We start from the raw sequence: 57156 nt of genomic DNA, 5'->3' as shown, positions 1-57156 counted from the left end.
AGCGAGCTGGGACGGGGCCGGGGCGGTCCGCGCTGCATGAGCTGCCCCGTGGTGCGGGACGCGGTGTGAAGCGGGGGAGAGGGACATACGGAGTCGCGGAACACGGGGAGGCGCACGGCGTACACCTTCTGTACAGCCGCACGGTGCCTCTGTATAGCAATACGGTGGCTCGTATAGACTTCCAGGACAATCGTCCGCGCGCGCTCAGCCCGACCCAGGAGCAGTCACCATGGCCATAGACCTCACAGGCCGCCATTTCCTCAAGGAGCTGGACTTCACGGCCGAGGAGTTCCGCGGCCTGATCGCCCTGTCCGCCGAGCTCAAGGCCGCCAAGAAGGCAGGCGCCGAGGTGCAGCGGCTGCGCGGCAGGAACATCGCGCTGATCTTCGAGAAGACCTCGACCCGTACCCGCTGCGCCTTCGAGGTCGCCGCTGCCGACCAGGGCGCGTCCACGACGTACCTCGACCCCTCGGGCTCCCAGATCGGGCACAAGGAGTCGGTGAAGGACACCGCCCGGGTGCTCGGCCGGATGTTCGACGGCATCGAGTACCGGGGTGACAGCCAGCAGTCCGTCGAGGAGCTGGCGGCGTACGGCGGTGTGCCGGTCTTCAACGGGCTCACCGACGAATGGCACCCCACGCAGATGCTCGCCGACGTCCTCACGATGACCGAGCACAGCGCGAAGCCCCTGGAGGAGATCGCCTTCGCCTACCTGGGCGACGCCCGCTTCAACATGGGCAACTCCTACTTGATCACCGGCGCCCTGCTGGGCATGGACGTCCGCATCGTCGCGCCCGCCGCCTACTGGCCTGTGCAGGAGATCGTGGACCGGGCGCACAAGCTCGCGGAGTCCAGTGGTGCCCGCATCACCCTCACCGAGGACGTCACCGAGGGCGTGCGGGGTGCCGACTTCGTCGTCACCGACGTCTGGGTCTCCATGGGTGAGCCCAAGGAGGTCTGGGACGAGCGCATCGCCTCCCTCTCGCCGTACGCCGTGACCATGGACGTCCTGCGCGCCACGGGCAACGACGACGTGAAGTTCCTGCACTGTCTCCCGGCCTACCACGACCTCGGTACGAAGGTGGCCAGGGAGATCCACGAGCGGCACGGCCTGTCGGAGCTGGAGGTCACCGACGAGGTCTTCGAGTCCCCGCACTCGGTCGTCTTCGACGAGGCCGAGAACCGGATGCACACGATCAAGGCGGTGCTCGTGGCGACGCTGGCAGGCGACGCGCAGGCCGCATGAACATGCACCCGATTGGGTGAACATGCGTACAAGTGGCTACGATGGTGCTACTTGGTGGGGTTCGGGCTCGCACGCCCGAACCCCTTTTCATGTGCTCGTTCGGAGCGCGTGTCCAGGTGCGAGCCCCCCACAGGCTCCCTTCCCCGCGCCATCAGAGAAGAGACCCCGGTCCCCCCATGAGTCCCGCCTCCCCCACCCCGCCAAGCCCTTCACGCAGGACAGGGGCGCGCATCAAGAGCCCCGATCTGCTGCTCGCCGAGTCCGGAGCCGACCTGGAAGGGCACGGTCTGCGGCGCACCATGGGGCTGTTCCAGCTCGTCTGCTTCGGTGTCGGGGCGATCGTCGGCACCGGGATCTTCGTCGGGCTGTCCGACAGCGTCGCCGAGGCGGGACCCGCCGTGGTGGTCTCGTTCGTCCTCGCCGCCATCACCTGCATCTTCACCGCCTTCTCCTTCGCCGAGCTCGGCGGCGCCATCCCGGTCTCCGGCAGCTCCTACTCCTTCGCCTACGCCACGCTCGGGGAGCGGGTCGCCTTCCTCGTCGGCTGGTGCCTGCTGCTGGAGTACGGAGTCTCGGTCTCGGCCGTCGCGGTCGGGTGGAGCCAGTACGTCAACGAGCTGCTGGACAGCATCGTCGGCTGGAGCCTCCCGGCGGCGCTCTCCGCCGGACCCGGGGACGGCGGCGTGATCAACCTGCCGGCGATCGTCGTGGTCATGATGGCGGCCACCCTGCTGGTGCGCGGCATCAGGGAGAGCGCGGGAGCCACGGCGGCGATGGCGGTGCTGAAGATCGGCATCCTCATCGCGTTCTGCGTGATCGCCTTCACCGCGTTCGAAGACGGACACCTCTCACCGTTCGCCCCTGACGGCATGGCCGGGATCACCGCCGGTGCGTCCGTGGCGTTCTTCTCCTACATCGGCTTCGACGCCATCACCACCGCCGGCGAGGAGGTCAAGAACCCCCGCCGGAACATCCCGATCGCGATCCTGATCTGCATCGGCGTGGTCACACTGCTCTACTGCGCGGTCGCCCTCGGTGCCATCGGCGCGCTGGGCGCGGACGCCGTGTCCGACAAGCCGGCGGCGCTCTCGCTGGTGGTCGACAAGGTCACCGAATCGAGCGTCGGCGGCGGGATCATCGCCTTCGGCGCGGTCGTCGCCATCGCGTCCGTCGTTCTCGCGGTGATGTACGGCCAGACCCGGATCCTGATGTCGATGTCCCGCGACGGGCTGATCCCCCGGGTCTTCGAACGGGTGTCGCCGAAGACCCGCACGCCGGTCGCCAACACCTGGATCGTGGCGGTCCTCTTCGCGGTCCCCGCCGCGTTCGCGTCCCTCGACGTCGTCGTGAACCTGACGACCATCGGCACGCTCGCCACCATGGCGGTGGTCAACATCGCCGTCATCGCGCTGCGCCACCGGAACCCCGAGCTGAAGCGCTCCTTCCGGGTCCCGCTCTACCCGCTCAGCCCGATCCTGGGCGTCGGCTTCTGCCTGTACCTGATGTACGGGACCGGCTGGACGACCTGGGTGCAGTTCGTGGTCTTCCTGGCGGTGGGTGCCCTGGTGTACGCGGGATACAGCCGCAGCCGCTCCCGGCTCGTCAGGGAGCCGCAGGACCGGGTGGCAACAGGCTCGACGGAAGGGTGAACCAGACCGCCTTGCCGTGCTCGGTGGGGCGGTGACCGCAGGCGGAGCTGAGGGCGCGGATCAGGAGCAGCCCCCGGCCGTGCTCCTGCCAGGGATCCGGCGCGCTGCCGGGCAGCAGGCGGGACAGGTCGCCGGGCGGTCCCGGGTCATGGTCGTGGACCTCCACCTGGCAACCGGACGCCAGAAGCTCGACCACCAGCTCGATGGGCCCCGAGCCGTTGGTGTGCTCCACGGCGTTGGCGACCAGCTCGGCGGTCAGCAGCTCGGCGGTGTCGCTGTCCGCGGGCGTCTCGAGGTCCGCCAGCGCCGTGCGGACGAGGGCGCGGGCGATCGGCACCGCGGCCGTGGAGTGCGGCAGGGCGATACGCCAGGAGGAGGGCGGGGGGACGTCGGGCGGCAAGGCGGGAGTTTCCGTTCGGGAGCGAGACATCCGGCGGGGGACTTCCGTCCCGGGGCTACTGCGTCCGGGACTGCGTCTTACGTACCGGAGGGTACGGGGTCTGTACCAGGACTTCCTGCGCTCAACCATACGAAGCGCGACGCCTCAGACATAGAGGCGGTCGACCGGCACAAAAGGGACCTTCGCCACAGTGGTGGCGCCGCGCTATCGCGTACTCATGACGGAAGTCACATATGGGTGATAGATTCCAAGCGAATCTGCAGCAGCCCGACGGCTGGAGGGGACCCTTCCATGAGCCCGTTCACCGGCTCCGCCTCGCGCACCGAGCGCTGGAAGCATCTGCGCCTGACGAAGGACGACGGCGTGGCGACCGTCACGCTCGCCCGCCCCGAGAAGCTCAACGCACTCACCTTCGGCGCCTACGCCGACCTGCGCGACCTCCTCGCCGAGCTCTCCCGTGAACGCTCCGTGCGCGCCCTCGTCCTCGCCGGTGAAGGACGCGGGTTCTGCTCCGGCGGCGATGTGGACGAGATCATCGGCGCCACGCTCGCGATGGACACCGCGCAGCTCCTGGACTTCAACCGGATGACCGGGCAGGTCGTACGAGCCCTTCGGGAGTGCCCCTTCCCCGTCATCGCCGCCGTCCACGGAGTGGCCGCCGGCGCCGGGGCCGTCCTCGCCCTGGCCGCCGACTTCCGGGTCGCCGCCCCGTCCGCGCGTTTCGCCTTCCTCTTCACCGCCGTCGGCCTCTCCGGCGGCGACATGGGCGCCGCCTATCTCCTGCCCCGTGTCGTCGGCCTCGGCCACGCCACCCGGATCCTGATGCTCGGCGACCCCGTCCGCGCCCCCGAGGCCGAGCGCATCGGACTGATCAGCGAGCTGACCGGTGAGGGGGAGGCGGACACCCGCGCGGCCGCTCTGGCCCGACGGCTCGCCGACGGGCCCGCCCTCGCCCTCGCCCAGACGAAGGCGCTGCTCACCGCCGAGCTCGACATGCCGCTCGCCGCGTCCGTGGAGATGGACGCCGCCACCCAGGCCCTCCTGATGAACGGCGAGGACTACGCCGAGTTCCACGCCGCCTTCACCGAGAAGCGGACGCCGAAGTGGCGGGGCAGGTAGCGCGATGCCCTCCTCGGACACGGGGCGGATCGCGGTCATCGGCGGCGGACCCGGCGGACTCTACGCCGCCGCACTCCTCAAGCGGTTGGGCCCCGGCCGCGAGATCACCGTGTGGGAGCGCAACGCCCCGGACGACACCTTCGGCTTCGGCGTGGTCCTCTCCGACGAGACACTCGGCGGCATCGAGCACGCCGACCCCGTCGTGTACAGGGCGCTGAGCGACGCGTTCGTCCGCTGGGACACCATCGACGTCGTGCACCGTGGCACCACCCAGACCTCCGGCGGCCACGGCTTCGCCGCGCTGGAGCGCCGTACGCTGCTCCGGATCCTGCACGAGCGCTGCGCGTCCCTCGGTGTACGGCTCCGCTTCCGGACCGAGGCGCCGCCCGCCGCGGAGCTCGCCTCCACCCACGACCTGGTCATCGCCGCCGACGGTGTGCACAGCGCCACCCGCGAGGCCCACGCCCGTCACTTCCGCCCCACGGTCACCGACCACCGCAACCGCTACATCTGGCTCGCCGCCGACTTCGCGTTCGACGCCTTCCGCTTCGAGATCGCCGAGACCGAGTACGGCGTGATGCAGCTGCACGCCTATCCCTTCTCCCGCCCGTCGCCCGACCACCACCCCTCGACGAGGCCCTTCGGGCCGCCGAACGAATTCGGCGCCTCCACAGTCATCGTCGAGATGCGCGAAGAGGTCTGGCGGGCCGCCGGCCTCGACACCTGCGACACCGCCGAGTCGGCCGAACGCTGCGCCAAGGTCTTCGCCGAGGCCCTCGGCGGCCGGCCGCTGCGCTCCAACAAGTCCTCCTGGCTCACCTTCGCCACCGTCAGCAACGCCCACTGGTCGCACGGCGGTACGGTCCTCATCGGCGACGCCGCCCACACCGCCCACTTCTCCATCGGCTCCGGCACCAAACTCGCGGTCGAGGACGCCCTCGCGCTGGCCGCCTGCATCGAGGAACAGCCCGACCTGCCCACCGCCCTCGCCGCGTACGAGGCCGAGCGCCGTCCCGTCGTCCTGTCCACCCAGCGCGCCGCAGCGGCCAGCCTGCGCTGGTTCGAGGAACTCCCGCAGTACGTGGACCAGCCGCCCCGGCGGTTCGCCTTCAACCTCCTCACCCGAAGCCGCCGCGTCACCCACGACAACCTGCGGCTGCGCGACCCCGCCTTCACGGGGGCGGTCGAGGAGGAGTTCGGCTGCCCGCCAGGCACCCCGCCGATGTTCACCCCGCTGCGGCTGCGGGGCCTCGAACTCCGCAACCGCGTCGTCGTCTCGCCCATGGACATGTACTCCGCCGTCGACGGGATGCCCGGCGACTTCCATCTCGTCCACCTCGGTGCCCGGGCGCTCGGCGGCGCCGGTCTCGTCATGACCGAGATGGTCTGCGTGAGCCCCGAGGGCCGCATCACCCCCGGCTGCACCGGCCTGTGGACCGACGAACAGGCCGATGCCTGGGCCGGGATCACGCGCTTCGCCCACGACGCCGCCCCCGGCACCGCGATCGGTGTCCAGCTGGGCCACTCAGGTCGCAAAGGTTCGACCCGGTTGATGTGGGACGGCATCGACCAGCCGCTGGACGACGCCAACTGGCCGGTCAGCGCAGCCTCACCCCTGCCGTACGCGCAAGGTGTCAGCCAGATCCCGCAGGCGATGGACAGGGCCGGGATGGACGCGGTCCGGGACCGGTTCACCGAGGCCGCCCGGCGTGCCGTCCGCTGCGGATTCGACCTGCTCGAACTGCACTGCGCCCACGGCTATCTGCTCTCCGGCTTCCTCTCCCCGCTCACCAACCTGCGCACCGACCTCTACGGCGGGCCACTGGAGAACCGGCTCCGCTTCCCGCTGGAGGTCTTCGACGCGGTCCGGGCCGTATGGCCGGAGGACCGGCCCATGACCGTACGCATCTCGGCGACGGACTGGGCACAGGGCGGAACGAGCGACGAGGACGCCCTGGCGATCGCCCGCGCGTTCGCCGCCCACGGCGCGGACGCCATCGACGTCTCCACCGGTCAGGTCGTCCCGGAGGAACGCCCCGAGTACGGCCGTTCGTACCAGACCCCGTTCGCCGACCGGATCCGCAACGCCCTGGACGTGCCCGTCATCGCCGTCGGTGCCATCTCCTCCTGGGACGACGTCAACTCACTGCTGCTCGCCGGCCGGGCCGACCTCTGCGCCCTGGCCCGCCCTCATCTCTACGACCCGCACTGGACGCTGCACGCGGCGGCCGAGCAGGGCTACACGGGGCCGGGCGCCTCCTGGCCGCTCCCTTACCGTGCGGGCAGCCGCACTCCGCCGACGGGCCGCACCGACGCCCCGAGGCCGCGGCTCACGCTTGACTGAGGGTCAGGCACTCGTGGCAGCGGCAGGGAGCGGGATGCGGAGCCGCCCACCAGGTACTGCGGTACTCGACGGACAGCCGGCCGAGGAGGGCGGCGACCTCCTCGGCGTCCTGGCGGTCCGTCCAGCAGCCGCCCACGTCCGCCTCCGCGCAGAGCCGCAGCACGGTCGGGCTGTGGACCGGTACGGCCCGGAAGGTGTGCAGATTGCGCGTGGCCATGTCGATCGTGATGTACGTGCCGGTGTGGCGCCCGCGTCCGATCGTCGTCAGCTGCTCGTGGGCCGTCCCCGCGTGGGTCTGGATCACGTACACCTTGGAGCCGCCCCGGTAGGACTTGGTGCCCGGCCGCAGCTCCTGGCCGCCCTCCCCGTAGCGCCGCCACCGCACGACGTTCGCGGCGACCAGCCACGCCTGCTCGGCCGGTATCCCGGCCCCGGCCGTCACTCCGGCTCCGCGGTGATCAGCAGGCGGTCGGAGACGGCCTCGTAGCCGATGCGCAGGTACACGCCGTTGCTCGTCGGATTCGCGAGGTCGGTGAAGAGCAGTACCTCCCGGGCCCCCTCCTCCCGGGCCGCGCGGCCGACCTCCGCCGTCACCGCCGCCGCGTAGCCCCGGCCCCGGTGCTCCGGCGGTGTGTAGACGTTCGCCACCCGCACCGTGCCCGCGATCCTGCGCGAGACGCCCGCCATCGACACCGGCACCCCGCCGGTCTCCCAGAGCGTCAGTCCGCCGTGCGCGGTGCGCTCGTCCACGATCCGTTCCGCCCGGTCCCCCGACTGGCCGGTCTCCGCACCGAAGGCGCGGATCCAGTCGATCAGCAGGGCACGGTCGGCGGTGGTGGCGCGCCGTGGCGCTCCGGCGGGCGCGGGGGAGGGCGGCAACGGTGTGCCCAGCCGGTACAGCCGGTGCTCCTCGTCGACGCGGTGGCGCGGCCAGCGGGCGGCCAGGACCGCCGCCGCGTCGCGGTCCGCGTTGACGCCGGGCAGCGGGAGCGCGTCGACCAGCGCGCCGACCGCCTCCGGGGCCGCCGAGCCCAGGATCGGCAGGAAGGGAGGGGTGCGCACCAGTGCCCCGGCCACCTCACCGTCCGCCCCGCGCCACCAGCCCAGCACAGGAGCCTCCGTGCCGTAGGCGTACGGCCCGCTGTCCCGCAGGGTGGCGGTGACGGTCAGCAGCAGGGTGTTCTCGGCGGGCCGGGCGGCCAGTGATGCTCCAGCCGCCTCCAAGAAGGCGTCGACGTCATCGGTGAAGGTCCAGGTCATGCCTCATCCTGTCGGGCCGCACGCCTCCGGGTCACCCCGATTTCCGCAGGCGGTTCCGGGCCGTCCCGTACGAACCGGGTCCCCGCGCAACGAAGTTGCCCGTGCGGCGGGCCGCGGCGCTCGAAGCGGGGGACGTAGGCGCGCGCCCACGGAGATCCGGCCCGCCGCGTGCCGCGCCGTCACTCCGGAGCGTCGGTGCCGCGCAGCAGGAATCGCTGCAGTTTTCCCGTCGCGGTCCTCGGGAGCGCGGGCAGGAACTCGATGGCACGCGGGCATTTGTGGGGGGCCAGCTCAGCCTTCATATGCGTACGCAGGTCGTCGGCCGACAGTTGCGCGCCCTCACGCGGTACGACGTACGCGGCCACGATCTGCCCGCGCAGATCGTCCGCCCGGCCCACCACGGCGGCCTCGGCCACGTCGGGGTGGCGCAGGAGCGCCTCCTCGACCTCGGGGCCGGCGATGTTGTACCCGGCGGAGATGATCATGTCGTCGGCGCGTGCGACGTAGCGGAAGTAGCCGTCGGGCTCGCGGACATAGGTGTCGCCGGTGATGTTCCAGCCGTGGCGGACGTACACCCGCTGGCGTTCGTCGGCGAGATACCGGCAGCCGACCGGACCGCGCACGGCCAGCAGGCCGGGTTCACCGTCGGGCAGCTCCTCGCCGTCCTCGTCCACCACACGCGCCTGCCAGCCGGGCACGGGGACGCCGGTGGTGCCGGGCCGGACGGCCCCGTCGGCCGCGGAGATGAAGATGTGCAGCAGCTCGGTGGCCCCGATGCCGTTGATGATGCGCAGTCCCGTCCGCTCGTACCAGGACCGCCAGGTCGCGGCGGGGAGGTTCTCCCCGGCCGAGACGCAGCGGCGCAGCGCGGACAGGTCATGGCCGTCGAGTGCGTCGAGCATCACGCGGTAGGCGGTCGGCGCGGTGAACAGGACGGAGACCCGGTGGGCGGCGAGTGCGGGCAGCAGCTGCTTGGGTCCGGCCTGCTCCAGCAGCAGGGCCGAGGCGCCGGCCCGCAGCGGGAAGATCACCAGCCCGCCGAGCCCGAAGGTGAAGCCGAGCGGGGGACTGCCCGTGAACACGTCGTCGGGGCCCGGCCGCAGGACGTGCCGTGCGAAGGTGTCGGCGACGGCCAGCACGTCGCGGTGGGCGTGCATGCAGCCCTTGGGCCGTCCGGTGGTACCCGAGGTGAACGCGATGAGCGCGATGTCGTCGGCGGCGGTGTCCACCGTCCGGTAGGGCCCCGGCCGGGCGGCGGCCAGTTGTGTGAGGTCGTCGGCGGAGCCGTCCCCGTACGTCGTGATGCGCAGCCCGGCTACCTCGGCGCCGACCAGGTCGTCGACCGACCTGATGTCGCACAGGGCGTGGCCGACACGGGCGATGGAGCAGATCGTGGCGAGTTCCGCCGCCCGCTGCTGGGCCAGCACCGTCACGGCGACCGCTCCGGCCTTCATCACGGCGAGCCAGCAGGCCGCGAGCCAGGGCGTGGTGGGGCCGCGCAGCAGCACGCGGTTGCCGGGTACGACGCCCAGATCGTGGGTCAGCACCTGGGCGATCCGGTCCACCCGGTCCCGCAGCTCCCCGTAGCTCCAGACGGAGCCGTCGCCGCTGCGGAAGGCGGGGCGGTCGGGGCCGAAGCGGTCGGCGGTGCGGTCGAGCAGCTCGTATCCGCAGTTCAGCCGGTCCGGATAGGCCAGTTCGGGGAGGTCGAAGACCAGCTCGGGCCAGTCCTCGGCGGGCGGTAGATGGTCGCGCGCGAAGGTGTCGGTGTGCGCGCTCGCGGTACCTGACGGCTTCATGAAGCATCGCCCCCTTGTCGCCCTTGGAGCGTATCGTTTGAGTGACGGTAGTCAACGGTCCGCGATAAGTCGTGACAAGAGAGGCGCCGCCATGACGGCATTCTCCCTCGATCCCGGTCAAACCGCCTGGTGCGACGAGCTGTACACCCTCGCCCGTGAGGAGCTGCGCCCGCTCGCGGAGAAGGGCGAACCCGGCCACGTCAACCGCCCGCTCGTCGCCGCGCTCGGCGGACTGGGGCTTCTGGACCGGCTCCTCGGCTCGGGCGCGCTCGATCTCTGCCTGCTGCGCGAGTCACTGGCGCGTGGCTGCACGGAGGCGGAGACCGCACTCGCGCTGCAGGGCCTCGGAGCCGGTCCGGTCCGCCGGGCGGGCACCGAGGCCCAGCGCGCACGATGGCTCCCCGAGGTGCGCGCGGGCCGCGCCGTCGCCGCCTTCGCCCTCAGCGAGCCGGGCGCCGGATCCGACGCGGCGGCGCTCGCCCTCGCGGCCCGGCCCGCCCCCGGCGGTGACGGCTGGCGGCTCACGGGCGAGAAGTGCTGGATCTCCAACGCCCCCGAGGCCGACTTCTACACGGTCTTCGCCAGGACGGGCGAGGGCGCCGGAGCCCGTGGTGTCACGGCGTTCCTCGTCCCCGCCGACCGCCCCGGGCTCACCGGGGAGGCCCTGGACATGCTCTCCCCGCACCCCATCGGAGCCCTGGACTTCGACGGCGTCCCGGTGACCGCCGAGGACGTGCTCGGCGAGCCCGGCCGGGGGTTCCGGGTGGCCATGGACACGCTGAACCTCTTCCGGCCCAGCGTCGGAGCGTTCGCGGTCGGCATGGCGCGCGCCGCGCTCGACGCCACCCTGGAACACACGGCGCACCGCAGCGCCTTCGGGGCCCCGCTCAAGGACCTGCAGGCCGTATCGCACCAGGTCGCCGAGATGGCCACCCGCACCGAGGCCGCACGGCTCCTGGTGTACGCGGCCGCCGCCGCCCACGACGCGGGTGAGCCGGGCGTGCCCCGGCGCGCGGCCATGGCCAAGCTGTACGCCACCGAGACCGCGCAGTACGTCGTCGACGCGGCCGTCCAGCTGCACGGCGCCCGCGCCCTGCGCCGGGGCCATCTGCTCGAACATCTCTACCGGGAGGTCCGCGCGCCCCGGATCTACGAGGGCGCCACCGAGGTACAGCGCACCATCATCGCCAAGGAGCTGTACGCGACACAGGAGACCCCCGCATGAATCCGATCACCCGCATCAACCCCGCCGAACTCTCCCCGCCCACCGGCTTCTCGCACGCCGTAACGGCCACCGGCGGCCGGCTGGTCTTCCTGGCCGGCCAGACCGCGCTGGACGGTGACGGGAAGGTCGTCGGCGCCACACTGCCGGAGCAGTTCGAGACGGCCCTGGGGAATCTGCTCACCGCCCTGCGCGCGGCGGGCGGCGCCCCGTCAGCCCTGGCCAGGGTCACCGTCTACGCCACCGACGTGGCCGACTACCGCGCCCACGCCCGGGAACTGGGCGCCGTCTGGCGGAGGCTGGCGGGACGCGAGTACCCGGCCATGGCGGTCATCGGAGCCGCCAGGCTGTGGGACGAGCAGGCCATGGTCGAGATCGACGGCATCGCCGTGCTGGACTGAGGCGGCAACGCTCGCGGCGCGCCGGCACACGAAGGGGCGGTGCGCTCGGCCGCACCGCCCCCGTCACGGCGCGGTGCGGATCAGTACGGCTTGACCAGCACGTGGGCGGCGCCCGGCATCCCGACCTTCAGGAGCTCGTCCTCCTCGGGCGTCGTCGGGCTGCCCGTCTCCTCCTTGAGGAGGGCGCGCGAAAGGTTCTGGACGAACATCGCGCGGGAACGGCGGCGGTCCTCCCAAGCGGTCAGGGCCGCCGCGACGTCGTCCTCCGCGTCCAGCGACCGGGCCAGGACCAGCGCGTCCTCCACCGCCATGGCCGCGCCCTGCGCGAGGTTCGGGGTGCTCGCGTGCGCGGCGTCACCGGCGATGACGACCCGGCCGACGTGCCAGGGCGCGTCCACCGTGACCTGAGAGATGCGCGAGTACACGACGTCGTCCGCCACGGTGACCGAGGCCAGCGCCTCGGCGACGGGCCCGCCGAACGCGGCGAGACGCTCCTTCAGCTGCTCGTGCGCCCGCGCGGGGTCCGGGCGGAAGTCCGGCTCCTCGGCGGTCACGGCGGCCAGATACATCAGCTCGCCCGTGATCGGGGTGAGCAGCGCCTTCGTCGACGACCGGCCCGCACTCACCACGACGCCCTGGACCTCGGGCAGACGGGGCACGGTGACCCGCCAGTTGGCGAAGCCGGTGTACTCGGGGGTGAAACGGTCGCCGTAAAGCCGGGTCCGCAGCGGTGAGCCGATGCCGTCGAAGCCGACGACCAGGTCCCAGCGGGCGGAGGAACCGTCGGACAGGGTCACCTCGACACCGGCACCGTCGTCGGTGAGTTCGCTGATCGTCGTGCCGAAGCGGATCGGGACCCCGGCGGCCGCGGTGGCGTCGGCCAGGACCTCGGCCAGGGCGGGGCGCGGTATGCCGTTGCTGGCAGGGGCCTCGTCCATGCGGGGCTGCGGGATCTTGGCGAGTGTGGCGCCGGCAGGGTCGCAGATGGTCAGCACCTCCCACTCGAAGCCGGCCGCCAGGCACGCGTCGAGCACGCCGATCTCACGCATGACGTGCAGGGCGTTGGACGGCTGGATGATGCCGACGCCGAGGGCGTCCAGCTCGTCACGGAGTTCGACGACCTCGGCCGTGTGCCCGCTCCGGGCGAGCGCGACGGCGAGGGTGAGTCCGCCGATGCCGCCGCCGTGTACCAGTACACGCAGGGGTGTTGCCATCTCAGATCTCTCCAGGCGAGAAAGATAGAAGGGGGAAAGGGAAATGGAGAGGCGGGGTCAGCCGACGGCCGCCGGCAGGCTCATCAGGTGGTCGACCAGGGCGAGCAGCACATCGCGGCCGAAGGCCCGCTCCCGGACGTCCCCGACCAGCAGCGGAACATGCGGATCCAGGTCCAGGGCGGCCCGGATCTCGTCCGTGGTGCGGGTGTTGTGCCCGTGGAAGCAGTTGATCGCCACCACGAAGGGGATGTCCCGGCTCTCGAAGAAGTCGATCGAGGCGAAACTGGTGTCGAGCCGGCGGGTGTCGGCGATCACGACCCCGCCGAGCGCGCCGTTGACCAGGTCGTTCCACATGAACCAGAAGCGTTCCTGGCCGGGCGTCCCGAAGAGGTAGACCACCAGCTCCGGACTGACCGTGATGCGGCCGAAGTCCAGTGCCACGGTGGTGGTGTTCTTCTGGCCGACACCGGCGAGGCTGTCGACGCCGACGCTCGCCTGGGTGAGGTATTCCTCGGTGCGCAGTGGCGCCACCTCGCTGACGGCGCCCACCAGGGTGGTCTTTCCGACGCCGAAGCCACCGGCTATGAGGATCTTGACGGCGGAAGGCGCCGTCTGACTGGTTGTCATATCGGTTCAGAGTCTCCGGAGTCCGTCACGTACGGCGGCGAGCAGGCCCATGTCGGCCCCACCGGACGCCCGCGCCACCGTCAGGGGGGCGCGGGCCAGCAGCAGGCCCTGGGCGACCAGATCGGCCAGCAGGATCTTGGTCACCGAGACCGGCAGATCGAGGCCGGCGGAGACCTCGGCGACCGCGGCCGGCCGGCGGCAGCGGTCCAGGATCATGCGGTGCTCCGGCTGGAGCCGGCCCGCTCGCAGGGGCGCACCGTGCTCGTCCACCGCTTGTTCGGCGGTGGTGAGCACGGTGATGAGGCTGAAGTCGTCCCGTTCGGGGGCGGTCCGGCCACGGGTGATCGTGTACGGGCGCACCATGGTGCCCGCGCCGTCCTCCTCGGTCTCCTCCTCGTCCCAGTAGGGGGTCACACCCGCTGCCCGTCCCCGGTTCCGAAGGCGTCGAAGTCGCCGCGCGCCGGTGCGGTGAGCTTCTGGCCGACCTGCTGGACGAGATTGTGCATCGCCAGCGACATCACCTCGGCGTCGACCTCCTGCGAGGCGACGACGGCGAGGTGGGTGCCCTGGCCGGCGGCGATGATGAAGAGCCAGAGATCGGCCAGTTCGACGATCACCTGGTGGACCGAGCCGCCGTCGAACAGCTGGCCGACCCCACGGGCGAGGCTCTGCTGGCCGGTGCATATCGCGGCGAGCCGTTCCGCGTCGGCGCGTTCGATGGTGCGCGAGTGGCTCACCACCAGTCCGTCGTCGGACAGCAGCACGGCGTTCAGTGTTTCGGCGACCGAGTCCACCAGACCGTCGAGCAGCCAGTCCAGATCCTGGAGGGTGGCCGTTGTGCGTGTCATGACCGTTCTTCTCTCGTAGGGGAGGGGGTGGTGGGGGCGGGGCCGGGCGGCTCCTCCGCCGCACGTGCCGCACGCGAGCGACGCTGGAACGCCCCGATCGCCGCACCCGCGCGCCGGGGGACGGGGCGCAGCAGCGGGTTCTCGTCCCAGCTCGGGGGCTTGGGGGTGGCCGTCCGGGCGGCAGGGTTCACCCGGAGCTCGTCCACCAGGCTGGCCTGGCGTACGCGGCGGGGGAGCGGGGGTTCCCCGCCCGCCGCCACGGGGGCCGGTGGCTCCGCCGGCCCCGCGGGACCGGCGGCCTCCGGCAGGGACCGGTCGGGCGCACCGTAGGAGTGCGTGCCGGCGTTGTCGGTCACTGCCGGGTACGGCTGCGGATAGGACGGCTCCGGCGCCGGATACGGGTCCTCGGCCGGCTCCGCGTATGCGTGACCGGGCACGGGGTACTGGCCCGCGGCCGTCATGTAGGGCTGTTCCTGGCCGGCGTAGGGCTGGTCGACGCCGGCGTACGGGCCGCCGGCCTCGGTGTACGGCTCGGGCTCGGCGTAGGGGCCCTCGGCGTACGGCTGTTCCGGTCCGGGGTACGGGCCCTCGGTGTACGGCTGCTGCCCGGGCCCCTGGTACGCGGCGTCGCCGGTGGTGTACGGCTGCTCCACGTCGGGATACGGGGTGTCGCCCGGGGCGTCGTAGGGCTGCCCGTCCGGAGGGAAGGGCTGTCCGGGCACCGGGAACGGGTCCCCGGATCCGGCGTACGGCTGCTCGGGGGCCGGCTGTTCCTCCTCGGCGGGCCGCGACCTGGCGGTGTGGTCGGCCAGGGCCGTGACCCCGGCCATCGCCCGTCCCTGCACCCGGGTCGGCAGTGCGCCCGGGGCCGGGGGCGCGACGACGGGAGAAGGATCCGCGGGGGCCGCGGCGGCCGACGGTACGCCGACCGGGCGGGAGCCGGGCTCGGGGACGGTCAGCTCGTCCGGGACCAGGACGACCACGCGGGTGCCGCCGAAGGCGGAGGGCCGGAACTCGACCCTCAGCCCGTGCTGGTCCGCGAGGCGCGAGATCACGTAGAGGCCGAGCCGGATGTCCTCCGAGTGGGCCAGTACGTCCATCCGGGGCGGACGGGTCATCAGTTCGTTGGCCTCGGCCAGCTGTTCCTCGTCCATGCCCAGGCCGCGGTCCTCGACCTCGATGGCCAGGCCACGGCTCACCTTCGCCGCGCGGACCTCGACCGGGCTCGGCGGCCGGGAGAAGGTCAGAGCGTTCTCGATCAGCTCCGCGAGGACGTGGGAGACCGGGCCGACGGCCCGCTCGGCCAGCCATGGGGCACCGTCGAGGTCCAGCACCACGCGGCGGTAGTCCTGCACCTCGCCCTGAGCGGAACGCATGACGTCCAGCAGGGGTACGGGCTTGCGCCAGCGCCGGTGCGGCGACCCGCCCGCGAGGATCACCAGGTTCTCCTCGTAACGGCGCAGACGTGCCGTCAGGTGGTCGAGGTCGAAGAGACCGTCGAGTACCTCGGGGTCCTCGTGCCTGCGCTCCAGCTCGTCCAGCTTCTTGAGCTGCTGGCCGATCAGCTGCTGGGTACGGCGGGCGATGCGCTGCAGGAGCCGCTCGAAGCCTCGATGCTGGTCGGCCTGTTTGACGGCGGCCTGCAGTGCACTGGTGCGGGCCTGGTTGAGCGCGCCGCCGAGCCGGGTGAGTTCGTCGCCGCCCTCGCCCGGGGTGTCGATCGCCCGGGCCTCGGCCTCGACATCGATCTTCTCCCCCTGGGCCAGCCGTTCGACGACGTCCGGCAGCGCCTTCTCGAGCTCCTCGGCCCGTTCCTGGAGTCCGGAGATACGCCGGCGCAGGTTACGGGTGAGGCGCCAGGTGGTCCAGACGACCGCGACGACCGCGAGCAGACCGATCACCGAGGTGAGGACCATCTTGAGGAGCAGGGACATCACCGTGTCCTTGCCGGTCACCATGACCGCGGCGGTGCGCTTCTCCAGCAGATCGACCAGTTGCGGGGTCACACCGTCCATGGCCTCGCGCCAGGTCTTCTCCTCGGCCTCGAGCTCGACGAAGCCGGAACGGTCGGCCGTCGCGGGACGCAGGACCTGCTCCTCGACCTTCGTCTTGGCCTTCCACGCGGAGCTCTCGGTCAGCGTCTGCCACTGGGCCTGCTCGTCCTCGGGGAGGAACGGGACCACCTTGGTCCCGGCCTGGAAGGACTGGCCGGAGACAGCGTTCCGGACCTCCTGGAGGTCTTCCGTGCTGAGTTTGCCCGTGGGCCAGCCGCGGGCCAGGATCGCGTCCGAGCGGGAGATCATCTCCTTGGCCCAGAAGAGGTCAACGAGCGGCTGCCCCAGAGTGGTCACCTCGCCGTTGTCCACATGGCTGAGGGCCGAGAACAGTTCGAGGTCCACGGCGATCAGGTCGGTGTAGTAGCCGTAGACGACCGCCTGCTGGTCGCTGTCACCCTCGTCGACGAGGGTGCGCTGGGCGGGCAGCTGATTGATCGCCGCCCGGGCCCTGCCGACGGCGTCCCGCACCTCTTCGGGCGCGTCGTCCGCGCTCACGTCCGAGAGTGACTCGAAGGTCCTGATCGCTTCGTCGGTGAGTGTGCGCTGCTGCTTCAGCGCCTTGCCGGAGTCACCGGGGCGGGCCAGCGCCTCCGCGCTGAGCCGGCGCTCCTCCTGCAGGTTGTAGTACACGATGTTGGACGGTTGGCCCGCTTGTTCGGCCAAGAGTCCCTGGGCTGCCTGGCGTTGGAAGTCCAGGAGGGTCTGACCACTGGTGACGGCCCACAGGGCTGCCAGTGCGACTCCGGGGACGATCGCCAGTACGAGAAGGGCCGTCCGCAACGACATGGGTGTCGAGTCGGTCCGCCGTGACGCGCGCGTGCGCAGGGGATGCTCCTTGACGATGATGCCAGCCGGTGACTGGTCAAATACGTTGAGAACTTGGACACATGGATATTAGTCACAGTGCAAAAAAGAAGAGAAAGTGGCCTCACATGTGCAACACGGCGCGTGCACGCGATGCGCACGTTCGCCTGCCGAAGTGTCGGGGATGCCTGTCATGCCCCGGTAGCGGTGCGCACGCTCCGGAGTGACGCTGAAGGTGCACGTATACGTTCTGCCGCGTACAGGGAGGCGACGGCGGTGACCGGTGGGCCGGATCCACACACGGTGAACAGGTCGCCCGACGGTGACGGCATCACCATGTGCGACGACGCGCGCTGCCACCTGCGCGTCACCGAAGGCGTCCGCGGGCTGGCGGACGAGATGCCCGACGAACCCCTCCATATGTCCCTGAACGCCGACCGGGTGTTCCGGGCGGCGCGAGGGTCCGGGGCCGCGGCGCCGGAAGGGGCCCACGTCATGCCGTGTGGCCACGGGCGAACAGGGCAGACGTCGTTCTGTGATCACAGTGGGACGAGAGGCGGCCGCCACCGACGCGGACCGGAACCAGCGGGCCGGCCGCCGCGCGGCGCGCCGGACGGGTGAACCGGGTCGGGGGATATATCTGTATTCGGTGCCCTTTGTTCCGGAACACCCGTCGTGACCGTACTCATCCTCTGCCATTTCGCACTGGCTGCGTGCGCGGTGCCGCTGGTGCGCCGACTCGGCCGATACGCCTTCGTCGTGCTCGCGCTGCCCCCTGCGGCCACCACGGTGTGGGCGTTCACCGAATGGAGCGGCACGGCGGCCGGCCGGGCGGTCACCTGGTCGTGGGAGTGGATCGGCACGTACGACGTGTCGGTCGCTCTGCGCCTGGACGCGCTCGCCGAGCTGATGGTGCTGCTCGCGGCCGGGGTGGGCATGCTCGTCCTGCTGTACTGCGTGTCCTACTTCACCGACGACTCACCCCAACTGGCGTCCTTCGCCGGGAATCTGCTGGCTTTCGCGGGTGCCATGCTCGCACTCGTCCTCGCGGACGACCTGATCTCGCTGTACGTGTTCTGGGAACTGACCACCGTCTTCTCCTATCTGCTGATCGGGCACACCAGCGAACGCAAGCAGAACCGCCGCTCAGCCCTCCAGGCCCTGACGGTCACCACACTGGGCGGCCTCGCCATGCTGATCGGCTTCCTGATCCTCGGAGAGGCCTCGGGCACCTACCGGATCTCCGCGATCGTGGCCGATCCGCCGGAGCCGACCCTCGCCGTGTCCGTGGCCGTCGTCCTGGTGCTGTGCGGGGCCCTGTCCAAGTCGGCGATCTGGCCGTTCAGCCTCTGGCTGCCGAACGCCATGGCCGCGCCCACCCCCGTCAGCGCCTACCTGCACGCCGCGGCCATGGTCAAGGCCGGTGTCTACCTCGTGGCACGGCTCGCTCCCGCCTTCGCCGACGTCCCGGTCTGGCGGCCGGTCGTCCTGGTGCTGGGGGGAGCGACCATGCTCCTCGGGGGCTGGCGCGCCCTGCGCCTGAACGACCTGAAGCTCGTCCTCGCCTACGGCACCGTCAGCCAGCTCGGCTTCCTCACCGTGCTCGCCGGGGCGGGGAACCGGAACGCCGCGCTCGCCGCGGTCGCGATGATCCTGGCGCACGCCTTGTTCAAGGCCGCGCTGTTCCTCGTCACCGGCATCGTGGACCACGCGGCCGGCACCCGTGATCTGCGCGTGCTCTCCGGGCTCGGCCGCACCATGCCCTACGTCTGCGCGGTCGCGGTGCTCGCGGCCGCCTCCATGGCCGCCCTGCCGCCGTTCCTCGGATTCGCCGCCAAGGAGGCGGCCCTCGACGCGCTGCTGCACGGCGACACCGCCGACCGCTGGGTACTGGCCGTCGTCGTCCTCGGCTCGGTGCTGACCGTCGCGTACACCCTGCGCTTCGTATGGGGAGCGTTCGCCCGTAAGCGGGGTGTCGCCGACACCCCCGCACACCGCGTCGGCGCCGCCCTCCTGGCCCCGCCCGCGGTGCTCGCCGTCGCCGGGCTGGTGCTCGGTCCCGGCGTCGGGTGGACGGACCGGCTGTTCGCCGCGTACGCCGACGCCTTCCCCGCCCCCGCACACCCCTACCACCTCGCGCTCTGGCACGGCTTCGGCGTGGTCCTGCTGCTGTCCGCCCTGACGTGGGCGGGCGGTGCCGTGCTCTTCGCGGCACGCGGGACGGTCACCAGGATCTCCCGGCGCGTCGCCTGGCCGACCGCGGACAGTGTCTTCGGGCACCTCCTGCTCGGCCTGGAGCGTGTCGCCCTCCAGATCACCGGCTTCGTCCAGCGCGGCTCCCTCTCCGGCTACCTGGCCATCACCATGCTGGTGATGCTGGCAGGCCAGCTGGCGGTCCTGGCCACGGACCGTCCCTGGGAAGGGGCGGTCGCCCCCCGGCTGTGGGACGTCCCGCTCCAGGGCGCGGTGGCCGTGCTGACCTGTGCTGCCGCTCTCTCCTGTCTGACCGTCAGCCGCCGGATGAAGGCCGTCGTCCTGGCGGGACTGACCGGGTACGGGGCTGCCCTGCTCTTCGTCGTGCAGGGCGCGCCCGACCTGGCGCTCACCCAGTTCTGCGTCGAGACCGTGTCGATGATCGTGTTCGTGCTGGTCCTGCGCCGGATGCCGGTGCGCTTCGAGGAGTCGATCGGCACCTGGCGGCGGGCGTTGCGCATCCCGGTGGCGCTGGGGGCCGCGGCGACGGTCGGCGTGGCCGTCTGGGCGGCGGGCGCCGCGCGCATCGCCGAGCCCGCGGGCTCGGCGATGGTCGAGGAGGTCGCCCATCACGGTCTCAAGGATGTGGTGGCCACCATCCTGGTCGATCTGCGGGCCTGGGACACGATGGGGGAGTCCGCCGTCCTCGCGGCTGCGGCGATCGGGGTGACCAGCCTCATCTACCTGCACCGCCGCGGCGAGACGTCCGTGAACAGGGAGGAGCTCCAGGGGGAGACCGCCTGGGCCATGTCGGGCCGACGGCTCACCGGTCTTCCGCAGGGCGACGACACCGCGCCCGAACGCAGCTGGCTGGCAGCCGGATCCACCCTCGCGCCCGAGCACCGGTCCGTCGTCTTCGAGGTGGTGGGCCGACTGCTCTTCCATCCCATCCTGGTGCTCTCCGTGTACCTGCTGTTCTGTGCGGAGAACATGCCGGGCGGCGGCTTCGTCGCCGGACTCGTGGCGGGACTCGCTCTCATCACCCGCTACCTGGCGGGCGGCAGATTCGAGCTCGCGGAGGCCGCTCCTCTGCAGCCGGGCCTCTTCACCGGACTCGGGCTGTTCGTTTCCACCGGGGTCGCCCTGGGCGGCCTCGCGGAAGGGACCGTCCTGCACGCCTGGACCCACCACGGGCACCTGCCCCTGTTCGGTGAATACCACCTGAGCACATCGGTCCTCTTCGACTTCGGCGTCTACCTGCTGGTTCTCGGCGTGGTCCTCGACATCGTGCGGGCACTGGGCGCCAAGGTCGACCGGCAGATCGAGCGGGCGGCGGGCGCGCTCGCCCCCGCGACGGGCACCGGGACGGGGGAGCCGAACCGATGACCATGAGCGTCTCGCTCCTCGCCACGGCCGTCGTCCTCTGCGCGGTCGGCGGCATCCTCATGCTCACCCGGCCGCTCACCCGCATCCTGCTGGGCGCGGTGATCGCGGGCAACGGCATCAACCTGCTGGTCCTCTCGTCGACCGGCTCGGCAGGCGCGGCGCCCCTGCTCTACGGCGTGCCGCTGCGCCGGGTCACCGACCCGCTGCCCCAGGCCATCGCACTCACCGCCATCGTCATCACGCTCGCCACCACGGCCTTCCTGCTCGCCATGGCCTACCGCAGCTACCAGCTGACCGGCACGGACGAGGTCCACGACGACCTGGAGGACCGGCGCATCTTCCTGCGCGCCGAGGTGCTGGGGGAGCGGGCCGAACTCCGTGAGGAGTACCGGGCGGAGCCCGGACGGACGCGGAAGGACCGCGCACGCTATCGCCAGGAACACCACCGGCTGCGCGCCAGGCTGCGTGCCGACCGCGCCCTGCAGGCCCGGGGCCGGGACGCGAGCGGCGACCTGTGGCACGACGTGCTGGGCGCCGACCCGGAGGACTACATGAACGACAAGGACGACGACCGAGGAGCCGCCGGATGAACGCGCTCGTTCCGCTGCCGGTCCTGCTGCCGCTCTGCGCCACCGGGCTGAGCCTCGCCTTCGGTACCCGGCTCGCACGCTTCCAGCGCTTCATCAGCGTCGCCGTCCTCACCGCCGTCCTCGGACTCTCGGTGACGCTGATGATCGCCGCGGACCGGCAAGGCCCCCTCTCCGTCCATCTCGGAGACTTCGCCCCGCCGCTCGGTATCACGCTGGTGGCCGACCGGCTGTCCGGGCTGATGCTGACGGTCTCCTCGGCGGTCACCCTCGCCGTCCTGGTCTACTCGCTCGGCCAGGGCATGGCGGACCGGGACAAGGAAACGCCCGTCGCCGTCTTCCACCCCGCCTATCTCATCCTGGTCGCCGGGGTCTCCCTCACCTTCATCGCGGGCGACCTCGTCAACCTCTACGTCGGCTTCGAGATCATGCTGGTCGCCAGCTTCGTCCTGCTCACACTCGGCGGGACCGGCCCCCGGATCCGGGCCGGCTCCACGTACGTGATCATCTCGCTGTTCTCCTCGATGCTGTTCCTGACGGCGATCGCCATGACCTATGCCGCCACCGGCACGGCCAATTTCGCCCAGCTGGCGATCCGGCTGCCCGATCTCCCCCTCGGTGTGCAGACGCTGGTCCAGGCCATGCTGCTCACCGTCTTCGCCATCAAGGCCGCGGTCTTCCCCGTCGCCGCCTGGCTTCCCGACTCCTACCCGACCGCGCCCGCACCCGTCACCGCCGTCTTCGCGGGCCTGCTGACGAAGGTCGGCATCTACTGCATGCTGCGGACCGAGACCCTGCTCTTCCCCGGGAACCGGCTCGGGGATCTGCTCATGGTCGTCGCCCTCGTCTCGATGATCGTGGGCATCCTCGGTGCGGTAGCCCAGACCGACCTGAAGCGGCTGTTCTCCTTCACCCTCATCAGCCACATCGGCTACATGGTCTTCGGAATCGGCCTCGCCACCCGTGACGCGTACGGGGGCGCGATCTTCTACGTCGCCCACCACATCACCGTCCAGACCTCCCTCTTCCTGGTCGCGGGCCTCATCGAACGCCGCGGCGGCACCAACGAGCTCACCCGGCTCGGCGGACTGGCCAGATCGGCTCCGCTGCTCGCGGTCCTCTTCTTCGTCCCCGCCATGAACTTCGCCGGGATCCCGCCGCTCTCCGGCTTCATCGGGAAACTCGGACTCATGCGGGCCGGGGTCTCGGACGGCAGTGTCTGGGCCTGGATCCTCGTCGTGGGCGCGACCGTGACGAGCCTGCTCACCCTGTACGTGATGGCCAAGATCTGGAATCTGGCGTTCTGGCGTACCGAGCCACCGGGCCAGGCCGCCTACGGCACCGTCCTGGAGACCGCCGACGACAGCGACGACGACGACCCCGACGCCGGGCCCGACCGCATCCCCGGCACCGGCGACGAAGGGGTGGGCCCGGCCCCGGCAGGCCAGACCGTGGCCGCCACCCTCCAGGGACGGGCCGTCACCACCACGATCCACCCGCCCCGGGCCATGACCGCCGCCACCGCGGGCGCCGTCGTGCTCGGTCTCGCCTTCACCGTCCTGGCCGGTCCGCTGACGGCCTTCACCGACCGCTCGGCAGCCGAACTCATCGCCCGCCGACCCTATGTGGAGGAGGTGCTCGGCCGGTGAGGCGCCTGATCACCCTGTCGTACCGCAACCCCGATCTGCCCCCCTACAGCGTCGAGTTCGCCGGCCGCAGACGCCGTGTGCTCGACCTCCCGCTGATCGCCTGGCTCACCCTGATCTGGGTCCTGCTGTGGTCCACCCTGACCTGGGCCAACGTCGTCACCGGCGTGGTCGTCGCGGTGACCGTCTGCCTGGCGTTCCCGCTGCCGCAGGTCGACCTGGGGCTGAGACTGCACCCCTGGGGCATCCTCCGGCTCGCCGGCTATCTGCTCTACGACATGTACACCTCGGGGGTGAAGGTCACCCGGCAGATCTTCGCCGACCGTCCGCACCGGCCCGCCGTCATCGGCGTACCCCTGCGCTGCCGCAGCGACCTGATGCTCGCCGCGACCGCCGTCACGGTGTCGAACGTGCCGGGCGGCTCCGTCGTGGAGGTGCGCAGGGCCACGGCCACGCTCTTCCTGCACGTCCTGGACGCCGACAGACCGGCGGAGCTGGAGGCGGCCAGGCACTCCGTCTGGAAGCTGGAGCGCCTGACGGTCCGGGCGTTCGGCACCTCTGACGAGATCCGCCGGGTCGCCGAGCCGCCACCACCGGTCGCCGGGTCCGACAGCCCGGAGGAGGGGACATGAGTGGTCCCGAGACCGTCGACCGTGTGCTGATGACCGCCGCCGTCGTGTTCGTCGTCGTGGCGGGCGCCCTGCTGCTCTTCCGGATCAGCCGAGGGCCCTCCATGCTGGACCGGGCCATCGCCCTCGACGTGGCCGCCGCCGTGATCATCGCGGGTCTGGGTGCCAAGTCCGCCTTCGCACGCGACTCGTTCTACTTTCCGATCATGCTGGTGCTCGCGTTCCTCGGCTTCACCGGATCGGTGGGCATCGCCCGCTTCATCGCCGTACGGGACAAGCCGCTGTCGCGGCGGAAGGCCGCTGGAAAGGAGGGGCAGAGGTGAACGTGTGGCTCCAGATCACGGACACGGCCGGGGCGGTGCTGGTGTTCCTCGGCGCGGCCATCTGCCTCCTCGGGGTGGTCGGCATGCTGAAGCTGCCCGACGTCCTGTCGCGCAGTCACGCGGCGACCAAGCCGCAGACCCTCGGGCTGCTGCTGGTGCTCGCCGGGGTCGCGCTGAGGCTGCGCAGCGGCATGGACCTGGCGACGCTGGCGCTCATCGGCTTCTTCCAGCTGATGACAGGCCCGGTGGCGGCCCACCTGGTGGCGCGGTCGGCGTACCGGACGGGGCAGATTGAGCGCGGTGAGCTGCTGTTCGACGACCTGGACGCGCAGCTCACCGAGCCTGGGCAGGAAGCCGGTGAGCGGCCGGACCCGGGCACGGGGCCCGGGCGGAACTGAGAACGGTCAGCCGTCGAGCAGCCGGTCACGCAGCGCGTCGACCGTGGCGTCGCCGACCCCGAGCCGGCCGGTGACGTACCCGTGCACCGAACCGTGCTCGGCCGTCAGACCGGCGAGGAACAGCCGGATGACCTCCTCGGGCGCCCGGCCGTATCCGGGCCAGGCCGGCGTGCGGCCGTCGTGGGTGGCCGCCCAGTCGGCGATCAGCAGGTCGGTGGCCGCCTCGGTGAGGGCGAAGTCCTCTGCCACGCCGTCCTCGTCGACACCGAGCAGGGACAGGACCAGAGCGGCCAGCAGGCCGGTGCGGTCCTTGCCGGACGCACAGTGGAAGACCAGGGGTCCCGTACTCCCCGCGACGGTCTCCAGCGCCTGACGCAGCTCCGCCGCCCCGTCCTCGGCGACCTCCGCATAGCGGTCGGCGAGATAGCGCCAAGGATCGAGCCCCGGGTCGATCACGGCCTGGTCGTAAGGGCGGTGCTCGATGCTCAGATTGAGGTAGGTGAACTGCTCGCTGACGGGAACCCGGCCCCTGGCGGCGATCTCCCACGGGTAGCGCAGGTCGATGACGGTCCGGACACCGAGGGCGAGGAAGCGATCCCAGTCGCGCCCCTCGAGCTTGGCGAGCGAGTCCGAGCGGTACAGCAGACCGCGGCGGACCGAGCGGCCGTCCGCGGACCGGTTGCCGCCCAGATCACGGAAGTTGTGCAGCCTGTCGAACGTGATGCGTTTCTGTATCTCCACGCCTCTCACACTATTTCTGCGATGATGCGGCGGGGAACCACCGGGCGCTGGGGGGCGTATGTCGAGCACGGGTACGGTGCTGCGCGAATTGCGCGGCGCACAGAAGTCGTCCAAGGGTGTCTCGCTCTACTCGCGGTACGTGAACCGGCCGGCCGGGCGCCTGCTCGCCGCCGGCGCCTGTCGGGTCGGGCTGACACCCAATCAAGTCACAATGATCAGTGCGCTGTTCACGTTCGCGTCAATCGCGGCGGTGGCACTCGTGGAGCCGTCCTGGTGGCTGGGGGTGGCTGTCTACGCGGGTCTGGCCGTCGGCTTCGCCTTCGACTCTGCCGACGGACAGCTCGCCCGGCTGACCGGGCGGGGCGGTCCGGACGGTGAGTGGCTCGACCATGTCGTGGACTGCGCGAAGATGATCCTCGTCCACAGTGCCGTGCTGATCTCGTTCCACCGCTTCGACGGGCTGCCCGGCGAGGGCTGGCTCCTGCTGCCGCTCGGCTTCCTGTTCGTCGCCGTGCTCACCTTCTGCGCGGGGCTGCTCCGGGAGCAGCTCGGCAAGGCGGCGGCGCGCGCCGCTCCGGCCGCCGCTGGCCCCGCGGCACCGGTGTCCCGGGTCAGGGCCGTGGCACTGCTTCCCGCGGACTACGGGGTCTTCTGCCTGGTCTTCCTGCTGCTCGGCGCACCCGGTGCCTTCCGGGCCGGGTACGCCGCGCTCGCGGCCGTGCACGCCTTGTTCCTGGTGGCGTTCCTGGTCAAGTGGTTCAGGGAGCTGAAAGCGCTCCGGGCCGGCTGACGAGCACGTCCAGTGCCCGGCGCAGCTGGGTGCTGGACGTGTGCACCGTGTACGGGAAGTAGACGACCTCCACCCCGACAGCGGCGAAGTCCCGTTCCAGGCGTTCGCCCTTCTCCGTGCCCCGCCAGTCGTCGCCCTTGAAGATGACGTCGAAGCGGACCTGCTGCCAGGTCTCGACCTTGTCCGGAACGGTCTCGACGAACGCCGCGTCCACATAACGCACGCTGCGCACGATCTCGAGCCGCTCGGGCAGCGGGATCACCGGTGTGTGGCCCTTGGCCAGCGCGGCCATCTCGTCGGAGACGACTCCGGCCACCAGGTAGTCGCACTGGCTGCGGGCGTGCCGCAGGATGTTCAGGTGGCCGACGTGGAACAGGTCGTACACCCCCGGCGCGTAACCGACTCTGTGCTGCACCATCCGTTCTCTCCCCCCACGGTGGAACTGGTTCAACGACCTTACTGTGAAGAACACTTGTGCATCCCGTGAACGGATAAGCTCAAAGGAGAGGTTGTTCCGGGGGGAAGGCGATCATCCGTTGTCCGCTGCTGAGCATCAGAGACCGTTCGAGAACTGCCACCTTCTCGTGGTTTCCACCAACTACGCCCCCGAGCTGACGGGCATAGGCCCGTACGCCACGCAGCTCGCCGAGCACTGGGCGGCGTCCGGGGCCAGGACCGAGGTCCTGACCGGCATGCCGCACTACCCCGCCTGGCGCGTGGACGAGCGGTACCGGGGGGCGTGGCGGAGGGAGGAGAGCCGCGAGGGGGTGCGCGTGCACCGGCGGCGTCACTACGTGCCGCCCCGTCAGACCGCACTGCGCCGAGCCGCGTTCGAGGCATCCGTGCTCGTCCACGGGATCCTCGCTCCGCCGCCCGGCCGCCCCGACGCGGTGATCTCCCAGATGCCGAGCCTCGCGGGCGGCGTGATCGCCGCCCGGCTGGCGCGCCGCCACCGCGTCCCCCACATACCCGTCGTCCAGGACCTGATGGGCGCCGCCGCCGCACAGAGCGGCATCCGCGGGGGAGGCAGAGCGGCGGCCGTCGCCGCCAAGGCGGAGCGTCACGCGCTGCGCGACGCGGCCCTCGTCGGCGTCATCCACGAGAGCTTCGTGGAAGGCGTCACCGCCCTCGGGGTCGACCCCGGACGCATCCGGGTGGTCCCCAACTGGACGCACGTGCAGCCCCCGTCGGCCGACCGTGCCGCCACCCGCGCCCGGCTCGGCTGGGCCGAGGACACCCCTGTACTTCTGCACTCCGGGAACATGGGCCTCAAGCAGGGACTCGACGTCCTGGTCGGCCTGGCGCGGCTGGCCCCGGACATCCGGGTCGTCCTGATGGGCGACGGCAACCAGCGCGACGGGCTGCGCGAGCGGGCCGCGGGGCTGCCCAACCTGGACTTCCTCCCGCCCGCGGGCGCTGACGACTTCACCGATGTGCTCGCCGCCGCCGACGTGCTCGCGGTGACCCAGCGGGCCTCCGTGCTCGACATGAGCGTGCCGTCCAAGCTCACCTCGTACTTCGTCTCAGGACGCCCCGTCGTCGCCTCCGTGGCCGACGAGGGCGGTACCGCCGACGAGGTGCGCCGCTCGGGCGCGGGAGTCCTCGTGGCCCCCGAGGACCCTGCCGCTCTCCTCGACGCCGTACGCCGGCTGGGCACCGACCCTGTGGCGGCGCAGGCGCTGGGAGCGCACGGTCCGCAGTACGTCGCACAACACCTGAGCAGGGAGGCGGGCCTCGCCCGCTTCGACGCCCTGCTCGCCGAGGCACTCGGGGACGCACGAGCCGGGGGCCCGCGGACCGGGGACACACAAGGGGGAGCACGCCGATGACGCACCAGATCCGTCCCCTGGACGACCAGGACGAACCGGCGCTGCTGCGCGATCAGTTCCGCCAGCTCCTGCGCTACCGCGCGCTGCTCGCCGGAGGCGTCGTCGTGGGCCTGCTCGGCGGGGGGTTCCTCGCCCTGAGCGGCGACGACACGTACACGGCCACCGGCGAGGTGCAGGTGCGCTCCGCGACCGCCGACCCCTTCGCCACCGGAGCGTCCGCCGACAAGGGCATCAACATCGGCTCCGAACGGCAGACCGCCGTCAGCGACACCGTGGGCGACCTGGCCGCCGGAACCCTGCTCAAGAAGGGCGACGACGTCACCGCCCGTAAGCTGCTCGCCGGCCTCCAGGTCACCAACCCGCCCAACACCCTCACTCTCCGCTTCTCCTACACCGGTGCCACGCCCGAGCAGGCCCGGGCCCGTGCCGAAGCCCTCGCCAACGCCTACCTGGCGCACCGCAAGGCGCGCACCCAGGAAAGCATCGACAACATGGCGAACGGCTACCGCGCGCAGCTCGAACCGCTGGAGGAGAAGCGCGACCTGCTGGAGGAGCGGACCGGGGTCGATGCCGCGGACGACGTCAGCAGCGCCCGCGCCAACATCATCGTCTCCATCTCCGAGCTCAGCCGGAAGATCTCCGAGCTCAAGGCGCTCGACACCACCCCCGGCTACCTCAACAAGAAGCCCGTCGCCCCCACCGAGCCCGCAGGCGCCGGTCTGCCGCTGCTCCTCGGGCTCGGCGCGGTCGTCGGCCTCGCACTCGGACTGCTGCTGTCCTGGGTGCGTCTCGTCTTCGACCCCGCCGTGCGCTCCCCCCGCGAACTCGTCCGCTCCCTCGGAGCCCCGCTGCTCGGCACGCTGCCCAGGGAACGCGCCGCCGCGGGCACCCTGCTCGCGATCGGGCGCAGCGGTTCGCGGCTCGCCGAGGAGTACCGTGCGGTGGCCTTCCGGCTGGCCTACGACCCGTCGTTCGCGGAGCGGCGCCGGCTCCTGGTCACCGCCCCGCGCGGGGACAACGCGGCGGCTGCCGCCGCCGCGGTCAACCTGGCCGCCGCCTTCGCCGAGATGGGCCGCGACGTCCTGCTCGTGGAAGCCGATCTGCGCACCCCGTCCCTGGCCCGCGACCTGGGACCGGCGGCCCACGAGGTCCGGCCGCCGAGCTGGGCCGCCGACGAGAAGGACCGCAGCTGGCCGGCGGGCGGCCGCTCCAACGTGGACGTGCCGGGGTCCGGGGCGTTCGCCCTGGTGGCCGGCACCACCGCGGACAACGTGCCGCGCGCCCTGACCTCCGCGTCCGTCGGACGGATCGTCGCCGAGGCCGACCGCCCCGGCGCCGTGGTCATCGTCCTCGCCCCGCCTGTGCTGTCGTACGCAGACGCGGTCGCCCTCGTCGACCGGGTCGAAGGCGTCATGATCGTCTGCGACCCGCGCGAGGTGCACCGCAGCGACCTGGAACGCATCCGCGAGATCATCGGCGCCTCCGGCGGCTCGGTGCTCGGCGCCCTGCTCCACCCCGGCCGGGGGCGGCTGCGCCGTGCGGAACGCCGGCCCAAGTCATCCCGGCGCCGCAACAGCGGCGGGCCGGGCGCCCCGGCCCTCGAAGCGGACGCGCCGGAGGTCACCGGCAATCCCGACGAGACCATGGGGCTGCGGTCCTTCACCCTGCCGGGGGCGCGCCGGTGAGAGCCCGCACCGCGATCCTCTGCTCGGTCGCGGACCAGGGTGTGGCGGCGCTCACCAACATCCTGGTGCTCGTGGCCGCCGCCCGGCTCTCCACCGTGGCCGACTTCGCCCGCTTCTCCGCCGTCTACCTCGTCTTCACGGTGCTGCTGGGCGTCTCCGGTGCGTACACCGGGCAGCCCCTGGTCCTCCGGCGCGGCGCGGGCGAGGACGTCCGGGGAGCCTGCCGCTCGGCCGTCGTGTTCACCGTCGGGGCCTCGGCCGCCCTCGGCGCTCTGCTCGCCGCCGTCTGCCTGCTCGTCCCGGGGGACACCGCCCGCGCCCTGATGACGCTGGGCCTCGTCCTGCCCATCGTGCTGGGACAGGACGCCCTGCGCTACGCCTTCTCCACCCTCCAGCGGCCCCATCTCGCCCTGAGCGCGGATCTGTTGAGACTGCTCTGTGTTCTCGGTGCCCTGGCCGCCCAGGAGCACGGGGCCACCCCCGCGCGGCTGATCGCGGTCTGGGGGCTCTCCGCCCTGCCTGCCCTCCTGCTGTCCGCCGTGCTGCTGCACCGCTCGACGGCCGGGGCCCCGCTCCTGCTGCGCCCGATGCTGAGGCGCGGCCACCTCGGGCAGCGGTTCGTCGTCGAATTCGGTGTCGGCAACGCGACCAGCCAGCTCTCGGTCCTCGCTCTCGGGGCCGTCGGCAACCCGCTCCTGGTCGGCGCTCTGCGCGGAGCCACCACCCTGTTCGGGCCGCTCAACGTGCTGTTCACCTCCGCCACCTCCTTCGGCCCGCCGCTGCTCGGCCGCATCGGCGACGAGCGGCGCCGGGTGCGGGCCACGGCGGGACTCGCCGCCACCCTCGCCGCCACCGCCGCTCTCTGGGCGACCGCGCTCGCCCTGCTGCCCGAGCGGGCGGGGCGCGGCCTCCTCGGTGACACCTGGCCGACGGCCGCCGCCCTGCTCCCGGCGACCGGCAGTCAGTACGCGGCGATGGCCGTGGGAACCTGCGGACTGCTCGCCCTGCGCATGCTCGACCCGCGTACGACGCTGAGCATCCAGGTCGTCTTCTCGCTCACCGCGGTGGCCCTCATGGCCGGGGGCTACGCCCTCGGGGGTGTCCCCGGGGCCGCCTGGGGGCTGTGCCTGGGATCGCTCTGCAAGGCCGCCGCCACCTGGACCCGGGTCGCCCGGCTGCGCCGCCGGACCCCGGCGGGGGAGACCGTCAGCGCCGACGTGCTGCCCTCTGCTCCCTGAACGTGGTGATCAGCACCAGACACAGGGCGCCGATCGCCAGCTTCCCCGCCGCCTGGAGCAGTGGGCCGCGCAACAGAATGAAGGTGTACCCGGCGATGAGCGGCGCCGCGATCGCCAGCACACTGCCCGGGCCGGGACCGGCCCGGGTGACGGCCAGCGCGTACCTGCGGTCGGTACGGGCCGCCGCGTAGCCGATCAGCGCCAGGCCGCCGATCATGCCGGACGCGCCGAAGTCGACCCAGAACTCGGTCCACAGCGGAGCCGACAGGTTGGTCATGTTCATCCCCATCCACTCGCCTACCCGGACCCCGGTGTCCTCCGGCTTCCCGCTCCACACCGCCCTGGGGACGAAGAAGAGCGCGGAGCCCGCGAGTTGACGGCCATAGGTGTGGCCCCGGGTGTCCACCCAGGAGATGGTGTTGGCGAACATCACCGTCTGGTCGTAGTCCTTGGTCGCCAGCGGCTCGAAGACGGAGGCCGACTGCACGGGCCGGTACCCCTCGTCGTCGTAACGGAAGCGGTCGGCGTACGGGAACAGCACCAGCGCGCCGACCACGCCCATGGCCAGCACCGAGCGGTACATCGCCGCGCTGCTCGGGAACGCCGTGAACAGCAGGGACACCAGCACCGTCAGGAACCAGTAACGAGCGTTGGAGACCGGGTTGTTCACGACCAGATTGGCCGCGGCGAGCGCCACCCACACCAGCACCGTCGAGGGGGAGCGCCGCGCCCGGCGCGAGGTCACCAGACGTCGGGTGTAGAAGAGGAACGCCAGCAGCGCGGGGACGGTTCCGAAGCCCTTCAGGAACGCGGAGCCGACATTCGACTCCGCCGAGGTCACCCCGCTCTGCGCCACCGTGTCACTGATCTCCTGGCGGCTGGAGAAGAAGACGGCCGGCCCGCCGAGCTTGAGTACGTAGTACCCGCTCGCCAGCAGCGCGAGCAGCACCAGCAGCCGCAGCCTGACCGGGTGCGCCACGGCCGGTCCGCCCGTGGCGCGTGAGGACGCACGCCGCCGCAGGGGGCGGCGCGAGGCCAGCAGCGCCCCCAGGTCGAAGGCCGCACACCCCACCAGGATCATCGCGATCGCCGTCACCAGGTCCGAGCGCGGTCCCACCATCGGCGTCGGGGTCTGCCCGATCACCACCTGGGCGAACGGCGCGACACCCATGGCGATGTACACGAACATCCAGAAGACGCCCTGGAGCAGCCGCCGCCGGGTGGACAGGATCATGGTGGCGAGCCGGGCGCCCGAATAACACGTCAGGACGAGCTGGAGCCAGTAGGCGGTGTCCCGGACCCCCGAACCGGGCTGGGCGGCGATCACCGCGGGCAGGAAGCAGACCAGGCCCAGGATGAGCGGCACGGACAGCGCCCGCGAGAGCATCGCCCACGTCAGAGGCCTCGCCGGGGGCTCGGCCGGAGGGCGCGGAGCGCTCTCCCGGACGGCAACGGCCCCCACCGACTCGTGCACGGACGTCATGACCCCCCGATCACCGGCCCCGAAGGCCCCGTTCGCCGGCCTCGTGGCCCACGAACACTCTAACGAACGGGCCCCACTTGAGGTGATGTGATGGCTAGTCTGTGAACAGTCGGCCGAGGTTGAGGGGAACCCTGGTGAAGATCCTGCACATCGTCACGCTGCACACTCCGGACCACGCGTTCGGCGGCCCGACCCGGGTCGCGCTCAACCTGTCCAAGGTCCAGCGGGCGGACGGCGACGACGCCCGCATCATGGCGCTGGGCGACGGCTTCGGGGGTGCGCTGCCGGGCGAGGTGGAAGGAGTGCCCGTCCACCTCTTCCAGGCCCGCCACCTGCTCCCGATGTTCGAGGTCAGCGGCATCACCTCCGGCGCCCTGCTGCGCACCGCGCGCCGCATGATGCGCGGCGCCGACGTCGTCCACGTCCACCTCATGCGCGACCTGGTGACCCTGCCCGCCGCGCTGCTCGCGCTCGCCACGCGCACCCCTCTCGTCGTCCAGACGCACGGCATGGTCGACCCGACCGAGAAGCGGGTCGCCCAGCTCACCGACCTGCTGGGCGTCCGCACGGTCCTGCGCCGCGCCGACGCCGTGCTCCACCTCACCGAGGCCGAGCGCCTCGACGTGAACGCGGTCGCCGCGCCGGTCGCCCTCACCAACACCGTCAGGCTCGTCAACGGCGTACGGCCGCAGGAGCGCAAGCCCGCCCGGGACGAGGGCCGGCCGCCGACCGTGCTGTTCCTGGCCCGCGTCCAGGAGCGCAAACGCCCGGAGGACTTCGTCGCCGCCATGCCCGCTGTCCTGGCCCGCTACCCGGACGCCCGTTTCGTCCTCGCGGGACCGGACACCGGCGCGCTCCCCGGTACGCTCGTGCTCGCCCGCAGGCTCGGTGTCATGGATTCGCTGGACCATGTAGGACCCCTCGGCCACGAAGAGGTGCTCGACGCCGGGCGGCGGGCCGATGTGTACGTGCTGCCGTCGATCGAGGAGCCTCTCGGCGTCTCGGTCCTGGAAGCCATGTCCGTCGGCACGCCCGCCGTCATCACCCGGACCTGCGGACTCGGCCCGGACGTGGCGGACGCGGGGGCGGGGCGGGTGATCGACAGCCGGGTCGGTGAGGACGCGGAGAACGCCCGCAAGGTCGCCGACGCGATCCTGGAGCTGCTGGAGCCCGAGGCCAACGACCGTGCGGGGAAGGCCGCATGGAATCTGGTCAACGAGCACTTCACCATCGAGGTCGTCACACGGACCCTCCGGCAGACCTACGAGGACGTCGTCCGCCGGAGGGCGTGATCATTCAACCGCTCTGTCCCTCCCGCGACTTGAGCGCGATCTGCCAGCGGTAGAAGCTCATCGCGAGCGCGAAGTCCAGGCCCGCACGCCCGTCGAGGAAGCCCCTCCGGTAGACGTACATGTAGGCGAAGGACACCAGGGGCTTGAACGGCGCCTTGTGGAAGAGCTGTCCCTGACGGGACTTCACCTTCCGTACCTGCTCCTTGACATCGGGGTTGTGCTCCAGCCACGCCTCCCAGTCCGAGTAGCGGTTGTGCCGCTCGAACCAGGCGGTGACGGGGTCCAGGTCCTGGTGCTCGATGGGGTTGCTCAGCGCTTCGGCCGTCGTCGCCACCGGCTGGTAGTGCCCCTCGACCTCCCCGATGCCGGGCGCAGCGAGGTCGCCGACCTCCGGGTAGTAGCACCGGGTCCGGTCGGTCAGGGACCTCTTGCGGATCGTGTAGCCGTGCCGCAGCCGCTTCCCCGAGAACCAGTAGCCCAGCGGAATGTCGTACGCGGCCGGCTTCGGGCCGTCCGCGTCGGCGAAGATCCTCCGCAGCTCCGCCAGCAGCCCGGGACTGAGCCGCTCGTCGCCGTCGAGCAGCAGGATCCAGTCCAGATCCGTGCGGACGTTCTCCAGGCACCACTGCTTCTTGCGCGGGTGCCCTCCGTCCCAGGTGTACGTGACCACTTCGGCCCCGCACTCCTCCGCGATCTTCGCCGTGTCGTCGGTGCTGTGGGAGTCCACCACGACGACCGCCTCGAAGTGGCCCAGGACCGACTTCACCGCCTCGGCGATGTTCAGTCCCTCGTTCTTCGTGGGGATCGCGACGGCGATGGGCAGCTTGCTCATCCGTTTTCTCCTTGAGGCAGCCAGGCGTAGCAGCCTGTGGAGGTGAAGGTGCGGGCGGATTCCGGGACGGTGATCTCCACCTGCTTCCCGGTGGCCGAGGAGCCGGACTCCAGGTCCTTGCCGGCGGCCCCGGTCAGCTGCCAGCTGCACGCCGTGGTCGGGGAAGCGGCCCTGTACCGTCCCGGCCGGACCTTCGCGCCCTTGTACGTGCCGTCGGCGTAACCGAGTGCCGCCTCGTCGACGAGGTCCTGGTGCCGGGGGCAGAGATGGGCAACGGCCGGCTTCGCGTCCGCGACCTCGCCGGAGACGATCGCGCCGACGGCGATGTCCCGGTCGGCCTTGACCAGGTAGCGGAGCCTGTCACAGGTCTCCTGTCCCGTCTGGAGCACCGCGGCCGGGTCCATCCCCTTGGGCACGCGGTCGGTCAGATACTCCTTCTGCTTCTTCGTGAAGGACCCCGTGGCCGGGGTGATGTCCCCGGGTGGCGCCTTGGGCGTCCCGCCGGACTTCTGGGGTGACGGGGCCGCCGTACCGGCCGCCGGGCCGGCCACGGAGGGCGTGGGCGAGGCCGCCGCGGACGGCTTGCTACCCGCCGCGGCCTCCCTGCCACCGTCGCCGGACCCGCCGGACGAGCCGCAGGCGGCCAGCACCGCCGTCGCGAGCGCGACGGCGGCACCGGCCAGGAACGGATATCTCATTCACCCGTCCTCAGGGCGTAGTGCGCGCTGACCTGGGATGCGCTCAGCGCGATCGGGTACACGGCGGTCTCGTCGATCTGACCGGCGAAGAAGTTGCTGGTCGGGCGGTTCGGCCAGCTGTTCAGATTGTCCCCGCCGACCCGCCAGTAACCGGGGTAGTTCTCGTTGCCCGTGTAGAGGAAGTTGGCCGCGCGGAGCTGTCCGTCCACGTACAACGCCATGCCGCCGGTGCCCTGCGTGGCGACGACGTGGTGCCAGTTGCCGTCGTTGTAGGCCCCCGTCGTGGTGACGGTGCGGTAGCCGCCGCTGTAGACACCGAAGACCAGCCGCCCGTTGTTGGCCATGTAGACCTGCTTGTCGTAACGGGTGCTGTTCTGCATGGTCAGGTTGCCGAACCCGATGACCTTGCCGCCACGGGTGGTGGTGGTCTTGATCCAGGTCTCCACCGAGAAGCGGGTGGGCGACGCGTGCAGCTTGTTGCTGTACGCGTACTCACCGGCGCCGTCGAACCCGATGGCGGTCGAGTCGCCGGCGATCGCGGCCGGGGTCTGCCGGTAGGCGGGCGCGTTGCGCAGGAAGCCGTTGTTCAGCCCGCCGGTGGTGTCCGCCGCGAAGGTGGAGGAGCCCTCGTCGTAGCGCCAGTAGAGCGAGGCGCCGTCGGACAGCACCCGCGCCGGATAGCCCTGCGTCGAGGCGGCCACGGTCGCCGACTGCGCCGGGGACTTGGCACTGGTGTTGGTGCCGTCGCTCGCGGTGATGCGGTACGAGTGCGTCTCGCCCACCGCCACGTCGGTGTCGGTCCACTTCAGCTGAGGACGGTCCCAGGCGAGCGAGTAACCCGTGACGGTGTGGACGGGCGTGCTCGCACCGTCCTTGTAGATCCGGTAGGTCAGCTCACCGTCGTCGGTGTCGAAGCTGGTCTGCCAGTTGACGTCGATCCGCCCCGGGGCGACCGTGGAGAGACTGACGTTGGGCACCCAGGGCGCCCCGGTGTCCGGACCGTCGGCGAACCGCGTCAGCCCCTGCTGGCCGGCACCGTTGACGGTGGTGAACTCCCCGCCGACCCACAGGTAGTGGCGGCCGCCCTTGTCGGTCTGCGCCATCACCCGCGGCCCGACCGGCTCACCGATGCCGTCGTTCGTGTCGGGGAACCAGGGCAGGAGCGTCGGGTCGTCGACGGACTGGGCCAGCAGGTGCTTGCGCGGCTGGTCGGGGAATCCGCCCATGCTGGCGCAGTCATGGGCGTGGCTTCCGCTGTACAGCACGCCCGAGTGGACCAGGACGGCCTGGGTGGCGCCAAGGCAGGTGTCCCGCCAGCGCTGCTGGTAGTCGTCGAGGTCGATGGCGATCCGGCCGTCGAACACCCCGCCGCCGGTGCCCTCGTTGGCGGTGTACAGGCCGGTCGCGTCCGTCGTGAGGTCCTGCACCGTCGACGTGTTGGGGATGAAGCCCGGGTAGCTCGTGGTGAGCGCGCCCGTGGTGGCGTCGACCACGGCCAGGGCGTGCGAGGTGGTGCCGTTCACGGTGAAGAAGTCACCGCCGAGGGCCACGTGCTGCCCGTCGGGGGTCACCTGGACGGCTCGCGCCACCTCGTCGGCGTTCGCCGTCCACGGCAGCAGATCAGCGCCCGTGGTGACCGCGGCGAACTTGTTCCTGGTCTGGCCGCCCACGCTGTTGAAGTCACCGGCCAGGTAGACGGTGTCCGCGGTGACGTCCAGGGCCCGTACCGTCGCCGAGACGGAGATCTTGAAGTCCTGGCGAGGGGTGCAGGTCGCGGTGTCGACGGCCGCGATGTTGCTGACGCCCACCCCGTTCACCGCACCGAACTGACCGCCGGCGTACAGGGTCCCGCCGTCGGGAGAGAGTGCGAGGGCGCGCACGGTCGCCGTCCCGGAGGACAGTGTGAAGGACAGGCTGCATCCCGTCGGCGCGCCCGTCGCCGCGTCGAACGCCGCGAAGTTGACCGCGGGCTCCTCCGATGTGCCCGCCGCCGCGTCCGGCGGCCGGACGGTGGAGAAGGTGCCGCCGGCGTAGACGACCCCGTCCGTCGCGGCCATGGACCAGACGATGCCGTTGGTCTGCCAGGTGGTGAGGTCGTCCGCGGTGATGGACACCGGCGGTGTCAGCGCCGCCGCCGGGGAGGCCCCGGCCGCTGTCGCGGTCAGGGCTCCGGCGAACAGGCAGAGCGCGGCGGACGCGGCCCGCACACGGCCGCTCCCCCCAGATCTCCGCCCCGTGCTTCCGTTCATCATTCAACTCCGAAGGTGAGGACGAGCTGCGGCCGGTAGGCCGCGGTTGCCTCGCTCGACCAGATGCGGAGACTGTCCGTCCCGCTGCTGGTCAGGGCGAGTGAGGTGACGGAGCCCAGGGCCCCGTCCAGTGCGGACGCGTTCAGCTCCGCCGAGTAGCCGGTGGAGACGGAGAGCGCGCCGGTGATGGTCCCCAGCACGGACGTGGAGAGCGCCGGCCGGGTGCTGTAGGTGACCGCCGATTCGGTCCACGCGCCGGTGACCGGCACGATGCTGTGGCTGTCGGCCGACCCCGCCGTCGAATCCGACGAGGTACGGAAGGTGAGCCGTGCGCTCTTGAGCACCTGGCCGGCCGGAGCGGACGGCAGCGTGAACCGCAGATAGCCCAGATAGGCCGTGGTGCCCCGCGAGGCGAGCTGGCTGTCGTTGTAGTTCGTGTTCGCCGCCACGCTGTTGACGTACGCGTCCTCGTCCGGGACGACGGTGACGGTGCTGTCGCCGGGACCGGGCTGGGTGCCGGCCAGCTCGTGGTGCGCGGCGACCTGCGCGGCGGTCAGCGCGGACGGATAGACCGCGGTCTCGTCGACCTGCCCGGCGAAGTAGTCGCTCGCGGGACGGTTCGGCCAGGCGTTGTTCATGGCGTCCCCGCCGACCCGCCAGTACCCGTTGTACGAACGGTTGCCGGTCGCCGTGTTCGTGCCGACCGCCTCCCCGTCGACGTACAGCACCATGCCGGACGGCCCCTGTGTCGCCACCGCGTGGTGCCAGGCACCGTCGTTGTAGGAGCCCGTCGAGGTGATGGTGGGCCGGGTGCTGCCGCTCTGCACGCCGAACGCGAGGCGGCCGTCGTTCGTCAGATAGACCAGCTTGTCGGAGATGCTGCTCGTGTGCCCGCGCTCCGTGCCGATGTTGTTGCCGTAGCCCACGATCCGTCCACCGCTCGTCGACGTGGTGCGGAACCACGTCTCGACCGAGTACGGCGCGGGGGAGGTGTAGTGGTGCAGCCGGTCGCTGTAGACGTACTCGTCGGTGCCGTTGAGGGAGAGTGCGGCGGAACCGGTCACCGCGGACGGTGTGGCGCGGTAGGACGGCGCGTTCATGTACACCCCGCCGTTGTCGCCCGCCGACGCGTCCGCGGCGAAGGCGCCACCGGCCTCGTCGTAGCGCCAGTACAGATCGGCCCCGTCCGCCAGGACCTGCTCCTGGTAGGGGGACGCCGAGGACGCGGCGGTCACCGGGGCGGCGGCGGAGAGCGCGCTGGTGTTCGTGCCGTCGCTCGCCGTGATCCGGTAGCTGTACGTCCGCCCCGCCACCACGTTCCGGTCGGTGAAGGTCAACTGAGGCCTGCTGAAGAACAGCGAGGAACCCGTCGTCGTGTACACCGGCGTCGAGCCGCCGTCGCGGTAGACGCGGTACGTCAGCAGGCTGTCGTCCAGGTCCAGGGTGCTGCGCCAGCTGACCTTGACCTCGCCGGCCCGCGGCGCGGACACGCTCACCGCCGGCGCGGCCGGCGCCCCGGTGTCCGGGGTGTTCGCGAACCGGGTCAGCGCCTGCTGGCCGACCCCGTTGACGGTGGTGAACTCGCCGCCCACCCAGAGGAAGTCCCGGCCGCCGCGTGAGGACACGGTCAGCGCCCGTGGTCCGACCGGCTCACCGATGCCGTCATTGGTGTCCGGGAGCCAGCCCAGCAGATCCGGGTCGTCGACGGACTGGGCGGTCAGATGCTTGCGGACCTGGTTGGGGAAGCCGCCCATGGTCGAGCAGTCGTGCACATGGCTGCCCGCGTACAGCACGCCCTGGTGGACCCGGAGTGCCTGCGTCGCGCCCTGGCAGGTGTCCCGCCAGCGCTGGTCGAAGCCGTCGAGTTCCATGGCGAGCCGGCCGTCGAAGGACGCCCCGCCCGCTCCCTCGCCCGCCGCGTACCAGCCGTCGGACGCCGCGTCCGTGACGATGTCCTTGATGACGGCGGACGACGGGATGAAGGAGGCGCCGTACGCGCGGGTGACGGCGCCCGTGGAAGGATTCGTCACCGCGAGCGCGTGCGAGGCGGTGCCGCCGACGGTGAAGAAGTCACCGCCGATGAGGACGCTGCCCCCGTCCGGGGTCACCCGCAGGGTGCGGCCGGGCTCGTCCGCGTCCGGATTCCATCCGGTCAGCGCCCCGGACGCGGTGACCGCGCCGAAGAAGCGCCGGGCCGTCCCGTTCACGGTCTGGAAGTCGCCGCCCGCGTAGACGGTGCCGTCCGCCGCGACGTCGAGGGCGCGCACCGTCGCCCCGAACTGCGGCGAGAAGCCCGCACGCGGCCGGCAGGTGGCGGTGTCGATCGCGGTCAGCCCGTTGACGGCCGTCCCGTTCACCGCGTTGAAGTAACCGCCCACGTACAGCGTGGACTTGTCGGGCGAGACGGCGAGAGCCCGCACCGTCGCCGTGCCGCTGCTGCGCGTGAAGGAGAGCGAACAGCCGGTGGGCGCGCCGGTCGCCGCGTCGAACGCGGCGAAGTTCACGGCGGGCGTCGTGTTGCTCCCGGCCGGGGAGCCGGCCGGCCGGATACCGGAGAAGGTGCCGCCCGCGTAGACCACCCCGTTCGCCTCGGCCAGCGACCAGACGATGCCGTTGGTCTGGTACGTGGACAGGGCATCGGCGGTGAAGCCGACCGGCGGGGTGAGCGCGGCGGCCGGGGGAGCGGTGACCGATGCGGCGCCGAGCGCGCCGGCGGCGAGGGCGAGGACCGAGGCGAACACCCCGGGCCGGGTGCGTCTGAGACGTCGGGGCCCCCTCACCGGTCCACCCGGACCGCGGACCCCGTGAGCTGGTCGCTGAGCAGCCGGATGTCGGCGTCCACCATTATCTGTGCCAGCTCGCGCGACTTCACCTCCGGTTTCCAGCCCAGCAGTTCCTCCGCCTTGGAGGCGTCACCGATCAGCGCGTCGACCTCGCTGGGGCGCTCGTACTTCGGGTCGTAGCGGACGTGCTCAGCCCAGTCGAGGCCCGCGTGCTCGAAGGCGTACTCGAGGAACTGCCGGACGCTGACCCCCTCGCCGGTGGCCACCACGTAGTCGTCGGGGGTGTCGCACTGGAGCATCCGCCACATCGCCTCGACGTACTCGGGGGCGTACCCCCAGTCGCGTACGGCGTCGAGGTTGCCCAGATGCAGGCGGTCCTGCAGGCCCGCCTTGATCCTGGCCACCCCCCGGGTGATCTTGCGGGTCACGAAGGTCTCGCCGCGGCGCGGGGACTCATGGTTGAACAGGATCCCGTTGGTGGCGAACATGCCGTACGCCTCGCGGTAGTTGACCGTCGCCCAGTACGAGTAGACCTTGGCCACGCTGTACGGGCTGCGCGGGTGGAACGGGGTCTTCTCGTTCTGCGGGGGCGGGCTCGCGCCGAACATCTCGGACGACGACGCCTGGTAGACCCGGGTGTCGATGCCGCTGGCCCGGACCGCCTCCAGCAGGCGTACCGTGCCGAGCCCCGTGACGTCCCCCGTGTACAGCGGCGCGTCGAAGGAGACCCGGACGTGGGACTGGGCGCCGAGGTTGTAGACCTCGTCGGGCTGGATGTCCCGCAGCAGGTTCACCAGCGCGACGCCGTCGGAGAGGTCGGCGTGATGGAGCACGAAGGAACGATTCGCTTCCTCGGGCCCCTGGTAGATGTGGTCGATCCGCTCCGTGTTGAAGCTCGACGAACGGCGTATCAGGCCGTGGACCGTGTATCCCTTCTCGAGCAGCAGCTCCGACAGGTATGAGCCGTCCTGTCCGGTCACGCCGGTGATGAGTGCGGTCTTTGCCATGACTCCCCCCTTCTGTGGTCGCCCTTGGGGCGGTTTGTGTCACCGAAATTTCTGGATCTGAGTGGAATGCGGCAAAGGGTCACCCGGGTGTCGCGCTGCTGGCACAATCCGAGCCATGACGACTGACAACCCCGGCCCGGTCCAGGAATCCGCCCGCCCCCTGCTGCGCCCCGGCGCCCGCATATTCGTCGCGGGCCACCGCGGCCTCGTCGGCTCGGCGCTGGTGCGCCGTCTCACCGCCGACGGCCACGAGGTGATCACCCGCGGCCGGGACGAGCTCGATCTGCGCGAGGCCGCGCCGACCGAGGCGTTCCTGCGTGACGCCCGCCCGGACGCGGTCGTGCTGGCCGCCGCCAAGGTGGGCGGGATCATGGCCAACAGCACGCGTCCGGTGCAGTTCCTGGAGGACAATCTCCGGATCCAGCTCGCCGTGGTCGCGGGCGCCCACGCGGCCGGGATCGAGCGGCTGCTCTTCCTCGGCTCGTCGTGCATCTATCCCAAGCACGCCCCGCAGCCGATCCCCGAGGACGCGCTGCTCACGGGCCCGCTCGAGCCGACCAACGAGGCCTACGCGCTGGCCAAGATCGCCGGAATCGTGCAGGTCCAGTCGTACCGCCGGCAGTACGGCGCTTCGTACATCAGCGCCATGCCCACCAACCTCTACGGGCCCGGGGACAACTTCGACCTGGAGACCTCGCACGTGCTGCCCGCCCTGATCCGCCGCTTCCACGAGGCGAAGCGTGACGGCGCGGCCGAGGTCACCCTGTGGGGTTCCGGCAGCCCCCGGCGTGAATTCCTCCACGTCGACGACCTCGCCGCCGCCTGTGTGCGGCTGCTGGAGGTGTACGACGGCGCCGAGCCGGTCAACGTCGGCTGCGGCGAGGACCTCACCATCCGTGAACTGGCCGAGACGGTACGTGATGTGACGGAATATCAGGGCCGCATCGCCTGGGACACCACGAAGCCCGACGGCACCCCGCGCAAGCTCCTTGATGTGTCCCGGCTCTCCTCCCTCGGTTTCAAGCCGCAGATTCCCCTGCGGGACGGCATCGCCCGCACCTACGCCTGGTGGCTCGGCCGGCACGCCCCGCGGGGCTGACCGTCCGGCCGGACGGCCGCGGTCCGTCCTGATCCCGTGCCCGCGGCCCCCCTCGCGACCCCCCATCACGACTCAGTACGCTCCCCGGCCGTCGGTGACGGCGCGTACCGTCCGGGCGAGGAGTCCCATGTCCGTCGCCACCGACCAGTTGTCGACGTACCAGAGGTCGAGCGAGACCGTCTCCTGCCAGGACAGGTCCGACCGCCCGCTGACCTGCCACAGGCCGGTCAGGCCCGGCCGCACCGCCAGTCGCCTCAGCTCGCGCTCGTCGTAGCGCGACACCTCCTCCGGCAGGGGCGGACGGGGACCTACCAGGGACATGTCACCCCGTAGCACGTTGAGGAGCTGCGGGAGCTCGTCCACCGAGGTCCGGCGCAGGGCGTGGCCGATCCGGGTCACCCGGGGATCGCGGCGCATCTTGAACATCGGACCCTCGCTCTCGTTCGCCGCCGAGAGCTGTTCCCTGCGTGACTCCGCGTCCGCCACCATCGTGCGGAACTTCCACATGGTGAAAGGCCTGTTGTGCCGGCCGTGACGGGTCTGGCGGTGGAACACGGGGCCGGGTGACGAGAGCCGCACCGCGACGGCCACCCCGAAGAGGAGTGGAGCGAGCACCAGCAGCCCGAGCGCGGCACCGGCCCTGTCCACGACGGTCTTGAGCACGGCCTGCGGGCCGCGCCGCAGCGGCGGTGCGACATGCAGGAGTGTCAGCCCGGCGGCGGAGGCCGGCCGCACCCGCGTCGCGGCGACGCCTGACAGGTCCGAGAGCACGCAGAGGGCGAGCCCACCGTCGTGCAGGCCCCACGCCAGCCGGCGCAGCCGGTCGTCGTCGAGCTGCGGCCCGGGCGCGACGAGCACCAGATCCGCGTCATGGGCGAAGGCGCCGCCGAGCACCGTGGACACGTCGTCGTCGGCCGGCTCTGGCGCCAGCCGACCCGGTACCGGTGTCCCGCAGTCCGGCGCCGCCGGACCCACCGGGACCACGGCGACCGCCGTGTACGGGTGATCCTTACGGGAGTTGAGCAGATTCACCGCCCGGTCCAGGCCCGCCGCCTCTCCGACCACCAGGACCCGGCGAGCCCCCCGCCGCCCCTCGGTCCGCCGCAACCGGCCCGCGACCCCGGCGAGGACGGCCAGGACCAGGCCGGGCACCAGCGCGGCGACGGCGGTCGCCGGGTCGAGGCCCCCGCCCGTCACGGCCAGCAGTACGGCCAGCACCCCGATGAGTGCGAGCCAGTCGCCGAAGGCGGCGTACGGCGCCCCGACGGTTTCCCCCGGCAGCCGCCGCGCGTACCGGCCGCGCGCCGCGCGCACCCCGGTCCACACCAGTGCGGCGGACGTCGCGGCGGCCAGCGGCCCCGGCTGGTCGCCGGCCCGCAGCACGAGCCAGGCGGGAACTCCCAGGCCCAGCAGATCGGTCAGGACGAGGAAGGGCACACGCGGATCGGGCGTCTTCTTCGCCCGCGGTCTCTCCACGTGGTCGCGCTCAACGGTCGTCGGGGCTCTCCACAACTGCCCTGGAGCCACCGTGCGATTCCGGGAAGCGGCGGTACGCGGTCGTGGTGCCCCCGCCAGCCCGACAGGCCCGGATATATCCGATTCAGGTATTTCGACATGCCCCATGAACCCCCCAGCCACAGTTGCATCCCCACAAACGGGGCGCATCCGCCGATCCCATGGACTGACGGATGCGCCCTCGCTCGGTGCACGATATCCACACACGTGCCATTTCGCTGGAGTTCTCGTGAAGTTCAGACAGGACGGACGTTGTGATCCGCGTCGCTCCGGCCGGCCGCTCCCTGGGGGCGCTCCTAGACTGGAGGCATGGAACCGCTTTCCCAGGAACAGACCGACCGGCTCGTCGTGATCGTGACTGATCTGGCCCGACAGGGGCGCACGGAGGAACTGCTGGAGTTCTTCGATCACGGACTGCCGGTCGATGTCCAGGACCGGGAGGGCAACACGGCGCTGATGCTCGCCGCGTACCACGGGCGCACGGAGACGGTGCGCGCGCTCGTCGGGCGCGGCGCCGATGTCGATCTGCGCAATGCCCGGGACCAGTCACCCGTCGCTGGGGCCCTGTTCAAGGGCGAGGACGCGATCGTGGAGGCGCTCATCGCCGCGGGTGCCGATCTCGACGCGGGGACGCCCAGTGCGCGGGCCACGGCGGAGATGTTCGGGAAGACGGCTCTGCTCGGATAGCGGCTCTGCTCGGATAGGAGCAGGACGCGCCGCGGGTGTGGTCACTGGGACGCAAGGGGCCCCGGACAACGGTGCGTTGCCCGGGGCCCATGCGTACGGTGGCCGAAAATGCCCTACTTGGCGGCCTGCAGGGCCTCGATGGCCTTGCGGACACCCTCGCCGTAGGCCGGGTCGGCCTGCGTGCAGTGGTGGATGTGACGCTCGATCGTGGCCTGGGAGGCACCGTCGATGGCCCGGGCGGTGTTACCGAACAGGGCGTCCTGCTCGTCCGGGGTCATCGCCCGGAACAGGTTGCCCGGCTGCTCGAAGTAGTTGTCGTCGTCCTCGCGATAGTCGAACCGGTCGGCGGCGGCACCGTCGATCGCCAGGCCGGGCTCGGCGAACTGCGGCTGCTCGGCCCAACGGCCGTAGCTGTTCGGGGTGTAGCCGGGGACCGCGCCCTGGTTGCCGTCCACGCGCAGCTGGCCGTCGCGGTGGTAGGTGTTGACGTTCTTCGCACCGCGGGGCTGGTTCACCGGGATCTGGTGGTGGTTGACTCCGACGCGGTAGCGGGCGGCGTCACCGTACGAGAACAGCCGTCCCTGCAGCATGCGGTCGGGCGAGGCGCCCACGCCGGGCACGAGGTTGGCCGGGGTGAAGGCGGCCTGCTCGACGTCGGCGAAGTAGTTCTCCGGGTTGCGGTTGAGCTCGAACTCGCCGACCTCGATGAGCGGGTAGTCCTTCTTGGACCAGACCTTGGTGAGGTCGAAGGGGTGGTAGCGGTACGTCGCGGCGTCCGCCTCCGGCATGACCTGGATGAAGAAGGTCCACTTCGGGTTGTCGCCGCGCTCGATGGCGTCGAAAAGGTCCGCCTGCGAGGACTCGCGGTCGTCGGCGACGACCGCGGCGGCCTCCGCGTCGGTCAGGTTCTTGATGCCCTGCTGCGTGCGGAAGTGGAACTTCACCCAGAAGCGCTCGTTGCTCTCGTTGATGAACGAGTAGGTGTGCGAGCCGAAGCCGTGCATGTGGCGGTAGCCGTCGGGGATGCCGCGGTCCGACATCACGATGGTGACCTGGTGCAGGGCCTCGGGGAGGTTGGTCCAGAAGTCCCAGTTGTTCTCCGCCGAGCGCAGGTTGGTGCGCGGGTCGCGCTTCACGGCGCGGTTGAGGTCGGGGAAGTGGTGGGGGTCGCGGTGGAAGAAGACCGGCGTGTTGTTGCCGACGACGTCCCAGTTGCCTTCCTCGGTGTAGAACCGGAGGGCGAAACCACGGATGTCGCGCTCCGCGTCGGCTGCGCCGCGCTCACCGGCGACGGTCGAGAAGCGGGCGAAGAGCTCCGTCTGCTTGCCCACCTCGGAGAAGAGCGCGGCCCTGGAGTACCGGGTGATGTCCTGCGTCACCGTGAAGGTGCCGAATGCACCGGACCCCTTGGCGTGCATGCGACGCTCCGGGATGACCTCACGGCTGAAGTGGGCCAGCTTCTCCAGGAACCAGACGTCCTGGAGCAGCATCGGGCCGCGCGGACCGGCGGTGACGGCGTTCTCGTTGTTCGCGACCGGTGCGCCGGCGGCAGTGGTCAACGGCTTCGTGTTGTCAGAAATTTTCCTGCTCCTCAGTGTGAAAACTTCAGTGCACCGACTCCGGATCCCGCTGACCGCGCTCGGTCTGACATCCGGGGCACAGGCCCCAGTACGTCACCTCTACGTGGTCGACGGTGAACCCGTGATCCTGGGGCGCCTCGAGGCGCGGAGAGCCCGGTGGGACATCGACGTCGGCGATCGTGCCGCACGAGCGGCAGACCACGTGCTGATGGTTGTCCCAGGACTGCCCTTCGTACCGTGCCGGAGAATTCGGCAGGTCGATCCGTCGCGCCAGCCCGGCGTCGACGAGCGTCTTGAGCACGTCGTAGACGGCTTGGGTCGAGACCGCGCCGATGTGTGTGCGTACCAGGGTGAGGAGGGTACTGACATCGGAGTGCGGGGCCTCGTGGACCGCCGAGAGCACGGCGACCCTGGGGCGGGTCACCCGCAATGACGCTCCGCGCAGGAGAGTCCTGGCCTCGGTTTCGATCACGTACGCAGTCAACCACTTTTCTGGAATGATTCCAATCAATGGGGCGTGAAGTCTTGTGGTGTCCTCGCGGACCCGAGGCCCCTGGGGCGCGGGGGAGGACGTCGTGTCCGATTCCCGCCAGCACCGGGACGCGCGATGCCGCACCCTTGAGGCATGACCAGTGACGACAGCAGGTACGAGGCGGTGACCAGCCGCGACGCCCGGTTCGACGGCGAGTTCTTCTTCGCCGTGTCCACGACCGGGATCTACTGCCGCCCGAGCTGTCCTGCCACCACTCCCAAGCGGATGAACGTGACGTTCTTCCCCACCGCGGCCGCCGCCCAGGGCGGCGGGTTCCGCGCCTGCCGGCGCTGCCGCCCGGACGCCGTGCCCGGCTCCGCGGACTGGAACGCGCGCGCGGACCTGGTGGGCCGGGCGATGCGGCTGATCGGCGACGGGGTCGTCGACCGCGAAGGCGTGGCCGGGCTGGCCTCGCGCCTCGGCTACAGCGCCCGCCAGGTGCAGCGCCAGCTGAACGCCGAGGTCGGCGCTGGGCCCATCGCACTCGCGCGCGCCCAGCGGGCCCACACCGCGCGGGTCCTGCTGCAGACCACCACCCTGCAGGCCGCCGAGATCGCGTTCGCCTCCGGCTTCGCCAGCGTGCGGCAGTTCAACGACACGGTGCGGGAGGTCTACGCGCTCACCCCCGGCGAGCTGCGCACCGCCCGGCCCGGCCGTTCCTCCCGCTTCGGCTCCGTCGGCACCTCCGACGGGGGCGGGGGAGTGCCGCTGCGGCTCGCGCACCGGGGCCCGTACGCCGCGGCCGAGATCTTCGACCACCTCGCGGTCCGCGCCCTCACCGGCATCGAGGAGATGACAGGTGAGCGGGGCGACCGCACCTACCGGCGCACACTGCGCCTGCCGAACGGTGCCGGCATCGCCGAGGTCCGGGAGAGGACGGGCGACGGATGGCTGGAGTGCCGGCTACACCTGGGCGATCTGCGTGACCTGACGACCGCCACCCAGCGGATGCGCCGGCTCTTCGACCTGGACGCCGACCCCCACGCGGTCGCCGAGCGCCTGGGCGCGGATCCCGCACTGGCCCCGCTCGTCGCGCGTACGCCAGGACTGCGGGCCCCCGGTGCCGCCGACGTCCATGAACTCGCCGTCCGGGCGGTCCTCGGCCAGCAGGTCTCCGTGGCCGCCGGGCGCCGGCTCGGCAGTGCGCTGGTGACGGCCTACGGCGCGCCCCTCCAGGTGCCCAGCGGCGCACTCACCCGTACGTTCCCCGATCCCGGGGACCTGGCCGAAGCCGGCCTGGACGAGCTGGGAATGCCCGGCTCCCGGCGCGCCACCCTGCGGACCGTCGCCGCCGCCCTGGCCGACGGGACGATCGGGCTGGACCCGGGCGCCGACCGGGACCGGGCCGAGAAGGCGCTCCTGGGCCTGCGGGGCGTCGGACCCTGGACCGCCGGCTACATCCGCATGCGGGCTCTGGGAGACCCCGACGTGCTGCTGACCGGCGATGTGGCCGTCCGGGCCGGGATGCGGCAGGCGGGCGCCGAGGCGGTGGACGCCGAGGCCTGGCGCCCCTGGCGCACGTACGCGATGCAGCACTTCTGGAACGCGACTGCGGACCGGCACCGCGTCGCGGCAGCACGACGTCCGAATCCCGCCAGCCGCATGGCCGCGAAACCCGCACAGTTGACGTATACGACGAAGAACACGGAAGGACCGTGACCATGACGCTCTACACCACGATCGACAGCCCGCTCGGCGAGCTGCTGCTGGTGGGCGAGAAGTCGGCCACCGCTCGGGGCGGCACCGCCCTCGCCTCGCTCTCGGTGCCGGGCCAGAAGGGCGGCGCGACGGTCCAGGACGGCTGGACGCGGGACGCGGAGGCCTTCACCACGATCGCCGCCGAACTGCGCGCGTACTTCGCGGGCAGCCGGACCGGCTTCGGCATCGAGCACGCGGCCGGCCGCGGCACCGACTTCCAGCGGCGCGTGTGGAAGGCCCTGGAGGCCATCCCGTACGGCACCACGCTCAGCTACGGCGAGATCGCAGCGCGGATCGGTGCCTCGCGCATGGCCGTGCGCTCGGTCGGCACCGCGATCGGCGCCAATCCGCTGCTGGTCGTACGCCCCTGCCACCGCGTGATCGGCGCGAGCGGCGCCCTGACCGGCTACTCGGGCGGCCTGGAGCGCAAGCGGCTGCTCCTGGACCTGGAGAACCACCACCAGGCGGCCTGACCGCCGGATCCCCCGGCGGACCCGCCCGCACCAGGAGAGCCACCCCATGAACACCTCCACGGACCACGCGTCCCCGCTGATCAGCGCCCACGACCTGGCCGCGTGCGGCGAGCCGCCCGGCCCGACCCCGCACACCGCCAGGGAACTCGCCGCACTGGTAGGCCTGTTGACGGGACACCGCAAGCCCGGGATCGAAACGGTCTCCGTGGGCCACAGCAGGGACGCCGCGTCCCGCGCCGCCGCCGACGCCTTCGCCACCGCGTGGGGCGCACTCGGCGGCACGGTCCTCACCACGGTGGACTGGCCCGAGACGGCCGCCTCCTGGCTGCGGCCGGCGACCCGGCTGACGAGGGGGCTCCCCGACGCCTGGGTGATGGCGGCGGCACTGCCCGGCTTCGCCCAACTGGCCCGTCGGCTGAGCCACTCCACCGACGGGGACCCGGCCCGCACCTATGCCTTCGCCTCCCTCCAGGACTCCCGGCTCCCGGCACTCGCGGGCCCCGGCACCGTGCACGGCCTGCGCGGCGCCACGGCGGACGGCGGCACCTGGGACGTACGTCACCGCTGGGTCACCTCCTACCCGCCGGGGCAGGTGGCGTCATGAGCGCCCTGATCCCGCGCCCCGCCATGGAAGTCGCCCCCGGCGCCTGGCACATACCGGGCTGGCTCACCCTCGCGCAGCAGCGCGAGCTGGTCACGGCGTGCCGCGCATGGGCCACCGGTCCCGTCCCCATCCGTCACACCCGGCTGCCGCGCGGCGGTGTCATGTCCGTTCGGACCGTTTGCGTCGGCTGGCACTGGCAGCCGTACAGGTACACCCGGACGGCGGACGACGTGAACGGCCGGCCGGTTGCCGAGTTCCCGGACTGGATGGTCCGGCTGGGCCGCCGCGCCCACCTGGAGGCGTACGGCGACGAGGCCTCCGCGCAGGGCTACGACCCGGACACCGCGCTGATCAACTTCTACGACGGACAGGCCCGGATGGGCATGCACCAGGACAAGGACGAGCGGTCGTCCGCCCCCGTCGTCTCCCTGTCCATCGGCGACTCCTGTGTCTTCCGCGTCGGCAACACCGAGACCCGCACCAAGCCGTACACCGACATCGAACTCTGCTCGGGCGACCTGTTCGTCCTCGGCGGCCCTTCGCGCTTCGCGTACCACGGGGTGCCCAAGATCCACGAGGGCACCGGTGACCCGGCCACCGGACTGAAATCGGGACGGCTGAACATCACGATGCGGGTCACCGGGCTCGCGTAGCCCGGGTGGTGACGGAGCCTTTGCCGTCTCCCCGGCCGGGGAGACGGCGTTGTCAGTGGGCGCCAGTAGGTTCAGTCGTGTTCCGCTGGTCCGGCGGGGACGACCCCTTAGTTGTGCATTGGAGATGGCGCGTTGTCGGATTGGGAGAGGTCGAGCACGGCACGGGTGATACCGCCCGCGCGACCGCGCAAGCTCGCCAAGGTTCCGTTCGTCGAGCTGGCCGACGGACGCCTGCAGGGTGTGGTGTCCAGCGGCTCGGACATCGGGCGGGTCTACGTGTCGTCCGTCGCCGCGGGGTCCTACGCGTTCGCCTGCAGCACCAACAACAACCGGCCCTGCGGCGGTGCGCGCGGATCGTTCTGCAACCACATCGGCGCCCTGGTCAACGAGGCGGTCCTTCAGTACGGCGCCCAGCGCGTCGTCCGGTATCTGAAGGTCGAGGTGCCGGAGGGGGACGCGGACGGGGCCGTGCTGGCTTCGGCCATGAGGAGCACCCGTCCGGAGATGGACACGACGAAGGCCGCCGCATCCGTCTTCAGCAGGTTCCTGCGCCACCTGGCCTATCTCGAACACGCCCCGGCCACACTGCCGTTGCCCGAGATGCAGTTCTTCCCGCCGACCAGGGCGGTGGCGTGATGCGCGCCGACCTGCTTGCCGAGCCCGTCGACGGACTGGACGAAGCCCTCGCGGCCGTCGACGCCTTCGACCGGGCTCTCGTCGCCGGCCTGCTCCGCCCCCAGCCGGCGGAGGCCGCCGGCCCGACGCGGCTCGCCGACGCCGTCGTGGGGACTCCGCTGGCCGCCCGGGTCGCCGAAGCGGCGGCGAAGGCGGCGGCCGGAGCAGCCGGTGAGGACCACTTCGTGGCCCTGGCCGGGGCGCGGACCGCGTTGCTCGGCTCCGTCCACGACGCGTTGCTGACCCGTGTCGAGGAGGCGGCCGGCCGTTCGCGTGGCATCGAGGCCGCACCCGCGGCCGGTGTGCGGCCGACGGAGAATCTGCTGACCGCAGCCCGTGCCTGGCTCTCCGATCTGGCGCGCTGCGGATGGCAGGGCATCGACCACGAGGTGGTGTCCGGGGCGGCCGAGGTCGTCTCCGCGATGCTTCCCGACCCGTCCCTGCGCCGCCTCGCGACCCTTCTGGACGGCTTCGCCGCCGAACTCGCGGCGTCCTGTCCCGGTGCGTCGATGGAGCGCTTCCCGGTACGCCGCTGGGCCGACCTCTGGTCGCGCGGGATGCTGCTGACGATGCCCGGCGCGGCCGGTGCGCCGGTCAGCGGGACCGCCGACGGGCGCCTGCTGCCCCTCGGCATCGACGTACAGGAGCACGCGACCGCCGCGCAGGCACAGGTGCACGCGGTGTTCGAGCCCGCGGACGGCTCCGCTTCCCGCCTCGTGCGCGCCAGTGTGTCGGTGCCGAAGCCCGACACGGTCGTCGGAGCCGGGATCTGGCAGCTGCTGCGCCCGCACATGTCGCTCCTCGCGGCTGCCGGCGAGGGCCGCTCCATGCACGTCACGGGTATGCCGGTCACCGCCGAGGGCGACCTCCTCTGGAGCGACGAGCACGCCCGCACGGGTGAGCCGGCCGAGGCGTTCGCCACCGCCCGCGTGGCCCTGCCCACCGCGACGGCCCCGGTGACCGCACCCCTGGACCGGCACCCGGCGCGCATCGCCGTCCCCGTCTTCCTCGAGGGCTACACCGCTCGGACGGATGATGACGGCGTACTGACCTTCACGGTCGCCGGGCTCGAACTGGTCGTCGACACCGACCGCATCCCGGCCGCCGGGCCGCTGACACCCGAGGCCGTCGCCAGGTCCGGCGCGTGCATCGCGCTCGTCCGCTGGGATGCCGGGGCGTTCGGCGTACAGCCGCTCGCCGTCGAGACCACGGTGCGCAAGAAGGTGACCTCGGTGCACGCGGGGGCGTGGGCCGGAGGGACGGCGGACAAGGCCGGGGTCAGGGCGGAGAAGGCCGCCACCGATGCCGCGAAGGTGCTGAGCGAGCGCGCGGGAAGGCTGCTGCGGAAATGACCGGACAGCAGAGTTCAGAGACGACCGGAGAGCCCTCGCACGACAACCGCCGCCAGGTCATGTACTGGCGCCTCCTCGCCCGGCTCTTCGACCACGAGGAGCAGGCGGCCCTGGAGTCGGCGAGCCTCGCCGTGGTGGAGGACATCGGGCTGCCTGCCAAGCTGCTGGACCCGCAGGCGTCGGTCGACTCCGTGGTGCAGCGCCATCCCGAGCTGGCCGCCGAGTTCGACGGACTGATGGTGCCGGACGCGGACGGGGAAGCCGCCGCGGAACCGGAGGAAGGGGCGTCGGACGACGACGCCCGCGACCGGGCCGCCGAGGTGCGGCGCGCCGCGCTCGTGTCGAAGGTGCTGCTGAACGTCTTCCACTCCCCGCCCGGCACCGTCACCGCGGGCCAGCTGTCCCGGTGGCAGTCCGACGCGGGCTGGCTGGAGCGCGCGCTCGGCTGCAGGCCCGGGGAACTGCGCGGCGGACGCGCCGGAGGGGCGGGCGTCAGCCCGACCGGTACGGGCGGCGGTGGCAGGACTCCCGATCTGAGCAGGCTCATCCCGGAGATCGGCCCGGAGCTCGGCTCCATCGAGGCCGGGCTCGTCAAGCGGATGCGGCTGCGCGAGGTGCTCGCCGACCCGCAGCTGGCCGGTCAGCTGACGCCGAGCATGTCGCTGATCGAACAGCTGCTGCGCGACAAGGACAACCTGTCCGGGGTGGCCCTGGCCAACGCCAAGGCGCTGATCCGCCGCTTCGTCGACGAGGTCGCGGAGGTACTGCGTACGCAGGTGGAGAAGTCGACCGTCGGCGCCCTGGACCGTTCGGTCCCGCCCAAGCGGGTGTTCCGCAACCTGGACCTCGACCGCACGATCTGGAAGAACCTCACCAACTGGGACCCCGAGGAGGAACGGCTCTACGTCGACCGCCTCTTCTACCGCCACACCACGCGAAAGACGACGCCCCAGCGGCTCATCGTGGTCGTCGACCAGTCGGGCTCGATGGTGGACTCGATGGTCAACTGCACCATCCTGGCCTCGATCTTCGCGGGCCTGCCCAAGGTGGACGTCCACCTCATCGCGTACGACACCCAGGCGCTCGACCTCACCCCATGGGTGCACGACCCGTTCGAGACCCTGCTGCGCACCAACCTCGGGGGCGGCACCGACGGCACGGTCGCCATGGCACTGACCCAGCCGAAGATCGCCGAGCCCCGCAACACGGTCGTGGTGTGGATCTCGGACTTCTACGAATGGCAGACCGAGCCGCTGTTCGAGAGCATGGCCGCCATCCACCGCTCCGGGGCCAAATTCATCCCGGTCGGCTCCGTGACCAGCTCCGGCCGCGCCAGCGTCAACCCGTGGTTCAGGGAGCGCTTCAAGGACCAGGGGACGCCGGTGCTCTCCGGCCACATCCGCAAGCTCGTCCACGAGCTCAAGACCTTCCTCACCTAGGCCGGGACCCCGGGCCGGGACCCCGGGCCGGAAGGCCCCGGAGAGCCCCCGCCCAGGTGCGGCCGAACCCCTAAAACTCAGAAAGGCTTACAGACATGTCCGACCTGTTGCGCGCCCCTGCCGAGATCAAGTACGCCGAGGAGCTCGACTGGCTGGAGTCGGTGGACGACGGCCCCAAGCCGTTCTCCTGGCGCCTGTCGCCGAAGATGGTCCGCCTGTTCATCCTGGGATCCGAGCGCGCCGACGGCCTCGACCGGGAGATCCCCCAGAAGTGGTACGGCGACCGCAGCTTCGTCGAGCGCTCCATCGTCACCCTGGCCTCGGACCGGGGCCTTCTGCTCATCGGCGACCCGGGCACGGGCAAGAGCTGGCTGGCCGAGCTGCTGTCGGCCGCCATCTCCCGTAACTCCACCCTCGTGGTGCAGGGCACGGCCGGCACCACCGAGGACCACATCAAGTACTCCTGGAACGTGTCCATGGTGATCTCCAAGGGCCAGTCGCGGGAGTCGATGATCCCCTCACCGATCATGACCGCGATGGAGACCGGGGCGATCGGCCGCTTCGAGGAGCTCACCCGCTCCACCAGCGACGTCCAGGACGCGCTGATCTCCATCCTGTCGGAGAAGTACATCTCGGTCCCGGAGATGGACAGCGACAACATCGTCTTCGCCAAGCCGGGCTTCTCCGTCATCGCCACGGCCAACAGCCGCGACCGCGGTGTCAACGACCTGTCCTCCGCGCTGAAGCGCCGCTTCAACTTCGTCCGCATCCCCGTGGTGACGAACAAGAAGAGCGAGGCGGAGATCGTCCGCTTCCGCACCGAGGAACTGCTGCGCCGCCATCAGATCGAGCTGGACGTGCCGCCGACCCTCCTCGACGTACTGCTGCAGAGCTTCGCCGACCTGCGGGCATCCGCCGCCGCGGCCGGCAGCGACGACGAGAAGCTGGAGTCCGCGCTGTCGAGCGCCGAGCAGATCGGTGTACTGGAGGACGCCATCCTGCACAGCAACTTCTTCGGCGAACGCGCGCTGACCGCCCGCACCCTCGCCTCCTCGCTCGTCGGATCGCTGGCGCGGCGCGAACCCGAGGACCTGGCCATCCTCAACAAGTACCTGCACGGCGTCGTCGAGCCGCGCAGCAAGGAGGAGGGCGGCAGCTGGCCGGAGTTCCTGGAGGGCGGCCGCGACGCGATCGCCACTCTGTCATGAGTGCCCTGAGCGAGGGGACGCCCTTCGAGGCGCTGCGGGGGCAACTGCAGGATGCCGCGACGGAGTTCGCAGACGGCCCGGACGCCCTCCAGGGCATCCTCCTCGGCATCGTCGACGACGTCGACCGCGCCGTACGCGAGCCTCTGGAGATCTTCCCCGTCTGCCACCACTCGCCCGCGTCGGCGGTCGCGATGGCACGGCGGCTGCGGGAGAAGCAGCCGAAGGTGGTGTATCTGGAGCTGTGCGAGGACATGGCGCCCCTGCTGTCGGAGCTCCGCAACTGCCGGCTGCCCGTGGCCGTCCAGGCGTTCGCGAGCGAGGTCAAGGGCTTCCCCGCGGAATGGGCACCCCTGTCGGTCGTGGCCCCGATCACCGAGGCGTCGGCCGAATACCAGGCCATCGCCTACGCGCTGGACACCCCGGGCGTCGAGCTGGTCCTTGTGGACCGGTCCTCCGACCACGTGTTCCAGTGGCAGGCGGGCGAGAAGGAGCCCGCAGGCCCGGACGACCGGCCGGCGGAGGAGGAGGCGGCGCTGCACGGCGACGCCGTCGGCGTGGAGATCGGCGACCTGCGGCCCCGCTTCGCCGAACTCGAGGAGCACCTGCTGCACCACGGCCGCGTGCGGCACTGGTCGGAGTGGTGGCACCAGTACGTCGAGCTGCCGCTCGGCGACAGCGACCACGACACCTACCGCCAGGTCATGCTCCTCATCGGCAGCCTGTTCCGCCGTCTGGCCCCCGGGGACATGGGCCGGGTCCGGGTGGACGAGGACCGGGAGCGCTACATGTGGACCCGGATGCGTGAGCACCTCGCCGCGACGGGCACCGATCCCGAGGACTGTCTCTATGTCTGCGGCGCGTTCCACGCGTCGAGCCGGGTCGAGGAGTTCGGTGTCGGCGGCAGCGACACCTTCGAGATCACCCCACCGAGCGAGAGCACCTGGCGGCACGGCCTGATCCCGTCCAGCCATGCGGCGATCGAGGCACAGTTCGGCCTGGCCGCCGGTTCCGTGTCGATCGCCGCCACCCAGTGGGCGAAGAACCTCAAGCGCACCCGGGTGCAGCCGTTCCGGCTCGCGGGCCAGGCGGGCGCCAAGAAGACGGCGAAGCCGAGGAAGACCGCCGCACCGGCTGTCCCCGTAGCGCCGGGAGCACCCTCCGACAAGCTCTCAGGCTTCCTGCAGAGCCCGCCCGCCCTCGACCGGCTGGACGAGGCGGAACTCCTCGGCTGGTCCGTGGAGATCGTGCGCTCCGCCCGCCGTAACGGCTACCTCGCCTCCACCGCCGACGCCATCGCCGTGTTCGAGACGTCGATCCTGCTGGCCGGCATGCGGGACCGGGCCAGGCCCACCCCGTACGACTTCCAGGACGCGGCGGTCACCTGCATCGAGAAGGAGACCGTGCCGGGCAGGCGCGACGTCCGCCGCCTCGTGGAGATCCTGATGGGTGGCGACAGGATCGGCCAGGTCGGCTACGACGCGCTGCCACCGCTGGCCCGCGACGTGCACGACCGCCTCGCCCCGCTGGATCTCAAGCTCCAGCAGCGCGGAGTCCAGCGGGCCCTGCTCGACCTGACCTCCCAGCCGGAACTGCGGCAGTGTTCCGACGTGCTGTGGATGCTGCGCCACCTGATGCCGCACGGTGCCGCACGGCCGATCATGGGCGAGCGGGAGCTCGGCAAGCAGTCGGTGCAGGAGTCCTGGGACCTGGCGCTGGGCACACATCAGCGGGCGCTCATCGAGCTCGGTTACGAGGGCGTCAGCATCGAGCAGGTCCTGGAGCAGCGCCTGCGCCGTGCCGCGTACGCCCCGAACGCCACCACGGCTCAGGTCCTCGGGGCCGTCGAGGACGCCGTGCTGTATCTGCGCAGCGGGCGCCTGGCCGACGAGCTGGGCACCCGCGCCCTGGAGGTGCTGGCCACCGAGCGCAGCGTCGACGGGGCGCCGGAGGTCCTGCGCAGGGTGCGCCGGCTCCTGGCGTACTACCGGATCAGCCGGCCGGTGCTGCCGTCGTGGATCGAGTCCTTCGCCAAGACGGGGTACGCGCACTACTGCACGCTCCTGCCGACGGCGTTCACTGACGAGGACGCGACCGTACGTCAGGTCGCCGCGATGCTGGGATTCCTCTTCAGCATGGAGAGCCTGGCCCTGTCGCTCGGCTGCGACCGGACCCAGCTGGATCTGGCCTTCGCCCAGTCGCACCCCCAGGAGCCCTCCAGGGTGGCGCTGCTGTGGGCGGCCCAGGTGCAGCTCGGGCAGCTCTCCCGCGCCGAGCTGAGGGAGCGGTGCGACGGACTGCTGGCCAATCCGCTGGTGGTGCCCGCCTATCCGCGGTACCTCAGCGGATTCCTGCACGCCCTGGAGCCGGTGCCGCAGCTGGCCGACTTCGTCGTGGAAGCGGTCTCGAACGCGTTCGCGCGGTTGCCGGATCCGGTGCTGCTGCCCTGGCTGCCGACACTGATCACCACCCTGCGGTCCGAGGGTGCAGACCTGGCCCCGTTGCTGATCCGTGAGGCCGGACGCGTCTTTCCCGGCCGTCTCGCGGCACTGGATGCCTGGGTCCCGCCGTGGCAGGCCGCCCCGGGCCCGGGAGCGCAGGCCGTGCCGGCGGTGACCGGCGGCGGCAGTGCCCGCCGTGCCGCACTGCTCGGGGCCCACCCGGAGACGTGCGACAGCGTGGCGGAGCTGCTGGGCTGCGAGGGCACATGGGATGCGGAGACACCGGAGCCTTCGGGCGCGGTACTCGTCGGCCGCCACCCGGAGACGGCGGCGGCGGTGGAACTGCTGCTGACGGGAGGCTGACGAGCCGGACCGGGAGACACGGCTCCGTGATCGACCGCTGGCAGGCCCGCACACCGGTGCC

Annotated in this window: 49 protein-coding genes (1 of these 49 only partly in view); 29 read left to right on the top strand and 20 right to left on the bottom strand. The window is 71.5% G+C overall.

Translation table 11 applies throughout. The annotated features are described in order from the left end of the window. From ACFWFI_RS03215 to ACFWFI_RS03205, 3 genes are all read left to right on the top strand, one after another. On the top strand, positions 1-69 hold the 3' portion of the coding sequence (locus ACFWFI_RS03215) for an arginine deiminase (RefSeq protein ID WP_387384816.1). It extends 1164 nt beyond the left edge of the window; the window shows 69 of its 1233 coding nt (coding positions 1165-1233); the start codon falls outside the window, past its left edge; it ends in the stop codon at positions 67-69. Positions 70-229: 160 nt separating this feature from the next. Continuing rightward, on the top strand, positions 230-1246 hold the full coding sequence (gene argF / locus ACFWFI_RS03210) for an ornithine carbamoyltransferase (RefSeq protein ID WP_387384814.1): 1017 nt from the start codon (positions 230-232) through the stop codon (positions 1244-1246). A 176-nt stretch (positions 1247-1422) separates the two neighbouring features. Then, the gene (locus ACFWFI_RS03205) at positions 1423-2895 is read left to right on the top strand and encodes an amino acid permease (RefSeq protein WP_387384812.1); all 1473 of its coding nucleotides are present in this window, start codon (positions 1423-1425) and stop codon (positions 2893-2895) included. Here ACFWFI_RS03205 and ACFWFI_RS03200 read toward each other — a convergent pair. Continuing rightward, positions 2849-3295 (bottom strand): ATP-binding protein, encoded by a 447-nt coding sequence (locus ACFWFI_RS03200; RefSeq protein ID WP_387384810.1) that lies wholly within the window; start codon positions 3293-3295, stop codon positions 2849-2851. The genes ACFWFI_RS03205 and ACFWFI_RS03200 overlap by 47 nt on opposite strands. Positions 3296-3586: 291 nt before the next feature. Between ACFWFI_RS03200 and ACFWFI_RS03195 the strand changes: the two genes are divergently transcribed. Further along, on the top strand, positions 3587-4414 hold the full coding sequence (locus tag ACFWFI_RS03195; RefSeq protein ID WP_387384808.1) for an enoyl-CoA hydratase family protein: 828 nt from the start codon (positions 3587-3589) through the stop codon (positions 4412-4414). A gap of 4 nt (positions 4415-4418) precedes the next feature. After that, the gene (locus ACFWFI_RS03190; RefSeq protein ID WP_387384806.1) at positions 4419-6758 is read left to right on the top strand and encodes a bifunctional salicylyl-CoA 5-hydroxylase/oxidoreductase; all 2340 of its coding nucleotides are present in this window, start codon (positions 4419-4421) and stop codon (positions 6756-6758) included. Here the strand turns inward: ACFWFI_RS03190 and ACFWFI_RS03185 are convergent. The 3 genes from ACFWFI_RS03185 to ACFWFI_RS03175 all read right to left on the bottom strand — a co-directional run bounded on the left by ACFWFI_RS03185 (position 6745) and on the right by ACFWFI_RS03175 (position 9817). Next, positions 6745-7200 carry a hypothetical protein gene (locus ACFWFI_RS03185; RefSeq protein WP_387384804.1) on the bottom strand — a complete coding sequence of 152 codons (456 nt, stop codon included), beginning with the start codon at positions 7198-7200 and terminating at the stop codon, positions 6745-6747. The two genes, ACFWFI_RS03190 and ACFWFI_RS03185, sit on opposite strands and share 14 nt — an antisense overlap. After that, positions 7197-8018 (bottom strand): GNAT family N-acetyltransferase, encoded by an 822-nt coding sequence (locus tag ACFWFI_RS03180; RefSeq protein ID WP_387384802.1) that lies wholly within the window; start codon positions 8016-8018, stop codon positions 7197-7199. The genes ACFWFI_RS03185 and ACFWFI_RS03180 overlap by 4 nt, the downstream gene beginning before the upstream one ends. Positions 8019-8197: 179 nt before the next feature. Then, on the bottom strand, positions 8198-9817 hold the full coding sequence (locus tag ACFWFI_RS03175; protein WP_387384800.1) for an AMP-binding protein: 1620 nt from the start codon (positions 9815-9817) through the stop codon (positions 8198-8200). 91 nt (positions 9818-9908) lie between these two features. Between ACFWFI_RS03175 and ACFWFI_RS03170 the strand changes: the two genes are divergently transcribed. Both ACFWFI_RS03170 and ACFWFI_RS03165 read left to right on the top strand, forming a co-directional pair. Beyond that, positions 9909-11042, top strand: a complete 1134-nt coding sequence (locus ACFWFI_RS03170) for an acyl-CoA dehydrogenase family protein (RefSeq protein WP_387384798.1) — start codon at positions 9909-9911, stop codon at positions 11040-11042. After that, a complete protein-coding gene (locus ACFWFI_RS03165) occupies positions 11039-11440 on the top strand; it encodes a RidA family protein (RefSeq protein ID WP_387384796.1) in 402 nt (133 codons plus the stop codon). Before ACFWFI_RS03170 ends, ACFWFI_RS03165 begins: the two co-directional genes overlap by 4 nt. Positions 11441-11520: 80 nt before the next feature. On the opposite strand, the gene ACFWFI_RS03160 is transcribed toward ACFWFI_RS03165, so the two are convergent. From ACFWFI_RS03160 to ACFWFI_RS03140, 5 genes are read right to left on the bottom strand one after another with little or no spacing between them, the layout of a single operon-like run. After that, complete coding sequence (locus ACFWFI_RS03160; protein ID WP_387384794.1) at positions 11521-12654, bottom strand: FAD-dependent monooxygenase; 1134 nt, start codon at positions 12652-12654, stop codon at positions 11521-11523. Between the two features lie 57 nt (positions 12655-12711). Next, positions 12712-13281, bottom strand: coding sequence for a GTP-binding protein (locus tag ACFWFI_RS03155; protein ID WP_387384792.1), 570 nt, complete (start codon positions 13279-13281; stop codon positions 12712-12714). Positions 13282-13287: 6 nt separating this feature from the next. Further along, a complete protein-coding gene (locus tag ACFWFI_RS03150) occupies positions 13288-13695 on the bottom strand; it encodes a DUF742 domain-containing protein (RefSeq protein ID WP_387384790.1) in 408 nt (135 codons plus the stop codon). Then, positions 13692-14129: a roadblock/LC7 domain-containing protein gene (locus ACFWFI_RS03145; RefSeq protein ID WP_145808438.1), complete on the bottom strand. Its 438-nt coding sequence runs from the start codon at positions 14127-14129 to the stop codon at positions 13692-13694. Before ACFWFI_RS03145 ends, ACFWFI_RS03150 begins: the two co-directional genes overlap by 4 nt. Then, entirely contained in the window at positions 14126-16972 is a 2847-nt protein-coding gene (locus ACFWFI_RS03140) for a nitrate- and nitrite sensing domain-containing protein (RefSeq protein ID WP_387384788.1), read from the bottom strand. Before ACFWFI_RS03140 ends, ACFWFI_RS03145 begins: the two co-directional genes overlap by 4 nt. A 693-nt stretch (positions 16973-17665) precedes the next feature. On the opposite strand from ACFWFI_RS03140, the gene ACFWFI_RS03135 reads away from it, so the two are divergent. The 6 genes from ACFWFI_RS03135 to mnhG are packed head-to-tail and all read left to right on the top strand — an operon-like array spanning position 17666 to position 24152. Beyond that, on the top strand, positions 17666-20569 hold the full coding sequence (locus ACFWFI_RS03135) for a Na+/H+ antiporter subunit A (protein WP_387384786.1): 2904 nt from the start codon (positions 17666-17668) through the stop codon (positions 20567-20569). Further along, positions 20566-21159 (top strand): Na(+)/H(+) antiporter subunit C, encoded by a 594-nt coding sequence (locus ACFWFI_RS03130; RefSeq protein ID WP_387384784.1) that lies wholly within the window; start codon positions 20566-20568, stop codon positions 21157-21159. The genes ACFWFI_RS03135 and ACFWFI_RS03130 overlap by 4 nt, the downstream gene beginning before the upstream one ends. Beyond that, complete coding sequence (locus tag ACFWFI_RS03125) at positions 21156-22805, top strand: Na+/H+ antiporter subunit D (RefSeq protein WP_387384782.1); 1650 nt, start codon at positions 21156-21158, stop codon at positions 22803-22805. Before ACFWFI_RS03130 ends, ACFWFI_RS03125 begins: the two co-directional genes overlap by 4 nt. Continuing rightward, complete coding sequence (locus ACFWFI_RS03120; RefSeq protein ID WP_387384780.1) at positions 22802-23434, top strand: Na+/H+ antiporter subunit E; 633 nt, start codon at positions 22802-22804, stop codon at positions 23432-23434. The genes ACFWFI_RS03125 and ACFWFI_RS03120 overlap by 4 nt, the downstream gene beginning before the upstream one ends. After that, positions 23431-23754: a monovalent cation/H+ antiporter complex subunit F gene (locus tag ACFWFI_RS03115; protein WP_387384778.1), complete on the top strand. Its 324-nt coding sequence runs from the start codon at positions 23431-23433 to the stop codon at positions 23752-23754. The genes ACFWFI_RS03120 and ACFWFI_RS03115 overlap by 4 nt, the downstream gene beginning before the upstream one ends. After that, complete coding sequence (gene mnhG / locus ACFWFI_RS03110; protein WP_387384775.1) at positions 23751-24152, top strand: monovalent cation/H(+) antiporter subunit G; 402 nt, start codon at positions 23751-23753, stop codon at positions 24150-24152. The genes ACFWFI_RS03115 and mnhG overlap by 4 nt, the downstream gene beginning before the upstream one ends. A 6-nt stretch (positions 24153-24158) precedes the next feature. Here the strand turns inward: mnhG and ACFWFI_RS03105 are convergent, their stop codons facing one another. After that, entirely contained in the window at positions 24159-24887 is a 729-nt protein-coding gene (locus tag ACFWFI_RS03105) for a tyrosine-protein phosphatase (protein WP_387384849.1), read from the bottom strand. Positions 24888-24951: 64 nt separating this feature from the next. Between ACFWFI_RS03105 and ACFWFI_RS03100 the strand changes: the two genes are divergently transcribed. Further along, complete coding sequence (locus ACFWFI_RS03100) at positions 24952-25683, top strand: CDP-alcohol phosphatidyltransferase family protein (protein ID WP_387384773.1); 732 nt, start codon at positions 24952-24954, stop codon at positions 25681-25683. On the opposite strand, the gene ACFWFI_RS03095 is transcribed toward ACFWFI_RS03100, so the two are convergent. Continuing rightward, positions 25652-26101 (bottom strand): adenylyltransferase/cytidyltransferase family protein, encoded by a 450-nt coding sequence (locus ACFWFI_RS03095; protein ID WP_387384771.1) that lies wholly within the window; start codon positions 26099-26101, stop codon positions 25652-25654. The genes ACFWFI_RS03100 and ACFWFI_RS03095 overlap by 32 nt on opposite strands. Positions 26102-26267: 166 nt before the next feature. On the opposite strand from ACFWFI_RS03095, the gene ACFWFI_RS03090 reads away from it, so the two are divergent. From ACFWFI_RS03090 to ACFWFI_RS03080, 3 genes are read left to right on the top strand one after another with little or no spacing between them, the layout of a single operon-like run. Beyond that, positions 26268-27512 (top strand): glycosyltransferase, encoded by a 1245-nt coding sequence (locus ACFWFI_RS03090; RefSeq protein ID WP_387384769.1) that lies wholly within the window; start codon positions 26268-26270, stop codon positions 27510-27512. Then, positions 27509-29197, top strand: a complete 1689-nt coding sequence (locus ACFWFI_RS03085; RefSeq protein WP_387384768.1) for a lipopolysaccharide biosynthesis protein — start codon at positions 27509-27511, stop codon at positions 29195-29197. Before ACFWFI_RS03090 ends, ACFWFI_RS03085 begins: the two co-directional genes overlap by 4 nt. Continuing rightward, positions 29194-30435, top strand: coding sequence for an MATE family efflux transporter (locus tag ACFWFI_RS03080; RefSeq protein WP_387384766.1), 1242 nt, complete (start codon positions 29194-29196; stop codon positions 30433-30435). Before ACFWFI_RS03085 ends, ACFWFI_RS03080 begins: the two co-directional genes overlap by 4 nt. Here ACFWFI_RS03080 and ACFWFI_RS03075 read toward each other — a convergent pair. After that, positions 30404-31918: a hypothetical protein gene (locus ACFWFI_RS03075; protein WP_387384764.1), complete on the bottom strand. Its 1515-nt coding sequence runs from the start codon at positions 31916-31918 to the stop codon at positions 30404-30406. The genes ACFWFI_RS03080 and ACFWFI_RS03075 overlap by 32 nt on opposite strands. A gap of 134 nt (positions 31919-32052) precedes the next feature. On the opposite strand from ACFWFI_RS03075, the gene ACFWFI_RS03070 reads away from it, so the two are divergent. Further along, positions 32053-33210, top strand: coding sequence for a glycosyltransferase (locus ACFWFI_RS03070; protein ID WP_387384762.1), 1158 nt, complete (start codon positions 32053-32055; stop codon positions 33208-33210). A 4-nt stretch (positions 33211-33214) separates the two neighbouring features. Here the strand turns inward: ACFWFI_RS03070 and ACFWFI_RS03065 are convergent, their stop codons facing one another. From ACFWFI_RS03065 to gmd, 5 genes are read right to left on the bottom strand one after another with little or no spacing between them, the layout of a single operon-like run. Continuing rightward, positions 33215-34042, bottom strand: coding sequence for a glycosyltransferase family 2 protein (locus ACFWFI_RS03065; protein WP_387384760.1), 828 nt, complete (start codon positions 34040-34042; stop codon positions 33215-33217). Further along, complete coding sequence (locus tag ACFWFI_RS03060; RefSeq protein WP_387384758.1) at positions 34039-34740, bottom strand: hypothetical protein; 702 nt, start codon at positions 34738-34740, stop codon at positions 34039-34041. The genes ACFWFI_RS03065 and ACFWFI_RS03060 overlap by 4 nt, the downstream gene beginning before the upstream one ends. Then, positions 34737-36992 (bottom strand): LamG-like jellyroll fold domain-containing protein, encoded by a 2256-nt coding sequence (locus tag ACFWFI_RS03055; RefSeq protein WP_387384756.1) that lies wholly within the window; start codon positions 36990-36992, stop codon positions 34737-34739. Before ACFWFI_RS03055 ends, ACFWFI_RS03060 begins: the two co-directional genes overlap by 4 nt. Next, a complete protein-coding gene (locus tag ACFWFI_RS03050) occupies positions 36989-39730 on the bottom strand; it encodes a LamG-like jellyroll fold domain-containing protein (protein WP_387384754.1) in 2742 nt (913 codons plus the stop codon). Before ACFWFI_RS03050 ends, ACFWFI_RS03055 begins: the two co-directional genes overlap by 4 nt. A 35-nt stretch (positions 39731-39765) precedes the next feature. After that, the gene (gene gmd / locus ACFWFI_RS03045) at positions 39766-40779 is read right to left on the bottom strand and encodes a GDP-mannose 4,6-dehydratase (RefSeq protein ID WP_387384752.1); all 1014 of its coding nucleotides are present in this window, start codon (positions 40777-40779) and stop codon (positions 39766-39768) included. A 115-nt stretch (positions 40780-40894) separates the two neighbouring features. Here gmd and ACFWFI_RS03040 point away from each other — a divergent pair, with 115 nt between their 5' ends. Beyond that, positions 40895-41878, top strand: a complete 984-nt coding sequence (locus tag ACFWFI_RS03040) for a GDP-L-fucose synthase family protein (protein WP_387384750.1) — start codon at positions 40895-40897, stop codon at positions 41876-41878. A gap of 72 nt (positions 41879-41950) precedes the next feature. Here ACFWFI_RS03040 and ACFWFI_RS03035 read toward each other — a convergent pair whose 3' ends face one another. Further along, complete coding sequence (locus tag ACFWFI_RS03035; RefSeq protein WP_387384748.1) at positions 41951-43501, bottom strand: sugar transferase; 1551 nt, start codon at positions 43499-43501, stop codon at positions 41951-41953. Between the two features lie 201 nt (positions 43502-43702). Between ACFWFI_RS03035 and ACFWFI_RS03030 the strand changes: the two genes are divergently transcribed. Beyond that, a complete protein-coding gene (locus ACFWFI_RS03030) occupies positions 43703-44080 on the top strand; it encodes an ankyrin repeat domain-containing protein (protein ID WP_387384746.1) in 378 nt (125 codons plus the stop codon). Positions 44081-44193: 113 nt separating this feature from the next. Here ACFWFI_RS03030 and ACFWFI_RS03025 read toward each other — a convergent pair whose 3' ends face one another. Together ACFWFI_RS03025 and ACFWFI_RS03020 are read right to left on the bottom strand one after the other, a co-directional pair. Next, entirely contained in the window at positions 44194-45660 is a 1467-nt protein-coding gene (locus tag ACFWFI_RS03025) for a catalase (protein WP_387384847.1), read from the bottom strand. Between the two features lie 25 nt (positions 45661-45685). Next, positions 45686-46132, bottom strand: a complete 447-nt coding sequence (locus tag ACFWFI_RS03020) for a Fur family transcriptional regulator (protein ID WP_387384744.1) — start codon at positions 46130-46132, stop codon at positions 45686-45688. Positions 46133-46285: 153 nt separating this feature from the next. Between ACFWFI_RS03020 and ACFWFI_RS03015 the strand changes: the two genes are divergently transcribed. The 9 genes from ACFWFI_RS03015 (at position 46286) to ACFWFI_RS02975 (ending at position 57095) form a co-directional block, all read left to right on the top strand. After that, positions 46286-47851, top strand: a complete 1566-nt coding sequence (locus ACFWFI_RS03015; protein ID WP_387384742.1) for an AlkA N-terminal domain-containing protein — start codon at positions 46286-46288, stop codon at positions 47849-47851. 2 nt (positions 47852-47853) lie between these two features. Continuing rightward, positions 47854-48363, top strand: a complete 510-nt coding sequence (locus ACFWFI_RS03010; RefSeq protein WP_387384740.1) for a methylated-DNA--[protein]-cysteine S-methyltransferase — start codon at positions 47854-47856, stop codon at positions 48361-48363. Positions 48364-48409: 46 nt separating this feature from the next. Next, positions 48410-48967 (top strand): type 1 periplasmic-binding domain-containing protein, encoded by a 558-nt coding sequence (locus tag ACFWFI_RS03005; protein WP_387384738.1) that lies wholly within the window; start codon positions 48410-48412, stop codon positions 48965-48967. Then, a complete protein-coding gene (locus ACFWFI_RS03000) occupies positions 48964-49620 on the top strand; it encodes an alpha-ketoglutarate-dependent dioxygenase AlkB family protein (RefSeq protein ID WP_387384736.1) in 657 nt (218 codons plus the stop codon). The genes ACFWFI_RS03005 and ACFWFI_RS03000 overlap by 4 nt, the downstream gene beginning before the upstream one ends. A gap of 132 nt (positions 49621-49752) precedes the next feature. After that, positions 49753-50256: a hypothetical protein gene (locus tag ACFWFI_RS02995; RefSeq protein ID WP_387384734.1), complete on the top strand. Its 504-nt coding sequence runs from the start codon at positions 49753-49755 to the stop codon at positions 50254-50256. Then, positions 50256-51647 (top strand): hypothetical protein, encoded by a 1392-nt coding sequence (locus ACFWFI_RS02990; RefSeq protein ID WP_387384731.1) that lies wholly within the window; start codon positions 50256-50258, stop codon positions 51645-51647. The genes ACFWFI_RS02995 and ACFWFI_RS02990 overlap by 1 nt, the downstream gene beginning before the upstream one ends. After that, complete coding sequence (locus ACFWFI_RS02985) at positions 51644-53086, top strand: vWA domain-containing protein (protein ID WP_387384729.1); 1443 nt, start codon at positions 51644-51646, stop codon at positions 53084-53086. Before ACFWFI_RS02990 ends, ACFWFI_RS02985 begins: the two co-directional genes overlap by 4 nt. A 95-nt stretch (positions 53087-53181) precedes the next feature. Continuing rightward, positions 53182-54294: an ATP-binding protein gene (locus ACFWFI_RS02980; protein ID WP_387384727.1), complete on the top strand. Its 1113-nt coding sequence runs from the start codon at positions 53182-53184 to the stop codon at positions 54292-54294. Next, positions 54291-57095: a hypothetical protein gene (locus ACFWFI_RS02975; protein WP_387384725.1), complete on the top strand. Its 2805-nt coding sequence runs from the start codon at positions 54291-54293 to the stop codon at positions 57093-57095. Before ACFWFI_RS02980 ends, ACFWFI_RS02975 begins: the two co-directional genes overlap by 4 nt. The last annotated feature ends 61 nt before the right edge of the window (positions 57096-57156 follow it).

The sequence above is a fragment of the Streptomyces sp. NPDC060209 genome (assembly GCF_042728155.1).
GTDB lineage: Bacteria > Actinomycetota > Actinomycetes > Streptomycetales > Streptomycetaceae > Streptomyces.
The sequence above is the reverse complement of the archived record's forward strand: the minus strand, read 5'-3'. Positions and strand labels throughout refer to the sequence as shown.

Excerpts from the sequence above, each read along its gene's own strand:
- ACFWFI_RS03140 (WP_387384788.1), bottom strand. The coding sequence starts at position 16,972 with ATGTCGTTGCGGACGGCCCTTCTCGTACTGGCGATCGTCCCCGGAGTC.
- ACFWFI_RS03115 (WP_387384778.1), top strand. The coding sequence starts at position 23,431 with ATGAGTGGTCCCGAGACCGTCGACCGTGTGCTGATGACCGCCGCCGTC.
- ACFWFI_RS03195 (WP_387384808.1), top strand. The coding sequence starts at position 3,587 with ATGAGCCCGTTCACCGGCTCCGCCTCGCGCACCGAGCGCTGGAAGCAT.
- ACFWFI_RS03125 (WP_387384782.1), top strand. The coding sequence starts at position 21,156 with ATGAACGCGCTCGTTCCGCTGCCGGTCCTGCTGCCGCTCTGCGCCACC.
- ACFWFI_RS03190 (WP_387384806.1), top strand. The coding sequence starts at position 4,419 with ATGCCCTCCTCGGACACGGGGCGGATCGCGGTCATCGGCGGCGGACCC.
- ACFWFI_RS03095 (WP_387384771.1), bottom strand. The coding sequence starts at position 26,101 with ATGGTGCAGCACAGAGTCGGTTACGCGCCGGGGGTGTACGACCTGTTC.
- ACFWFI_RS02975 (WP_387384725.1), top strand. The coding sequence starts at position 54,291 with ATGAGTGCCCTGAGCGAGGGGACGCCCTTCGAGGCGCTGCGGGGGCAA.
- ACFWFI_RS03175 (WP_387384800.1), bottom strand. The coding sequence starts at position 9,817 with ATGAAGCCGTCAGGTACCGCGAGCGCGCACACCGACACCTTCGCGCGC.
- ACFWFI_RS03170 (WP_387384798.1), top strand. The coding sequence starts at position 9,909 with ATGACGGCATTCTCCCTCGATCCCGGTCAAACCGCCTGGTGCGACGAG.
- ACFWFI_RS03075 (WP_387384764.1), bottom strand. The coding sequence starts at position 31,918 with ATGACGTCCGTGCACGAGTCGGTGGGGGCCGTTGCCGTCCGGGAGAGC.
- ACFWFI_RS03000 (WP_387384736.1), top strand. The coding sequence starts at position 48,964 with ATGAGCGCCCTGATCCCGCGCCCCGCCATGGAAGTCGCCCCCGGCGCC.
- ACFWFI_RS02985 (WP_387384729.1), top strand. The coding sequence starts at position 51,644 with ATGACCGGACAGCAGAGTTCAGAGACGACCGGAGAGCCCTCGCACGAC.
- ACFWFI_RS03055 (WP_387384756.1), bottom strand. The coding sequence starts at position 36,992 with ATGATGAACGGAAGCACGGGGCGGAGATCTGGGGGGAGCGGCCGTGTG.
- ACFWFI_RS03155 (WP_387384792.1), bottom strand. The coding sequence starts at position 13,281 with ATGACAACCAGTCAGACGGCGCCTTCCGCCGTCAAGATCCTCATAGCC.
- ACFWFI_RS03040 (WP_387384750.1), top strand. The coding sequence starts at position 40,895 with ATGACGACTGACAACCCCGGCCCGGTCCAGGAATCCGCCCGCCCCCTG.
- ACFWFI_RS03015 (WP_387384742.1), top strand. The coding sequence starts at position 46,286 with ATGACCAGTGACGACAGCAGGTACGAGGCGGTGACCAGCCGCGACGCC.
- ACFWFI_RS03035 (WP_387384748.1), bottom strand. The coding sequence starts at position 43,501 with ATGGGGCATGTCGAAATACCTGAATCGGATATATCCGGGCCTGTCGGG.
- ACFWFI_RS03060 (WP_387384758.1), bottom strand. The coding sequence starts at position 34,740 with ATGAGATATCCGTTCCTGGCCGGTGCCGCCGTCGCGCTCGCGACGGCG.
- ACFWFI_RS03205 (WP_387384812.1), top strand. The coding sequence starts at position 1,423 with ATGAGTCCCGCCTCCCCCACCCCGCCAAGCCCTTCACGCAGGACAGGG.
- gmd (WP_387384752.1), bottom strand. The coding sequence starts at position 40,779 with ATGGCAAAGACCGCACTCATCACCGGCGTGACCGGACAGGACGGCTCA.
- argF (WP_387384814.1), top strand. The coding sequence starts at position 230 with ATGGCCATAGACCTCACAGGCCGCCATTTCCTCAAGGAGCTGGACTTC.
- ACFWFI_RS03165 (WP_387384796.1), top strand. The coding sequence starts at position 11,039 with ATGAATCCGATCACCCGCATCAACCCCGCCGAACTCTCCCCGCCCACC.
- ACFWFI_RS03005 (WP_387384738.1), top strand. The coding sequence starts at position 48,410 with ATGAACACCTCCACGGACCACGCGTCCCCGCTGATCAGCGCCCACGAC.
- ACFWFI_RS03085 (WP_387384768.1), top strand. The coding sequence starts at position 27,509 with ATGACGCACCAGATCCGTCCCCTGGACGACCAGGACGAACCGGCGCTG.
- ACFWFI_RS03065 (WP_387384760.1), bottom strand. The coding sequence starts at position 34,042 with ATGAGCAAGCTGCCCATCGCCGTCGCGATCCCCACGAAGAACGAGGGA.
- ACFWFI_RS03160 (WP_387384794.1), bottom strand. The coding sequence starts at position 12,654 with ATGGCAACACCCCTGCGTGTACTGGTACACGGCGGCGGCATCGGCGGA.
- ACFWFI_RS03030 (WP_387384746.1), top strand. The coding sequence starts at position 43,703 with ATGGAACCGCTTTCCCAGGAACAGACCGACCGGCTCGTCGTGATCGTG.
- ACFWFI_RS03180 (WP_387384802.1), bottom strand. The coding sequence starts at position 8,018 with ATGACCTGGACCTTCACCGATGACGTCGACGCCTTCTTGGAGGCGGCT.
- ACFWFI_RS03100 (WP_387384773.1), top strand. The coding sequence starts at position 24,952 with ATGTCGAGCACGGGTACGGTGCTGCGCGAATTGCGCGGCGCACAGAAG.
- ACFWFI_RS02990 (WP_387384731.1), top strand. The coding sequence starts at position 50,256 with ATGCGCGCCGACCTGCTTGCCGAGCCCGTCGACGGACTGGACGAAGCC.
- ACFWFI_RS03010 (WP_387384740.1), top strand. The coding sequence starts at position 47,854 with ATGACGCTCTACACCACGATCGACAGCCCGCTCGGCGAGCTGCTGCTG.
- ACFWFI_RS03130 (WP_387384784.1), top strand. The coding sequence starts at position 20,566 with ATGACCATGAGCGTCTCGCTCCTCGCCACGGCCGTCGTCCTCTGCGCG.
- ACFWFI_RS02980 (WP_387384727.1), top strand. The coding sequence starts at position 53,182 with ATGTCCGACCTGTTGCGCGCCCCTGCCGAGATCAAGTACGCCGAGGAG.
- ACFWFI_RS03145 (WP_145808438.1), bottom strand. The coding sequence starts at position 14,129 with ATGACACGCACAACGGCCACCCTCCAGGATCTGGACTGGCTGCTCGAC.